Origin of the sequence: Mucilaginibacter sp. (assembly GCF_036568825.1) — a bacterium.
Classification (GTDB): Bacteria; Bacteroidota; Bacteroidia; order Sphingobacteriales; family Sphingobacteriaceae; genus Mucilaginibacter.
This window is the reverse complement of sequence record NZ_DATCRU010000033.1, coordinates 1-43,252: the sequence shown is the minus strand read 5'-3', so window position 1 is coordinate 43,252 and position 43,252 is coordinate 1. Positions and strand designations below refer to the sequence as shown.

35 protein-coding genes are annotated in these 43,252 nt (G+C 42.7%); 12 read left to right on the top strand and 23 right to left on the bottom strand.

What is annotated here, in order from left to right; genetic code table 11:
- Nucleotides 1-286: 286 nt before the first annotated feature.
- The 4 genes from VIM89_RS07275 to VIM89_RS07260 form a co-directional block, all read right to left on the bottom strand.
- On the bottom strand, nucleotides 287-1,471 hold the full coding sequence (locus VIM89_RS07275; protein ID WP_488155481.1) for a M20 metallopeptidase family protein: 1,185 nt from the start codon (nucleotides 1,469-1,471) through the stop codon (nucleotides 287-289).
- Nucleotides 1,464-1,901 (bottom strand): SPOR domain-containing protein, encoded by a 438-nt coding sequence (locus VIM89_RS07270; protein ID WP_488155480.1) that lies wholly within the window; start codon nucleotides 1,899-1,901, stop codon nucleotides 1,464-1,466. Before VIM89_RS07270 ends, VIM89_RS07275 begins: the two co-directional genes overlap by 8 nt.
- 153 nt (nucleotides 1,902-2,054) lie before the next feature.
- On the bottom strand, nucleotides 2,055-5,369 hold the full coding sequence (secA, locus tag VIM89_RS07265) for a preprotein translocase subunit SecA (RefSeq protein WP_488155479.1): 3,315 nt from the start codon (nucleotides 5,367-5,369) through the stop codon (nucleotides 2,055-2,057).
- Nucleotides 5,370-5,573: 204 nt separating this feature from the next.
- Nucleotides 5,574-6,113, bottom strand: coding sequence for a hypothetical protein (locus VIM89_RS07260; RefSeq protein WP_488155478.1), 540 nt, complete (start codon nucleotides 6,111-6,113; stop codon nucleotides 5,574-5,576).
- 170 nt (nucleotides 6,114-6,283) lie between these two features.
- Between VIM89_RS07260 and purD the strand changes: the two genes are divergently transcribed.
- Nucleotides 6,284-7,558, top strand: coding sequence for a phosphoribosylamine--glycine ligase (purD, locus tag VIM89_RS07255; RefSeq protein WP_488155477.1), 1,275 nt, complete (start codon nucleotides 6,284-6,286; stop codon nucleotides 7,556-7,558).
- A 99-nt stretch (nucleotides 7,559-7,657) separates the two neighbouring features.
- Here the strand turns inward: purD and VIM89_RS07250 are convergent, their stop codons facing one another.
- The 4 genes from VIM89_RS07250 to VIM89_RS07235 all read right to left on the bottom strand — a co-directional run bounded on the left by VIM89_RS07250 (nucleotide 7,658) and on the right by VIM89_RS07235 (nucleotide 11,659).
- Nucleotides 7,658-8,791, bottom strand: a complete 1,134-nt coding sequence (locus VIM89_RS07250) for a redoxin domain-containing protein (protein WP_488155476.1) — start codon at nucleotides 8,789-8,791, stop codon at nucleotides 7,658-7,660.
- Nucleotides 8,792-8,854: 63 nt separating this feature from the next.
- Complete coding sequence (locus VIM89_RS07245) at nucleotides 8,855-10,000, bottom strand: redoxin domain-containing protein (RefSeq protein ID WP_488155475.1); 1,146 nt, start codon at nucleotides 9,998-10,000, stop codon at nucleotides 8,855-8,857.
- A gap of 35 nt (nucleotides 10,001-10,035) precedes the next feature.
- Nucleotides 10,036-10,413, bottom strand: a complete 378-nt coding sequence (locus VIM89_RS07240) for a four helix bundle protein (protein ID WP_488155474.1) — start codon at nucleotides 10,411-10,413, stop codon at nucleotides 10,036-10,038.
- A 64-nt stretch (nucleotides 10,414-10,477) separates the two neighbouring features.
- The gene (locus VIM89_RS07235; RefSeq protein ID WP_488155473.1) at nucleotides 10,478-11,659 is read right to left on the bottom strand and encodes a formimidoylglutamase; all 1,182 of its coding nucleotides are present in this window, start codon (nucleotides 11,657-11,659) and stop codon (nucleotides 10,478-10,480) included.
- A gap of 213 nt (nucleotides 11,660-11,872) precedes the next feature.
- Here VIM89_RS07235 and VIM89_RS07230 point away from each other — a divergent pair, with 213 nt between their 5' ends.
- The 3 genes from VIM89_RS07230 to VIM89_RS07220 all read left to right on the top strand — a co-directional run bounded on the left by VIM89_RS07230 (nucleotide 11,873) and on the right by VIM89_RS07220 (nucleotide 14,759).
- On the top strand, nucleotides 11,873-12,844 hold the full coding sequence (locus VIM89_RS07230; protein WP_488155472.1) for an NAD-dependent epimerase/dehydratase family protein: 972 nt from the start codon (nucleotides 11,873-11,875) through the stop codon (nucleotides 12,842-12,844).
- A gap of 44 nt (nucleotides 12,845-12,888) precedes the next feature.
- Nucleotides 12,889-13,347 carry a hypothetical protein gene (locus VIM89_RS07225; RefSeq protein WP_488155471.1) on the top strand — a complete coding sequence of 153 codons (459 nt, stop codon included), beginning with the start codon at nucleotides 12,889-12,891 and terminating at the stop codon, nucleotides 13,345-13,347.
- A gap of 119 nt (nucleotides 13,348-13,466) precedes the next feature.
- Nucleotides 13,467-14,759, top strand: coding sequence for an HAD-IB family phosphatase (locus VIM89_RS07220; RefSeq protein ID WP_488155470.1), 1,293 nt, complete (start codon nucleotides 13,467-13,469; stop codon nucleotides 14,757-14,759).
- A gap of 103 nt (nucleotides 14,760-14,862) precedes the next feature.
- Here VIM89_RS07220 and VIM89_RS07215 read toward each other — a convergent pair whose 3' ends face one another.
- Nucleotides 14,863-15,339 carry a universal stress protein gene (locus VIM89_RS07215; RefSeq protein WP_488155469.1) on the bottom strand — a complete coding sequence of 159 codons (477 nt, stop codon included), beginning with the start codon at nucleotides 15,337-15,339 and terminating at the stop codon, nucleotides 14,863-14,865.
- Nucleotides 15,340-15,418: 79 nt separating this feature from the next.
- Here VIM89_RS07215 and VIM89_RS07210 point away from each other — a divergent pair, with 79 nt between their 5' ends.
- The 3 genes from VIM89_RS07210 to VIM89_RS07200 all read left to right on the top strand — a co-directional run bounded on the left by VIM89_RS07210 (nucleotide 15,419) and on the right by VIM89_RS07200 (nucleotide 18,609).
- Nucleotides 15,419-16,369, top strand: coding sequence for a tryptophan 2,3-dioxygenase family protein (locus VIM89_RS07210; protein ID WP_488155468.1), 951 nt, complete (start codon nucleotides 15,419-15,421; stop codon nucleotides 16,367-16,369).
- A 28-nt stretch (nucleotides 16,370-16,397) separates the two neighbouring features.
- Complete coding sequence (locus VIM89_RS07205; protein ID WP_488155467.1) at nucleotides 16,398-17,417, top strand: hypothetical protein; 1,020 nt, start codon at nucleotides 16,398-16,400, stop codon at nucleotides 17,415-17,417.
- Nucleotides 17,418-17,541: 124 nt separating this feature from the next.
- The gene (locus VIM89_RS07200; RefSeq protein WP_488155466.1) at nucleotides 17,542-18,609 is read left to right on the top strand and encodes a branched-chain amino acid aminotransferase; all 1,068 of its coding nucleotides are present in this window, start codon (nucleotides 17,542-17,544) and stop codon (nucleotides 18,607-18,609) included.
- A 52-nt stretch (nucleotides 18,610-18,661) separates the two neighbouring features.
- On the opposite strand, the gene VIM89_RS07195 is transcribed toward VIM89_RS07200, so the two are convergent.
- From VIM89_RS07195 to VIM89_RS07160, 8 genes are all read right to left on the bottom strand, one after another.
- On the bottom strand, nucleotides 18,662-19,846 hold the full coding sequence (locus VIM89_RS07195; protein ID WP_488155465.1) for a metallophosphoesterase family protein: 1,185 nt from the start codon (nucleotides 19,844-19,846) through the stop codon (nucleotides 18,662-18,664).
- Between the two features lie 9 nt (nucleotides 19,847-19,855).
- Entirely contained in the window at nucleotides 19,856-20,872 is a 1,017-nt protein-coding gene (locus VIM89_RS07190) for a hypothetical protein (protein ID WP_488155464.1), read from the bottom strand.
- 33 nt (nucleotides 20,873-20,905) lie between these two features.
- On the bottom strand, nucleotides 20,906-22,354 hold the full coding sequence (locus VIM89_RS07185) for a hypothetical protein (protein WP_488155463.1): 1,449 nt from the start codon (nucleotides 22,352-22,354) through the stop codon (nucleotides 20,906-20,908).
- Nucleotides 22,355-22,405: 51 nt separating this feature from the next.
- Entirely contained in the window at nucleotides 22,406-25,195 is a 2,790-nt protein-coding gene (locus tag VIM89_RS07180; protein ID WP_488155462.1) for a TonB-dependent receptor, read from the bottom strand.
- Nucleotides 25,196-25,578: 383 nt separating this feature from the next.
- A complete protein-coding gene (locus VIM89_RS07175) occupies nucleotides 25,579-26,931 on the bottom strand; it encodes a histidine-type phosphatase (RefSeq protein WP_488155461.1) in 1,353 nt (450 codons plus the stop codon).
- 62 nt (nucleotides 26,932-26,993) lie between these two features.
- A complete protein-coding gene (locus tag VIM89_RS07170; protein ID WP_488155460.1) occupies nucleotides 26,994-28,388 on the bottom strand; it encodes a hypothetical protein in 1,395 nt (464 codons plus the stop codon).
- A gap of 11 nt (nucleotides 28,389-28,399) precedes the next feature.
- The gene (locus VIM89_RS07165; protein ID WP_488155459.1) at nucleotides 28,400-31,192 is read right to left on the bottom strand and encodes a TonB-dependent receptor; all 2,793 of its coding nucleotides are present in this window, start codon (nucleotides 31,190-31,192) and stop codon (nucleotides 28,400-28,402) included.
- Between the two features lie 291 nt (nucleotides 31,193-31,483).
- Nucleotides 31,484-31,765 (bottom strand): ATP-dependent Clp protease adaptor ClpS, encoded by a 282-nt coding sequence (locus tag VIM89_RS07160; RefSeq protein WP_488155458.1) that lies wholly within the window; start codon nucleotides 31,763-31,765, stop codon nucleotides 31,484-31,486.
- 87 nt (nucleotides 31,766-31,852) lie between these two features.
- Between VIM89_RS07160 and VIM89_RS07155 the strand changes: the two genes are divergently transcribed.
- On the top strand, nucleotides 31,853-32,707 hold the full coding sequence (locus tag VIM89_RS07155; RefSeq protein WP_488155457.1) for a hypothetical protein: 855 nt from the start codon (nucleotides 31,853-31,855) through the stop codon (nucleotides 32,705-32,707).
- A gap of 61 nt (nucleotides 32,708-32,768) precedes the next feature.
- On the opposite strand, the gene VIM89_RS07150 is transcribed toward VIM89_RS07155, so the two are convergent.
- Both VIM89_RS07150 and dcd read right to left on the bottom strand, forming a co-directional pair.
- On the bottom strand, nucleotides 32,769-35,552 hold the full coding sequence (locus VIM89_RS07150) for a hypothetical protein (RefSeq protein WP_488155456.1): 2,784 nt from the start codon (nucleotides 35,550-35,552) through the stop codon (nucleotides 32,769-32,771).
- Between the two features lie 93 nt (nucleotides 35,553-35,645).
- On the bottom strand, nucleotides 35,646-36,182 hold the full coding sequence (gene dcd, locus VIM89_RS07145) for a dCTP deaminase (RefSeq protein ID WP_302901264.1): 537 nt from the start codon (nucleotides 36,180-36,182) through the stop codon (nucleotides 35,646-35,648).
- Nucleotides 36,183-36,252: 70 nt separating this feature from the next.
- On the opposite strand from dcd, the gene VIM89_RS07140 reads away from it, so the two are divergent.
- The 3 genes from VIM89_RS07140 to VIM89_RS07130 all read left to right on the top strand — a co-directional run bounded on the left by VIM89_RS07140 (nucleotide 36,253) and on the right by VIM89_RS07130 (nucleotide 38,328).
- Nucleotides 36,253-36,891 carry a 4'-phosphopantetheinyl transferase family protein gene (locus VIM89_RS07140; protein WP_488155455.1) on the top strand — a complete coding sequence of 213 codons (639 nt, stop codon included), beginning with the start codon at nucleotides 36,253-36,255 and terminating at the stop codon, nucleotides 36,889-36,891.
- Between the two features lie 4 nt (nucleotides 36,892-36,895).
- The gene (gene lipB, locus VIM89_RS07135; RefSeq protein WP_488155454.1) at nucleotides 36,896-37,624 is read left to right on the top strand and encodes a lipoyl(octanoyl) transferase LipB; all 729 of its coding nucleotides are present in this window, start codon (nucleotides 36,896-36,898) and stop codon (nucleotides 37,622-37,624) included.
- Nucleotides 37,625-37,686: 62 nt separating this feature from the next.
- On the top strand, nucleotides 37,687-38,328 hold the full coding sequence (locus VIM89_RS07130) for an SGNH/GDSL hydrolase family protein (protein WP_488155453.1): 642 nt from the start codon (nucleotides 37,687-37,689) through the stop codon (nucleotides 38,326-38,328).
- A 262-nt stretch (nucleotides 38,329-38,590) separates the two neighbouring features.
- Here the strand turns inward: VIM89_RS07130 and VIM89_RS07125 are convergent, their stop codons facing one another.
- From VIM89_RS07125 to VIM89_RS07110, 4 genes are all read right to left on the bottom strand, one after another.
- Nucleotides 38,591-39,031 carry a VOC family protein gene (locus VIM89_RS07125; protein WP_488155452.1) on the bottom strand — a complete coding sequence of 147 codons (441 nt, stop codon included), beginning with the start codon at nucleotides 39,029-39,031 and terminating at the stop codon, nucleotides 38,591-38,593.
- Between the two features lie 165 nt (nucleotides 39,032-39,196).
- Entirely contained in the window at nucleotides 39,197-40,495 is a 1,299-nt protein-coding gene (locus VIM89_RS07120; protein ID WP_488155451.1) for an aminotransferase class V-fold PLP-dependent enzyme, read from the bottom strand.
- A gap of 162 nt (nucleotides 40,496-40,657) precedes the next feature.
- Complete coding sequence (locus VIM89_RS07115; protein WP_488155450.1) at nucleotides 40,658-40,906, bottom strand: hypothetical protein; 249 nt, start codon at nucleotides 40,904-40,906, stop codon at nucleotides 40,658-40,660.
- 73 nt (nucleotides 40,907-40,979) lie between these two features.
- Complete coding sequence (locus VIM89_RS07110; protein ID WP_488155449.1) at nucleotides 40,980-42,407, bottom strand: serine hydrolase; 1,428 nt, start codon at nucleotides 42,405-42,407, stop codon at nucleotides 40,980-40,982.
- 398 nt (nucleotides 42,408-42,805) lie between these two features.
- Between VIM89_RS07110 and VIM89_RS07105 the strand changes: the two genes are divergently transcribed.
- Nucleotides 42,806-43,252, top strand: a 447-nt coding sequence (locus VIM89_RS07105; protein ID WP_488155448.1) for a hypothetical protein, incomplete at its 3' end; no start/stop codon positions are given.

Here is a 43,252-nt window from a genome sequence, read left to right as displayed (position 1 = left end):
AAACTGTATAATGAACAAAGACCTCATATGAGTATAGGATTACTCACGCCTCAAATAGTATATCAAAACGATCTTAAAACTACAAGGCAATGGAAAAATTACTACCAAAGAAATCGTAAAATTGTAAACGTATTGCAGGATAATTATTCACCTGTAAATCTATAACAGGATTATCTCAAAACCTGTAAACTTTTTTTAGGACGAGACACACGGCAGTTTAAAACTGCCCAATATCAGCAGGCATTCAGTCACAGACTGAAGCCAGTAATGCCGAAGTCTATGAGATTTAGTTACCTAACTGCTTCAACGCCAAATAAGCCATCAAGCCGGTACTCACTTTAAACGCATCTTCTTCCACATCAAAAGTAGGTGTATGAACCGACGAGGTAATACCACGGCTTTCATTACGGGTTCCTAAACGGTAAAAGCAGGAATCGGCTACCTGGGTATAGTAGGCAAAGTCTTCAGCGGCCATCCAGATATCGAGGTCGAGGACGTTTTCTTTTCCTAAATAATCTTCGGCGTAGCCACGAACAGCAGCAGTCAGCTTTTCCTCGTTGATCAGGAATGGATAACCTTTCATGATATTGAAATCGCAGCTTCCACCCATGCTTTCGGCAATGCCTTCGGCCATCTTTTTCATCTTTTTGTGGGCATCGGCGCGCCATGCTTCGTCCATCGTGCGGAAAGTTCCTTCCAGGTAAACTTCATTCGGGATCACATTGGTGGCACCATTGGCTATCACTTTACCAAATGACAGCACCGACGGGCTCTTAGGGTCATTATAGCGACTGATAATAGTCTGTAGTGCGGTAAGAATATGTGCGGTAATAATTACCGGGTCAATATTAGCTTGCGGCTGTGCACCGTGTCCACCTTTACCTTTTACCGTTACATAGATCTCATCGGTTGAGGCCATGTATTTTCCCGCGCGAAAACCTACCTTGCCCGCATCTATCCAAGGCATTACATGCTGACCAAGCACGGCTTGTGGCTTTGGATTTTCCAAAACACCTTCTTGAATCATCAGACTGGCACCACCGGGCAGTTTTTCTTCTGCTGGCTGAAAGATCAGTTTTACTGTTCCGGCAAACTGGCTTTTTAGCTCAGTCAATATTCTGGCAGTACCCAATAATGATGAGGTATGTGCATCGTGTCCACAGGCATGCATCACACCATTATTTTGTGATTTATAAGGAACATCATTGGCTTCCAAAATTGGCAAAGCATCCATATCGGCACGCAAAGCCACTACCTGATCGGATGGTTTCTCTCCTTTTATCAAGGCAACCAAACCGGTATTGGCCATTTTGTGATACTCCAGACCCATATCTTCCAGCTTCTTAGCTACAAATGCAGAAGTTTCCACTTCGTGAAAAGAAAGCTCAGGGTTGGCGTGTAAATGGCGGCGGTTGGCAACTACCTCGTTAAAAATGTTCTGGGAAAGCTGTTGTATGTGTTCTTTAGTCATCGGTGTCCTGTTTGGGCGGGGTGATCTTTTCCTGGATGATAAACATCCCGGTGAATAGTTTTTTTAAGTCGTTTTGCAGTTTTTCAGCATCCAATCGGGTTCTGAAATCTCCTACACGGACTTTAAAATTTGGTTCGTTATAAATAATATAGCTCTTTACATCCGGGAACTGCTCCAGGAATTTAGCTTGAGCATTATAAGCGTCTTTCCTGTTCTCCCCGGTAAATATCTGCACCCGGAAGCCATTGATCGTCATAGCATCGGCACCTTTATTCAACTCCAACCTATGAGCTGCAAAGGTATCAATCCGGGCGTCTTTTATCACCTCTACTTTACCCCGCGTTTGTGCACCGACAGTAAAAGCAAAGAAAATAAAAAAGCAGCATCCGCTTAATTGCAAAATAGCTTTAAAACGTGAGACTGCTTTCATGTTAAATATCATTAATTAGCTGTCATTGCGATGAACGGCTCGAGCGGTGAAGAAGCAATCGCGAACTATGCATCTTCGCCCTGTATAGCATGAGATTGCTTCGTCGCCATCTCACGCTCAATCCAACCGGCTTCTCGCAATGACAATTTAGTCTTATGCTTGCCCTACACCATGGCAGTTTTTATATTTCTTGCCGCTTCCACATGGACAAGGATCATTCCGTCCAATTTTTTGTTCTACCCTTACCGGGGTAGCTTTTGGCGGTGGTACATCAGCGAAATCATTCATCGGTACACCGCTTGATTCAGCTACCAACTCTGGTTTAGAGGTACGCATCTTCCTCATGTCCGTTTTTGGCTGAGGTTTAGCTTCCCTTACTTCGTCGGCTTCCTGCTGAACAGGGATACCACCCCTGAACAGGAAGCTTACCATTTCCTTATTCACGGTAGCCAGCATCTGGCGGAACAATTCAAACGCTTCGAACTTATAAACCAGCAATGGATCTTTTTGTTCGTAAACGGCATTTTGTACGGATTGCTTTAATTCGTCCATTTCGCGCAGGTGCTCTTTCCATGCATCGTCTATCAGGTAAAGCACCACATTCTTTTCAAAAGATTTGAATACTTCGTGACCTTTGGTTTCAACTGCCTTTTTAAGCGGAACAGCTACCTGAATACCATGGATGCCATCAGTAAACGGAACCACAATATTTTCGATATACTCACCACGTTGAGTGAACACATCCTTCAACACCGGGTACGCCTGTTGTGCGATCGCTTCCGCTTTGCGTTTATAGAAAGCCGTTACCTCGTGGAATACTTTATCAGTAAGCTGGTTGATATTCGTTGAAGCAAATTCATCTTCGTTGATCTCGGTATCGACAGAAAATACGCGGATCAACTCCAGCTGGAACCCTTCGTAGTTGTTTTCTTCTTTATATTGAGTAACAACATCAGCGGCAACATCAAAAATGGTGTTGTTGATGTCTACTTCCAGTCGTTCGCCAAACAAGGCATTCTTACGTTTCGAATAAATTACGGTACGCTGCGAGTTCATCACATCGTCGTATTCCAGCAAACGTTTACGGATACCAAAGTTGTTTTCTTCTACCTTCTTCTGCGCACGTTCGATAGATTTGGTGATCATCGAGTGCTGGATCACTTCACCTTCTTCGATACCCATGCGCACCATCAGGTTCGAGATACGCTCTGAACCGAATAAACGCATCAGGTTATCTTCCAATGACACAAAGAACTGGGTAGAACCCGGGTCACCCTGACGTCCTGAACGACCGCGCAACTGCCTGTCAACACGGCGTGATTCGTGACGTTCGGTACCTACAATAGCTAAACCGCCCGCATCTTTTACACCCGGACCGAGCTTAATGTCCGTACCACGACCAGCCATATTGGTGGCAATGGTCACAGTGCTGGTCTTGCCCGCTTCAGCAACGATGTCAGCTTCCTTCTGGTGCAATTTAGCATTCAGTACGTTATGCTTGATGCCGCGCAATTTCAGCATACGGCTCAATAATTCGGATATATCAACGGATGTTGTACCTACTAGCACTGGTCTGCCTGCCTCGGTCAATTTCACGATCTCGTCAGCTACAGCATTATATTTTTCGCGAATGGTACGGTATACCAAATCCTGGCGGTCGTCACGGATGATAGGCGTATTGGTCGGAATTTCAACCACGTCCAGTTTGTATATTTCCCAAAACTCACCTGCTTCGGTAACGGCCGTACCGGTCATACCGCAAAGCTTGTGGTACATTCTGAAATAGTTTTGCAGGGTAATGGTTGCAAAGGTTTGGGTAGCATCTTCTACCTTCACGTTTTCTTTTGCTTCGATAGCCTGGTGCAAACCGTCAGAGTAACGGCGGCCATCCAAAATACGGCCTGTCTGCTCGTCAACGATCTTTACTTTACCTTCATCGATAATATATTCAGTATCTTTTTCAAACAGGGTGTAGGCTTTCAGCAATTGGTTTACCGAATGGATACGTTCTGATTTCACAGAGAAATCGCGCATCAGGGTATCTTTTTGGGCTACCTTTTCTTCATTGCTGGCGTGAGATTTTTCGATCTCGGCAATTTCAGAACCTACGTCAGGCATCACGAAGAAATGCGGGTCTTCGCCTGATGCAGTGATCAGCTCGATACCTTTCTCAGTCAGCTCAACCTGGTTATTTTTTTCGTCTATCACAAAGTACAGCTCAGCATCAACCTTTGGCATTTCCTTGCTCTGATCCTGCATGTAATAGTTTTCGGTTTTTAATAAAACCTGTTTGTTCGCTCCTTCGCTCAGGTATTTTATCAGCGCTTTATTTTTTGGCAATCCACGATGTGCACGCAACAAGGCCAGGCCACCCTCGTCAGTACCGGTTTTGCCATCCGCAATTGCTTTTTTGGCTTCGTTTAATACGGAGTTGATATAATTCTTTTGAGTATTTACCAGGCGTTCAATGCGCGGTTTTAACTCATAAAACTCGTGCTCATCGCCGCGTGGGATCGGTCCTGAAATGATCAAAGGTGTACGGGCATCGTCGATCAATACCGAGTCAACCTCATCCACCATTGCGTAATGCAATTTGCGTTGCACCAGCTCTTCAGGCGAACGTGTCATATTGTCACGCAGGTAATCGAACCCGAATTCGTTGTTGGTACCGAAAGTAATGTCAGCCATATATGCTGCGCGGCGCTCTTCCGAATTTGGTTCGTGCTTGTCGATACAATCAACTGACAAACCATGGAACTCATACAGCGGCCCCATCCATTCCGAGTCACGACGTGCCAGGTAATCGTTAACTGTCACAATGTGAACGCCTTGACCAGCCAATGCATTCAGGTAAGCAGGTAAAGTAGCTACCAGTGTTTTACCTTCACCTGTCGCCATTTCCGATATCTTTCCCTGGTGCAAAACTGTACCGCCTATCAGCTGTACATCATAATGCACCATGTCCCAGGTCACTTCGTTACCGGCTGCGATCCAGGTATTGTGGTGAATCGCTTTGTCACCTTTTATAATGACATTGCCTTTACGCGCAGCCAGATCACGATCGAATTCTGTAGCTGTAACTTCAAGGGTTTTATTTTCTTTGAGCCTGCGGGCGGTTTCTTTCACCACGGCGAAAGCCTCCGGCAGGATATCCATCAATATTACTTCCAGTTCCTTGTTACGATCTTTTTCCAGCTTATCTACCTGGGTATAAAGCTCAACCTTCTCGCTTACTTCCAGATCGGGATTATTTTCAATCCTGTCTTTCAATTCCTGCAATTCAGCATCTATCTCGGCAAGGCCCTGTTTTATTGTCTCTTTAAAAGCTATGGTTTTAGCACGGAGATCGTCATGGCTGATACCATCCAGTTTAGAGAATTCTGCTTTGATCTTCTCTACTATCGGCTGTATCGCTTTTACATCTCGTTCCGACTTGCTTCCAAAAAGCTTGCTTATAAATTCTAACATACGTATTTCGATATAATGCTACGGTGTCAACAATTGCGCCATAGCAATTTATGTAGTCATAATGGCAGGCAAAGGTACGTTTTTTAGAGGATTTGCAGATGTGCGGATGTGCAAATGTGCAGATTGATTTGCTAGAATGTAATTTATTAACCCAATCATTAAATTTGTTTAATCTGCACATCCTCGCATTTGCACATCTGCACATTATTTTTCGTCGTCTTCTTCATCGTCTTCATTCCAATCCTCCTCATCGTCGAGGCTGTTTTCATCAAAGTCATCCCAGAATTTATCTTCGTCAAACATCAACTCTTCGAGTTTCTCCTGCTCAGGAGTGCTCGAGTCATAACGTATTCCCCAGTTGTCGGGTATATCGTAGCTTTTGTCAAAACCACGTATCCAGTTTAAAAACTCCAGTCTGAATTCTTCAACTTTATCCCTCATCAGTTGCACATAATCTTCTTCATTAAGGTTGACCATCGCCGAAAATATGACTGCATTGAGCATATCCTGCGCTGCAATTTTGATTACTACAGCGTTCTGCATTTTTAGTGAATACAAGCCACCGCCTTCAGCACCGGCAATTTTCACCTGCATAATCATAGCATTGCTTACTATTTCACTTGCCAAATGTTCTCTCTTACTGTCTTCTTTCAAAGCTTCAGCTATCACTTCGGCCAATTCCAGTATTTCTTCCGCTTTCTGGAAGATGGGCAGCTTGCGGTATTTATCCAATCGTTTTGACATACAGTAAAAGTAATCTTTGACAATCGAAATTGTTTGTATTATTTGTCTGAATTGTGATTACCGTTTTGCAAACTCACACATCTGCATATTTGCACATCCTCACATTTGCATATCTGCATATTTGCACATCTTCACATACTCAATCTGCACATTTAACTTATATTTGGCGCATGAATATCCTGCTCCTTGGTTCGGGCGGAAGGGAAAGCGCCTTCGCCTGGAAAATAGCTCAAAGTCCAAAATGCCAGCAGCTTTTTATTGCGCCCGGAAATGCCGGCACATCGCAGTATGGCAAGAACATAAATATTAAAGCGACAGATTTTGAGAGCATAGGCAGGTTTGCGATTGATAATCAAATCGATCTTGTGCTGGTAGGCCCTGAAGAGCCGTTAGTAAAAGGAATTCATGATTTTTTTCTGGCTGATGAACAGTTAAAAAATATTCCTGTTGTAGGTCCGCAAAAAGAGGGCGCACAACTGGAAGGCAGCAAGGATTTCTCCAAAGATTTTATGTTCAGGAATAATATTCCGACAGCAAAATCTAAAACCTTTACCCGCGAAACTTTACATGAGGGTTTTGAATACCTATCTACCCAAAGTTTACCGATTGTTTTAAAGGCTGACGGATTAGCTGCCGGTAAAGGCGTATTGATCTGCGAAACCTTAAAAGAAGCTGAGCGCGAACTGATCAGCATGCTGACTGAAGCGAAATTTGGCGATGCAAGTTCGAAAGTGGTAGTTGAACAATTTTTGAAAGGCATAGAGCTTTCGGTTTTTGTAATGACCGACGGTGAGCATTATAAAGTATTACCCGAGGCAAAAGACTATAAACGTATCGGCGAAGCTGATACCGGGTTGAATACCGGTGGCATGGGCTCTGTTTCACCTGTACCATTTGCGGATGCCGCCTTTATGAAAAAGGTGCATGATAAGGTGATCGTTCCGACTGTTAATGGATTAAAAAAAGAAGGCATTCCTTACAAAGGCTTCATTTTCATCGGACTAATGAACTGTAATGGCGAGCCTTACGTGATCGAATATAATGCCCGCATGGGTGATCCCGAGACCGAAAGCGTGATGCTGAGGATCGAATCTGACTTTGTTGACCTGCTACAAGGTGTAGCTGAAGGTAATCTGAACGAAAAAGAACTGATTATTTCCAACAAGACTGCCGCCACTGTAGTTTGTGTAGCAGGTGGTTATCCAGGCGAATACTTAAGAAATAAGGTGATCACCGGAATGGAGAATGTTCACGAATCAAAAGTATTTCATGCAGGCACATCCATGCATGGCGACAACGTGATTACAACAGGAGGTCGTGTGCTTGCTATCTCAACCTTGCAAGACAACATGTTCGACGCCCTGCAACAAGCCACTGCCGATGCCAGCCGTATTTACTGGGATGGGATGTACTTCAGGAAAGATATTGGGTTTGACCTGATATAGCACTAATTGCACGAACGAATTAAATACGAATTTCACGAATTATACCCTTGATAAAGTAATTCGTGAAATTCGCTCCAATTGGTAAAATTAGTGTCTAATTTATATTTTTCCGAACAGTTCTGCCAATTTATCCTCCAAATCAAAACCATGGAGATTTTTCGCAATGATCTTTCCGCTTGGGTCGATCAGGAAGTTTGCCGGGATGCCACGCACTACATATAATGCAGCAGGTTTGCTTTTCCAGAATTGCAGATCGGATACCTGTGTCCAGGTCAGGTGATCTTTATGGATAGCGTCCAGCCATCTTTGTTTGCCGGTTGGCTTATCTAATGATACGCCAAGAATGGTGAAGTTTTTATTCTTGTATAGATTGTAAGCCTTTACCACATTTGGATTTTCGCGGCGACAGGGGCCACACCATGATGCCCAGAAATCAACCAAAACATATTTACCACGGAAGGATTCAAGGCTTACGGTCTTACCAGAAGTATCAGCTTCAGCAAAAACGGGGGCCATTTCGCCTAACGCTACAGCTTTCAGTTTTGGCAATCTCTCACCAAATTCTTTCCCACCTTCAGATTGTTTTACTTCCGGCGACAAGCTTTCATATAAAGGATTTACATCTGCATAATCAGCACCATAAGCTGCATACATTTCCAAAGCCATCAGGCTGATGTAAGAACCCGGGTGTGATTTGATGAAGCTGGCGTTTACTTCGTTTGATTTGGCATCAAGCGCTTTTTGTTCTTTGGTGATCGCCCGTTCAAATTCCTCTGAATTCTTCTGTTCAGGGGTTGCAGCTTTTACTTTAGCATCCAATGCATCCTGCGCATCATTTAAAGGTTTGTTCAATGCATCATACTCTGCATTTTCCTGGTTTGTTTTAGGGCCATCAACTTTAGCCTCGTTAAGCTTACCGTCGCTGTTTACCTTGATCGTACCTTTTTCAAGATAGATAGACTTATAATCGTGATAAACAATACCGCCGGTACCTTTCTCATTCAATACCAGGTAAGCACTTACAGGAGTTGTGCCGATAGTGCCAGAGAACTGAAATTCTCCGTTTTTTAAGTTTACAGAATCAGTGGTTGTCTTATCTTTTATTTGGTATTGAAGATAGATTTTGGCAGGTGCATTCAAATTACCAACCTTACCTTGCACAAGGTATTTACCATCCTGGGCAAAAGCTATTGCTGGTAGCAGAACAATAGCTGCAGAGATCAATTTTTTCATTTTTGTTTATTGAGAACTCAATATTACAAATAAATTTCTGAAATGACCTGTTTACCGCAGATGTTACCTCAACACTTTTTTCAGCTCGTCTTCCAGGTCGTCACCACGCAAATCCTGCGCTATAATTTTACCCTGGGGGTCGATCAGGAAATTTTTAGGGATGCTTTGCACATTGTATAGCCTTGCTACCGCGTTGTTCCAGAATTTAAGATCGGAGAGTTGTGTCCATCCATCCAGGTGATCTGCTTTGATCGCATCGAGCCATGGGAATTTAGCGCCCGGCCTGTCGAGTGATACTCCTATGATGGTAAAATTTTTATTTTTATACTGATTAAATACGCGTACCACATTCGGATTTTCCTGGCGGCAAGGCCCACACCACGATGCCCAAAAATCGAGTAAAACATATTTTCCCTTAAAAGAAGAAAGTCTAACCGGATGCCCTAAAGTATCGGTCTGCTCAAAATCAGGCGCCATTGCGCCATTAGCAGTTGCCTTCATACCCTCCAAAGTTGCACGCATAGACCGGGCAGTTTCGGTCTCCTGCAGCTCTTTTGAAAGTCCGTCTAAAACAGGCAATAACTCATTAGGGTCAGGCGAAGGGCCTCCCAATGTACCTACGGTTAGAAGGCTGAGGTAACTATTAGGGTTAGCTAATATAAAAGCCTTCAGTTTTGCATGATAATCAGTCTGTATCACTTTCAGCTTTGCCTGCAGCGCATTCTGGTCAACAGGCTTATTGGCGTTAGCCGGATCATTTGCTGCTTTTACCTGCTCGGCCATCAACGCATTTGTCTTTTCACCTGCTTCCTGATTAATAGCCAAAAGCTTCTGATACTGATCGTTTATCGGCGAGCCTATTACCTTTGCCTTATAGGCAGAATCAGGGCTTTGAATAGTAGTTGTGCCTTTGTCAAGATAAAACGCCAGCTTATCCGAATTCGGGCCAACATCCAGTTTATTTACGCCCACGCCTTTAAAATCGATCACCAGTATGGCCAGTGAAGGATACATAATATCGCCCTTGAACTCAAAATTACCGTTAGTTGCCTGGGCAGAATCCAGCACCTTGTTCGAGCCCAACTGGTAACCCATATAAACTTTGACATTCAGGTTACCAAATTTTCCCACTACATTAAAAGGTTGTGGAACCTGCGCAAATGCTACCACAGGTATCCATAGCAACACATATAAAAACAATTTTTTCATTGAATAGTTCATTAGTTCACTTGTTCATTAGTTCATTAGTTGGATTTGTTACCCGAATTTCCAATAAACTTAATATATGCATTTAATTTGACATGAATAGTTTGAAGCTTTTCATACAAGACATTAAATTGTGCCTCATTCAAAAGCTGTCTGTTTTTCGATTTTTTCAACCAGCCTTTGGTTTCGATAATCGATCCTCTGCTAAAATAGCAGAAGTTCTTATTCTCTTTATAATGATATCTGCCATATCCTTCGGCAATGTTCGCACTTATTGAGTCAGCAGATCGTACTAGTTGTTTGCCTAGAGTATCTTTTGCGAAATATTCCCATTCATGTACAACAAACCACACTTCATCACCAAAATTTTCAGCTAATTGATAAACCTCCAAGTCCTCAAGGTTATAAAAACTCATTATACGCTTTTTTTATGGATTTATTTTACCAATGAACAATTGAACTATTGAACCATTGAACTAATCAATTTAATTTCTGGTAAGTGCGCCACCAAAGATCGGGCATTTCACCGGCAACAGCTGTCTTGTAATCGTCATAACGGCATGGCACCAGGTGAAAGCGTTCGTTCATTGAGCCTCCGGTTGGGTATGGCACCTGCATCCACCAGCGGTCCGATTTTTTGCTTTTCACAAATACCAGTTCGTGGTCGTCGTGCTTCAAACTTGTTTTATAGATCAGATATTGCGACTTAGGGTTTAACGGAAAATCTTTTTTACGGTTATAAAAGCCGTCGATAAAATACCAAATCATCTGGGCCAGCAGCGTAGCGGTCTGACCATTGTTATCATATGCCGGATTGAATTCATAGAACCCAATCGAACTTAGCTTGTCATTAAAACCAGCATAGCGTGCTATCTGGCAAGCCTCTTCACCATAAAAACCATTTGGCGTCGCGTTGGCATTGCCTGCGGCATCTGAGGAACGAATGGCTCCCATATCAAAACTGATCATGCTGGCGTTGCGGATGATCGGCTCCGTTACGGCTACCTGTCCACTCAGCTCGCCCAGCCGGTGAACATCGAAATATAGTTTATCCATCACCCGCATGCTTTCCTGGCTCGAAAAGTAAGTTTGGTAACCGAGGTTACTATAGTTAAACAGGTAGTTTGGCTCGTGTAAAAATATTTTGTTCAGGTATGAGATCGATGTAGTCTCTATCCCTTCAGCATCGCCGTCATCGTCCAGATCAAAACGCGGGTCGATAACTACCAGGTCGACTTTTTGCTCCAATTCCTCATAGGCCATATATTGGGCATAGGTAATATCTTGCCCCCCTCCGATTATAATAGGAAGAATGCCCTTTTTGATCAGTTCGCTTACAACCGTTTTTACAGCGAAGTAAGTATCTGTTATACTTGCTCCCTGGCGGATATTGCCCAGGTCAGCAATTTTAGTTTTATAAGCACCTTCAAAAAGCAAATACAGCTTCTCACGCACATAATCAGGGCCTAAAGCGCAACCTGAATTATTTACGGCGTTTCGGTCGTCCTGTACTCCAATAATGGCGATATCTGTTTTTTGATCCAGATCGGGAAAATCAACCGAAAAATGCGTGATCTTATCACCCAAATGACTGGTATAATAACCATTTTTGGGTGCTAGTTTTTTCAGGTCAATCGGCGCAAAAAAATCAGATAAAGACATATTTGATGTACTGATATGCAGATGTGCAAATGTGCAGATTTTTTTAATATGCAAATATGCAGATGTGTAAATGTGCAGATTTTTATCCAATTAGATGTTTTTTGATTTAAATTCAATTTGTCTGCCCATTCATTAATTTGCACATCCGCACATTTGCACATCTGCACATCAATCCGCACATTTGCACATTCACTAATTTGCACATCCGCAAAAATGATACTGGTTACAGGCGCAACGGGTTTCCTGGGTTCTGAGGTGGTTAAGCAATTGGCCGAACAAGGCAATTTTATCCGTTGTACAAAACGGGCCCAATCCACGATTCCTTCATTTTTATCGCCTTATCAAAAGAACATTGAGTGGGTTGAAGCTGATCTGCTGGATATTTTTGCTTTGGAGAACGCCCTTGAAGGCATCACACAAGTATACAATTGCGCTGCATGGGTATCCCTGAAACAGGCGGATAAAGAACCGATGATCTATACCAATGTAACCGGTACGGCTAACCTGGTTGATCTGTGCAGGCAAAACGGGATACGCCTGGTTCATGTAAGCTCGGTAGCGGCTGTGGGCGATGCCAAACCGGGCGAGCTAATCACCGAAAATCATCATCTTGATCAAGCTACCGAAACTGATGGTTATGCGATCTCTAAACTGGAAAGCGAGATGGAAGTTTGGCGCGGCATTGCCGAAGGGTTGGATGCAGTGATCGTTAACCCATCTATCATTATCGGGCCAAACGCAGGAACAGAAGGTAGCGGCGCCCTGTTTAAAACCATCCGCAACGGTTTTAAATTTTACACTCTGGGCAGCGGGGGATTTGTTGATGTGGAGGATGTTGCCAAATGCATGATCCCGTTGATGAACAGCAAGATCAGTGGCGAGCGTTTTATTGTTAGCGCCGAAAATCATGATTATAAAAGCCTGACTGCAGAAATAGCCGATGGATTTGGTATAAAAGCCCCTTCTACATTAGCCAAACCCTGGATGATGGAACTGGCCTGGCGGTTCGCTTCTTTTGCAGGAGCTATTGCACGAAAAGCCCCTTCAATTGATAAAGTCTCTGCAAAATCTGCCTCGCTTACCAAAAATTTTGATAACACCAAGATCAAAAAGGCAATCGGCATTGAGTTCAAGCCGTTAAAGACCTCAATAAGAGAGGTATGTGAGGCTTTAAAATTAGCTTGAATATTCTCTGAAACTTTTTATTTTAGCTGATAAACTTCAGGTTTATGAGAAGATGTCTTTTGATATTGGCACTTTTTTGTTGCGGCTGCATGAACTCTGAGCTGCAATCAAAAGCAGAGCAAAGCGCTGAGCATTATGTAAAAAACAGGCTTGGTAATCCGGTTTACTTTAAAACTGTATCCTTTTCTGCATTGCAAAAAAGGCGGTATACAACCTCGCTGGATACATCATTAGATGCAGCGGGCGTAAAGGCCAGCGATCATCAGAGAGTGAAAGCCTATGTTGACAGTGAAAATGGTCAGCGTCCTGACCTGGCGGTAAAAAACGAGAAGGACGTTTATAATATACAACACGATAAATTGATCTACTATCAGCTCATTTATTCGTTCAGGATTGACTCCGCCGGTATAAAGAAACTCAGGAAATACCGGATCGAGCTCGATACAGCCTGCAATGTTATTCATGCCACCGATATTACAAACACGAATACAAAAGAGCAATAAGCTGCGAAAGGGTTGAATAATTGTCAAAACAAATACAGTTATTAACATCCGCAAACTCTATCAACAAACTCAACATTTTACTATGATGCATCACTCAAAAATTGCACATTTGCAGGCAGATGGACCAGTACTTTATTATCGACTTCGATAGCACATTTACACAGGTTGAGGCATTAGACGAGCTTGCCCGCATTTCACTAAGAAAACACCCCGACCGCGAAAAAATTTACCAGCAAATAGAAGATTTTACCAATGCCGCCATGGAAGGCCGCATTCCGTTCAGCGAAAGTTTAGAAGGCAGGGTAAAATTATTACAGGCCAACCGGGATCACCTGAAGCAGCTGGTAACCCATTTAAAAAAGAAAGTTTCTACTTCATTCTCCCGCAACAGTGCATTTTTTAAACAGCACCAGGATAATGTACTGATCGTTTCTGGTGGATTTAAAGAGTTCATTACGCCCGTTGTAACAGAGTACTTTATTAAAAAAGAAAATATCTACGCAAACACATTTGTGTTTGACGAGAATGATAATATCATTGGTTACGACCGCGAGAACCCACTTTCTCAAGAAGGCGGCAAAGTGAAACTGCTGCGCCAAATGAACCTCCAGGGTGAAATATTCGGTATTGGTGATGGCTATTCTGATTTTCAGTTAAAAGAATCCGGACTGATCAAAAAATTCTTTGCTTATACAGAGAACATCGAACGTAAATCAGTAGCTGAAAAAGCGGATCATGTTACGCCAAGCTTTGATGAGTTTCTTTTCATCAATAAGCTGCCGCGTGCTATATCTTATCCAAAGAATCGCATTAAATGCCTTGTTGTAGGTAATGTGGGTGAAGAAGCCCTGGAACAAATGCGCAAGGAAGGTTATGATATCCGTGAGAAAGAAAGCATAGAAGAAAAATACCTGCAGGAAGCCGGTGTATTGCTTTGCGACGAAGAGCATCAGCCTACAGCCGAGCAACTGCAAAATGCTGAGAGATTAAAAGTGATCGGGTGCCTGGGGAAAGTTGTCAGCAAAAAACTGGCTGAAGTAGCTTGCGAAAACGGCATCATCATTTTTGATGATCCGAAATATAATCCCCGTAACGTTGATTTTATCCCTAAACGGGTGATCAGCTTTATGAATGAGGGTAAAACGCACATGAGCTGCAACTTCCCTGATCTGCAGCCGCCGCGCAATGATAATGCTCACCGACTGATACACATCCACACCAACGTGCCCGGTATCCTGGCGCAGATAAACGGAGTATTGGCCCGTCATAACATCAATATTGTGGGTGAATTTCTCGTGACCAATGCGCAAATAGGCTATGTGATCACTGATATCACGGCAGGATATGGCAAGCAGGTTTTGAATGAGTTAAAGGCGATAGATCATACGATAAAATTCAGGTTGTTGTATTAATGGTGACTAGTGATCGGTTAATCAGTTATCAGTTAACCAGTGACTTGTTAATCGGTAATCAATACCTGTTTAACTGATAACTAATCACTGATTAACTGGTTAACTAAGATGACTCTCCCTTCAAGGGAACCACTAATACCGGAATCCTCGAATGCCTTACCACATGCTCGGCAACGCTACCCATAAAAAGGCGATCAAAACCTGTCCGGTTGTGTGTGCCTATCACGATCATGTCGGCGCCAAACTCTGCGGCGCATTTTAATATACCATCGGCTGTAAGGCCATACTCTGTGAAGTTGGTTATTTTCAATTGATCAGCATATTGCGTCTGTATACGCCGGACTGTGTTTTCAGCCGCCTCTTTCTGAATGCGTACCATCTCCGATTCATCCACCATAGAAACCTCTGTGGATATTCCTGTGATGGAATCGCTGCCGGCGGCCGGCACAATAATTGGTTCGATAATATTTACGAGCCCCACTTCGGCGCTGCAAAGCCGGGCCATTTCAAAGCCGAATTCAGCTGCGTGATCAGCATACCGGCTATCGTCAACTGCAATTAAGATTTTCTGTATCGCCATGATAATAACAAACTATAAATGTGGTGCTTTTGTTTCTGTATTTGCCAGCTTTATTACCTTTGCCAGATAAACCGATCCAATGAGTATTAGTCCCGAAATTGAATCACGCCTGGCCTTGTTGCAGGAAAAGTATGAAGCTATGGGCCAGGATATGATTTCCTATCTTGATGGCCTGCTGCATGCCGACTTTCTCACTTACTGGGATTATATCCACCTGGACACGCTGCTGAGCCTGCAAAACCCAAAAACACCTTTCCCTGACGAGGAAATATTCATCATGTATCATCAGATCACCGAGCTTTATTTTAAGCTGGTGCTGCATGAGTGCAAACAGATCACCGAAAAGGAAATACTGACTGCAGATTTCTTTACGGCAAGAATACGACGCATCAACCGGTATTTTGATGCATTGATTGAATCATTCGAGATCATGGTTGACGGGATGGAAAAAGAGCAATTCCTGCAATTCAGGATGTCGTTGCTGCCTGCCAGCGGTTTCCAGAGCGGACAGTATAGGATGATCGAGATCTATTCAACAGACTTTATTAACCTGGTAGCCCGTGACAAGCGTGAGGAATTGAGAAGCGCTGCTATCGAAGATCAGTTTGAATTTCTCTACTGGAAATTTGGCGCGACGGAATTATCTACAGGCAAAAAGACACTCACGCTTAAGCAATTCGAGAAGAAATATTCTAAACAATTCATCGAACTGGCCAAATCGGTGACCAGTAAAAACTTTAGCGCCCTGCTACAGCAACTGCAATACGAACAGCAATCTACTGCCCAACTCGAGAATGAGTTGCGACAACTGGATGTAAACGCAAACGTTAACTGGCCGCTATCACACTACAAATCTGCCGTTCGCTATCTCAACCGCGAACCGGATGAGATCAAAGCCACCGGAGGTACCAACTGGCAAAAATACCTGCCTCCCCGTTTTCAAAAGCGGATTTTCTACCCATCACTATGGACGAAGGAGCAGGAAGACAACTGGGGCAAGGCCTGGGTGGAAGATGTGCTGGGTTTATAATTTATTACATAACGCATTAAAATAAACTATGCAACGTCAAGAAAGAATTCAAGACCCGCTAAGCATTAACCGAAGGTTTATTGAAGGAAACCTCAACGAAGGCAAAGAAGTCATTGTTCAATTTTCCGGTGAAACTTATAATGATAAAATACTTAGTGAGTTAAATGAACTATGCTTAAAATATGATGAAAGTTTTAGTATCCGTTTTTACGGATTCTATGGAACTTCTTTTGACTGCAAGTGCACAACGAAAATACCTAACGTAAAGTCTCTTTATGTTGACTGCTTAATAAAAGCACACAATATAGAAGCCATTACATATCTTAAATACCTTAAAAAATTAAGTATAGGAATTTATGAATTGACCCAAACAGAAATATTAGATGCTGAAAGCTTCCAAAATCTCAATAGACTTGTTATTGGTAACACCAAATCCAAAGCATTAAATCTTGAATATTTAAAAAAATATCACAATCTATCGCACTTAATCATAGCAGGACATACTAAAAATATTGAAGCGGTAGGTGATATAAAAAGATTAAACACCTTAAATCTGAACTCCATTTCTAAAGTTTCCCTTTCTTTTGTGAATCATCTACGAAACTTAAAATCTTTATATATAGCTCTTGGTGGAAGAGAAAGCATACAGGAGATAAACGAAAATGAAATTGAAAATTTGGGTTTAATTTGGATTAGAGGTTTCAATGATATTAATAACATAAAAAACTTTAAAAGGCTCAAGACTTTAATCATTGAAGATCAAATTCGTCTACCTCAAATCAATTTTGAAGAACCTCTTACGCAGTTGGAAGATATTAAGATCATCAATTGCAAAACGTTAAATTCGATGACAGGAATTGAAAAACTATCTCGTTTGCACCAATTGAGAATATATAAAACTAATATTGATTTTGATTCATTTATCAAACAGCCATTGCCTTCATCTTTAAAAATACTTGCCTTTTATACCACCAAAACCAAAGTCGATAAGGATATCAAAGCCAGTTTAAAAACCATGGGATATACGGACGGTTTGACAGAAAATTAAAATCACAGATAAAATGTGCTAATCCAACTTTTTACACTCACAAGACGGTTATTTTAAGGTGATTGACTGTAACTGAGGCAAAAAAGTCCTATCTTGCCACTTTCCACAATTAATACCTAAGGATATGACTGAGACGTTGGACATCAAGATCACAAAAACTACCACTTCCCGTTTGTCGCAAACGGATTTTAGCAACCTGCCATTTGGCAAAATCTTTTCTGACCACATGTTTGTGGCCGATTATGCTGATGGCGAATGGAAGAATTTTCAGATAGTCCCTTACGCTGAGATCGGGCTGAGCCCCGCTATTTCTGCTTTGCATTACGGACAAGCCTTTTTTGAAGGACTGAAAGCTTACAAGCATGCTGATGGTAAGGTCTCCGTCTTCCGTCCTGATAAGAATGCAGAGCGTTTTAACAAATCGGCAGAGCGTTTGTGCATGCCTGAATTGCCTGAAGAAATTTTCATCCAAAGCATAGCTGCATTGGTTGACCTTGACCGCGACTGGATCCCGGCTCAGGCGAACCATTCGTTATACATCCGGCCGTTTATGTTTGCTACCGACCCGTTCCTGGGTGTAGCACCATCATCGACTTATAAATTTATTGTATTAACCTGCCCTGTAGGTCCTTATTTCTCTAAAACATTGAGGGTAAAAATTGAAACTTACTATACCCGCGCTGCAGTAGGTGGAATGGGCTTCGCAAAATCAGCAGGAAACTATGGCGGTGCTATGCTGCCTTCACGCAAGGCTGTTGAAGAAGGCTTTGACCAGATCATTTGGACCGACGCTAAAGAACACAAATACGTTGAAGAAATGGGTGCCGCTAACGCGATGTTCGTACTGGATGGCAAACTGATTACTCCATCAACTGAAGAAAATACTATACTGAAAGGCGTTACCTGTAATACGGTAATGACCCTGGCTCGCGATTGGGGCTTCCCGGTTGAGCAACGCCGCGTATCGGTAGCCGAAATTATAGAAGGCGCTAAAAATGGCAAACTGACTGATGCATTCGGCGCAGGTACTGCCGCTACTATCGCTCCTGTTGGTTCTATCGGTCATAGCGGTGAAGAATACTTTTTAAGCGATCCGAAAACACGTGAGTTCTCGCAAAAAGTATTGAAAACTTTGGATGGCATCCGTTACGGAAATGCTCCTGATCCGCATGGATGGAATTGTATGATATAGTATAGTGAGTGGTGAATAGTGAATTAGTTTTCTACTCACTATTCACCATTGACTATTCACCTTTCACTTTCAAAGATATCGTTTCACTTTTTCCAAAAACTATCTTCTGATCTTTCTGCAAAGGCTGTGTGTTCCACAAGCATTCCCGCACAGTTAACTTTTGCGATGCCGTATCAAGAGAAATCAGTTGAAAGGATAACAAGGTTTCATCTTTTGCAGAATACTTGCCCTTTATCGGCGAATCAACCCGGAATGTATTCAGATTGACATCATTATCCGGTCCATGATAGGTATAAAACTCATTCCAGTTGCTGTTACCGTGAAAATAGGCTTTGATGTTGGGATGATGCTTTAAAAAATTCACAAAACCGCGCTGTTCTATCTGGGTTGCACCATCATCAGCAGATGCTACATACCCTTCCTTATAATGCTCTTCTGTGAGGTTTTGAAATTTATTTTCCTCAGTCATATTATAAGGCGACTTCGGATTAGTGAAGTGCTTCGACTCACATTCAGGCTGATCATGAGTAAAAATTATCACCGGGGTGGTTTTAGCTACTTTAGCAAGGTCTTTTTCCATCCAGATGCGCTCAGCTGAATCAGGCCAAAGGGTGATGAACATCATATGTATACCTTTAATATTGAACGAATAGTTCACCTTCTCGGTATGATAATTGTAATCAGCATTGGTTAAAGGCTTTGCAGGCTTCAGCATCAGGTTATAAATCTTCACCATTGATGTGGGATCGGTTAGCGGCTTTAATGGTTTGGTAAAACCTATGGCATTCGATATATCATGATTTCCGGGCACAAACAACAGTTTAGCCTGTTTACCATCATTGCCTTTCAAATTAATCGAGTGCATATAATCCGTCTCAAACTGGGCCCATGATGCAGCTGCACTTTGTATCGGTGCTTCCATCCTGTTGGCGATATCACCAGTTTGTATTACATAGTCAATATGACTTGCTTTTTCACCTGCATTGATTCCATTATCTTGTGGTAATATCAAATCAGGAATACTATTCATCTGCTGTATCATAGCAGCATTTACAATGTAACTACTCACATTGCTATCACCCCTGAATTTCGTCCGGCTGATGCCATAATGCGCATCCGAGCTAAAAACCATATTGATTACGGAAGAGGTTTTGGATTGACCGTAACATTTTCCTGAACTAAGCGCAAAAGCCGCACTTATCATCAGTGCAGCTGTTAAAACCTTATGCTTTCTCATAAAGTGTATTTATTTTCTTTTATAAAACGAAATAGTGGCCAAATGACCAGGATGATCCCTGATCTCTGTATCGGTATAATAACCTGAATCATCTGCTGCAAAACAGATCCCTTCGCCCTGGGGTTCGTTATTGGCATAGGGTGCTACCTGCGGGGCAGTTAATAATCCGGCTGAGATGGACGTTCCGGCAGGAAGTTTCCAGTACCAGATCAATTCATTGCTTCTCAATAATATTTCAGTGCCATCGGGAGAGATATCACCCGCTGTGGCTTTATTCATATACAACTGCACAACAGGCGTCATCACCGTAACTGATTTGGTACTTTGTGGGTACCTTGCCACATAAACTTTCGAAAAACTATTCTCCTTACTGGCGATATAAATATCCTTTGTTAAAGGGTCGACCATCAGTGTTTCTGCGTTTCGCGGGCCATCAGGATATTTCAGTTCGATGATATCCAATGAATCGATATTCATTGTTACCGGCAAGGTTTTCCCGGTCAGATCAGGCTCGGGAAAACGATAAATAAATACCGAAGGGTACTTAGAATCGTTATCGCCAATGTCACCTACATACACATAATTTTTGCCTGCAACAGGTCCGGGGCCGACAGCAATATCTTCCCAGTCGCGGTTGCCTACCGGTGTTAATGTGAGTGTCCCTTCGTTATCACCATTGGCATCAGTCAGGTAAACCTGGTTGGGATTGCCGCTGTCATTATGAATATATAATATACCGGGGTTGATCCTGCTGGCCGCCACACCTGATATTTCCAGCAGGTCTGTCCTCGCTAAATCATGCACTGTTGGTATAGCATTAAACAGTTTCGTACTGTCCAGACCTACCGGATCATAGGTTGTTGTAGGGAAATTTACCTGAACCGGCGGTGTGGTTGCAGTGGTATCTTTTTTCCGAGTAACTGTATTGCCCGACTTATTGCAGGAAAAAACAGTTAGGATAAAAAAGCATAACAACCCATTTTTAATATCAAACAAGTTACTGTTCTTATTAAAAAGGGTTGTCATGCTAAAGATCGAACTTTTCAATATCTATAAATCTTAGTGCTGGTTACCTGTACCGTCAGTCTGGTAGCAACCCATATCTTTTCCCGGAGGAGTGATCTGAGTAGCACCAAAGTTAGGATCAACAGGGATGCCTGCAGTGATAGGTGCAACTTTGCTGGCATCGGTTGTGCCTTTACCAATCGCAGGTGAACCTGATTGCAGGCGGAAATTGTAGCCATCAACTGAACACTGGGTGATCCAGAAATTATTAGCAGCAGGAAGCGGATAGTTTACGAACATCGGGTTGTTTTTACCAACCAGTGAAGAACCATCATAAGTTGCGCCTAAAGTATAGCTTGAACCAAGGAAAGTAGCCATATTCGGGATATCAGTTGCCTGCGGATGCGTAACAACTGCCTGTGCACGATTATCCGGTACAAACTGACCAGTGATTGTCGCGTTATCGCCATAGTAGTAGTTATAGCCATAAGTAGTTTGTTTGATCAAATCACTTGCATTATAAGTAGTATCAGCCAGGTACACTTTAGCACCACCCGGACCACCAGCAATACGTACACCAAAAGCACAGTCAACAATCAGGTTGTTATAAACCAATGCCCTTGAGTTATTCTCGATCTCTACAGAGCCGCTGCGTGCACCAAAAACACCGCTGTTCCTGAAGCCATCGTTTATATAAGTGTTGTTATACATGGTAAACTGGCACTCGCCTGCAGTTGTACCGTCGCTGGCAGATTTTGTACCGTTAGTTGCACCACCGATGATCAGGTTGTAGGCCATGTTACCGGTTGAGCTGCCTTTTGCGTTAAAGCCGTCACCGCCGTCGCTGCCGCATTTCTCCATGGTGTTTCTCATGATGTTGTAATAGCCGCCATAGAAACGGGTAGCATCATCAGGAGAGCCGTATAACCATGAATCTTCCATAATGAAAACACCGGTAGGGTTAGTAAAATAAAGAATGTATTGCGCGCCTGTTTTTAAAGAGTTGCCGCCTGGGAAAGGAAGAGCTTTCAAAGCAGCACCGCCAAAATCAAGGTGGGTCCATTTAATTACGCAAAGTTTAGCTGTAGGACCGCAATAGATACCGCCCCAGCCACCAACGTAAGCTGAATCTGCACCTAAAACTGATGCACCGGTAGATTTGGTTCTGCGCGGGTCAGTTACTGTAATAGGAGCGTCTTTAGTACCCAGGAAAATGATGTCGCCGTTTACAATGAAATTGGCGCCATTAGTCATGTTAATTTTAACACCTTTTTGGATCAGCAAGGTATCACCTGCGTTAACGGTGATATCACCGCTTACGGTATAGGTTTGGTTAGCCAGCATGGTCCCTTTGTAAGTACCTGCAGCTAAGGTTCCTGAGCTGCTGATAGCCTTACCTACCTGGATCTGTGGCTGTGAGATAACAGCCTTATCACTTTTCTTACTGCACGATACCAGCGCTAAAAGTGACATTCCGATCGAAAGAATCTGTAAATTTTTCATAATGGGGAATGGATAATAATTATTGTGTTTTAATTGTTAAATGCTGATAGATTAGAAGTTATACTTTGCACCCAAACTATAGCGTGCATAAAATTGGTCGTACTGTACAGTTGTATAATTAGGGCTTTCCTGGTGCGGATATTTTGATGCGCCAGAGTAATTTGCCTGATTATCCTGCTTGATGAACAGCTCGTATGGCGTATTGAGCAGGTTATTAGCCTTCACATATAAAATAAAGTGCTTGCCTATTTTTTTCTGGGCCGAGAAATCAAGGAAAGTAGATGGCTTTTCCCAGGTATCCAGGCCGTAGTAGGTAGATACTGCGGCAATTCGCTCACCGGTGTATGAAACTGACAACTGCGCGTCGAGGCCAAGCTTCTGATCTTTATATAGTAATGATGCATTGCCTATATTGGCAGCCTGGCCTTGCAGCGGCCTTGTTTGCGTACGGTGTATCAGCTCGCTATTAACATTCACCGTTTTAGGAGTGGTGATCTGCGAATTTGTATAAGTATAGTTGATAGACGCACCGAGATTGCCAAAGAATTTCAGGGCAACAAATTCGGCACCCAGGTTTTGGGCAGATGCGCTTGGATTGTTCGGTACATAATACAAAGTTGCTCCGTCAGAAGCCTGCTGCAGCGAAGTTTCGATAGGGTTGATCAGGTGTTTATAAAAGCCGCCCACCATAAACTCATCAAACACACCGGGGAAAAACTCGTATCTTAAATCGTAATTGTCAATAACTGTATGTTGCAGGAAGGGGTTACCAACGTGGCCGTAAAATGCATCGTCCTGTGAGTCATCTGTGGCGGGCACAATGTCATAAAAAGATGGTCTTAATACAGATTTATAATAGGATGCCCTTATTGCCTGTTGATCGGTCAACGCGTATTTGGCATTGATACTTGGCAACAGGTCATTGTAGGTAATATCACCCGATTTACCTGGAAAAGTAACAGGAAGATTTGAATCATAGCTTTGGCTGGTATATTCCTGCCTTACACCGAATATCACGTTCAGCTTGTTTGTAATATCATATTTCACCATGCCATAAATGGCCTGTATGTTTTCAGTAAAGGTGTAAACGCCTGCATCCGTATGGTGCGAACCCTCTGCATAAGTTGTATCCAGGTCTTTCCACTGATAGGTGGCATTAGGAATAGATGTGTATGGCTCCGGAGCCGGTGGCGATGAGCCTGGCACATACGTATTCGACAAACTGTACACATCACGGAAGTTATCCCTTGTCTTGTGTCTTGTCATACCGCCAATAGAGAACTCGGCGGTGTGGTTAAAAATATTTTCAACCTTATAATGAAGATTTAAATAACCTGAAAGATCTTTATCGGTATTATGTTGCCACTCCCTTGACTCATTGCCCACTACAGCAGGCTCAGCCTGTATACTTGTGGGAACATTTGAGCCATTAGGAATAGTTTCACTGTATTGATAGTTAGAATCGAATTCAGCCATATCAGGTAGCTTCTGTGTTGCCTGCGATGTGCTGCCTATCCAGTCTAAAGAAAAGTTTTTGGTAATATGATGTTTTCCGCTCAGCATAATATTATAAATGCTTTGCAGATCAGACCTGGTTTGAGTTCTGTCGTCGATAGAAAACGGACCGTGGTAGCCATTGAAAGAATAACCGCCATAAGTTGTTTCTACCGTTTGGCGTACCCTGTATTCATTCAGTCCGACATAAGTACCGATCAATTTGATGGTATTATTATTGTCGAATTTGTAATCTATAGCTGCCATGGCCCCGTAATGATCCACCTGCGAAGAGTACATCCTGTTATCGGAACTTTGAAAAGCTGTCTCCTGGTTAGGGGTATTAATATTAGGCGACGAACCTACTGTGCTTGTTTGTACTACCACAAAGCTGTTATCGCCCTGGTAAAGATTTTGCAGACTTCCTGCGAACATAACACCCAATTTACCGCCCAGGTATCGGTTGCCAATTGTCAGGCTGGCTGTTTTATTTATAGGGGCATTTTGTTTTTGGGTAAGCAGGTTCTGGTACGGGAATTCACTGAGTGAAGCAATTTGGTTAGGATGTATCTCTCCCGGCGATTGATTGTTTACCGTGCTTCGGTTAAACGATAAAAAACTGCGGTCAAAAAATATCTGGCTATAGCCTGTACCGATCTCTCCTTCTACCTTCAAGTGATCAGGGGCGGATTTCATTACCAAATTCACTACGCCACCTGAAGCGTCACCTTCCATGTCAGGCGTAAGCGTTTTAGAAACTTCCAGACGATCAACCAAGCCTGCCGGGAATATATCCAATGGTAAATACCTGTTCCTGTTATCCGGGCTCGGTATCTTCACGCCGTTGATCAGCGTAGTGTTGTACTGCTTATCCATACCACGGATGATCACGTGGCGCGCGTCACCGGTATTACTTCTGTCGATTGACACACCCGACATCCTGCTTAACACATTGGATACCAGGACGTCAGGAGAAATAGCGATAGACTGTGCCGACACGGCATTAATAGTATTATTGGAATTTTTTTCTGCACTCCGCGCGGCCGCGTCAGTTTCTTTGCCGGCATGTTCTACGATCGTCACCTCGTTAAGCGAGGTTGCATTATCAGCCATCGCTACATTCAGTGTAGTTACGTTACTGCCGGTAACTTCTACCGTAAATTGTTGGGTGGTTTTGTATCCTAGAAATTTTACCTGCAGTTTATAGGTTCCGGCAGGTATATTCTTAAACAGGTAAACACCATCGAGCTTAACAGTAGTACTTGATTGAAAATCGCCTTTTTCAATGTGGACAGTAGCCCCAATTAAAGTTTCACCATTTTTGGCGTCGGTAACACTGCCTTTCAAGGTTTGTGCGCGCGCAATTGCGGAAAAGCAAAGCAACATTAAAATGCTGCAAAGGCACTTTTTAAGGACTTTCTGAGAACGAAAAGGAAGTGCGAAAAGGACATCAGGGGTAAAGGCAACTTTCATTAAAAAACAAAATTTTGCGCAAGAAACCCGTATAATTTTGGATAAAAGCTGAATTTTTAGCCGAGATGAATTTTCTTAACCAAATGATTTCAATGTTTTAACATTCAATATGGTTTTACAGAAATAATTCAGTTTGTTTAAACATTATTTTAACCTATAAAGCCAGAAAAAATAATATAAAAGATAGGAATCATACCTTTAAATTATTGCGCATGAGGCATGGAAATAAAGGATCTTATAGTATTTAGAGGTAGGCCTTATTTTAAATCTGCCAGGTAAGCCGCCATGTCATCCGTTAGCTTAACATGCAATGCGGCCAGCTTTTTCATATAAAATGAACGCAAGTCTTTCCAATGATAGCAATTTGAATTTTTTATCTTTAGCGAATCAAGGCCGGAAATACTTACTTCTTGTTCGTTTAATAAAATCTTAACCACATAATCATATGGCGTTTTTGTATTTCTATAAAATATCCATTGAATATTGGAGCTCAATGGAATTACTTTTGATGCTTTCCAGATTTTACTAATCGTATAGATATTCGAAGACGCCTTATCTGCTCCTTCAATTTCAAATAAAGCTGCTATGGGGGCAATAGTTTCAGCGTGAGCAAACCGAAGCTTAGCGCCATTCTTACCCGATTTAATATTTTCGTCAGCCGTATTGATAAAATCAACCAGCAGCGGAACAGCCACGCGCACCTGTATACCGTTATTATTAACCCCAGGTCCCTTTTTCAGGTATTCATCGGCTGAATCAAGAATTCCGAGTGCATCAAGCTGACCGCAGTTAAAAAATGATTCAAAGTCAATTTGCTTTGATACTCCTGCGCTATCTATTTCATGTTTTAGTGAGTATACAATACAGGCAAAGCCGAACAAATCTGATACAAATTTTTTCTTTTGTGAAGTAGTAAGCTTGTTAAAAAGAGATGGTTTAAAAATGTTGTATGCAACGGAATCATCTATCTTCTCCAGGCGCAACTGTTTGTCGAATGATATTTCGGGTTCAGTGCTTTCAACTCCGTTTTCAAATTTTTTATAAGCAGGCGACAGATCATAAAACCGCAAACTGACATTATCCTGCTTCACATTCGTGTCAGGATGAACAGGAAGAAGTTTTCGGTACAATCCACCCAAAAATGCGTCAGCGCTTTGATGGGTCCGCTTTTCTTTTGTGTCCCGCATCTGGATCATATTCATCCGGGCAAATACAGTTCCGTAATGTTGGGCCATCCGCTCCCCTATACCCGTCAATTCTGATTTTCCTTCATCTGAGATGGACCCTGCATTGTTCTTCACTACTGTTTGAAGAGCTAATACCATACTTCTTAATGCAAGCCCTTGCGTTGATAATTGTGACTCCTTATAAGCTTTAAGAATCAATTTATACGCGGAACTGCTATCGATTGGCTTAGTAGGATACCGTGCTCCATGTCTTCCCACATGATTGATAAAAACAGGAGCATAACTGGCAGGTGTAGTCGTATTTGGCTTTGCAGGCTGTTTATAAAGAGTTTTGGAACCCAAAAAGTTATCGCCGCTGTTCTGCGACTGTGCAACACAGTTTAGTGTTGTAAGAAACAGGATAAGGGTTAATACTTTTCTCATATCTAAATATAAGTAGAGACGCAACGTATTGCGTCTCTACAAAAAATAATATTTTTTAATATTTAATGCTGGTTGCCGGTGCCGTCGTTTTGATAAGCGCCAATATCCTTGCCCGGCGGCGTTATGGTCGCAGCATAGTTTCCGGTAGTGGTTACTGTATTATAAGATGCGATCGTCGAATTTGCTTTTCCTAATGCTGGCGAGCCTGCTTTCAACCTAAAGCTTGAGGTTCCCTGCATTACGACAACAGGGGTCTGGTCATTTGCAGTAACTGGTGCCGGATGCAGCGTATAATCATATCCATTCACATCAAACCCATAAAATAAAGGATCATTTTGTTGTGGCGTAGATGAATAAATATCACCTGATTGGAACGTAGACTTACCATCTGCAGCGTTAAACTGGGCAACTATCGTAGAATTAAAACCATAATACAACTGATTATTATACACGATATTCTTAGTGTCGGCACTACTCAATACACGTAAGCCAATAGCACAGTTGATGATCATATTGTTATAAGCATTGCCTTTTGCGGCCTTTTCAAAATCGATAGAACCACCGTGACCGCTTGTGGAGTTTTGTCTGAAACCACAGTTAACCATCGTATTATTATAGCAATTGATATTGCATTGTGTACCCGAGCTGCCCGCATCTGATATTTTAAAAGCATTGGTTGCTGCACCGATGATCAGGTTGTAACCCACATCGCCAACCGAACCACTTTTAAAGTTACAGGCTTCGCCGGCTGCTACTCCGCAGAGTTCATAAGTGTTACGCATAATGTCAATATGACCACCTGCTATACGCATACCATCATCCTTACTGCCAAATACCCACGAGTCTTCCAAAACAAAGTTTTTGGTAATGTTGGCAAAATAGATCGTCCAGCGTGGGTCGCCATCCGTATAAACCGCATGGTCATCCTCATCACCCGCAGGCGCTCCTGCAAATTCAAGATGCGTCCATTTAATGATCACATCGCCGCCGGCAGGATTAGGATCTTGTGCGGTTGCAGTACCCGGCGTACAAAATATACCGCCCCACCATCCTTTGAACACATTGGTATAATTTTGCTGGGTAGCCTCTGAGTGCAGGGTAGCGGCATTGCTTACCGTGATATAGTTTTGGTTTTGTTGTGTGCCTAAGCTGATAAAAGTACCGTGCACAAAAATTTCCGGAGCGGTGGCAGCTGTTACACCATCGCCTAAGGCAATCAGTTTTGATCCCGGCTGCATCAATAAAGTATCGCCACCATTCACTGTGATATTGCTGGCGAAATAATAGGTCTTCCCGCTTAACAATGTGCCTTTTACTGAGCCGGATAAAGTATCCGATTTAATGATATTCCCCACCTGAACCACAGGCTGGGATATGCGTGCATTCTCTGCTTTATGGCAGGCACTTAAGGCCGTTACTGCAAAAGAAGCTATTATGATATTGAAATATTTTTTCATCGTCTGAATAATTACAGTTTATACCTTAAACCCACTATGTAATACTGCTGATAAGTGTCCTTGCGGATGAATACATTCTTGCCCGGTGTCTGATCCTCAAAAACATTGGGCTGAGCAACGTATGGACGGTGTATCTCTAATTGAAAAGGCGTATTGGTCAGGTTGGTCGCTTTTGCATAGATCGAGAACCTTTTGAAGATTTTCTTTTCTGCCGATACATCCAGTGTTACGAAACCTTTTTGCCAGATATCATTATCCAGGTAGGGCGATACCGCATAAATTCTTGGACCAGTGTAAACCGCAGAGATTTGTGCATCCAAACCATTTTTATTATCACGGTACAGGAACGACAGGTTGCCTATATTCTTCGACTGATCCTGCAGCGGACGGGTTTGAGACACATCACGGTGTGTAAGGTTACCGGTGTTATCACGGTAATCCAGCAATTTGGTTGTAGTGATGCTTGAGTTGGTGTAAGTATAGTTTAACCGGATACCAAAGTTGCGCAGATATTTGGTAGCGTCCAATTCAAACCCGTAGTTGGTCGCGTTACCGAAATTCTCAGGCTCCAATACATAGCTGTTGGCTGCTGAACCTGTTGGTAATGTTACCGCATATTCTATTGGATTCTGGATATTCTTATAAAATACACCTGCTAACAACTGGTCCAGTGCTCCGGGGAAAAACTCATAGCGCAGGTCGAGGTTGTTCGATGTGATGCGTTTCAGGTAAGGGTTACCAACTTCCGGGTAGTCTGAATCAGGATCACCTTCTGAGTGTGGTACCAATTCATAAAAGTTAGGCCTGCTGATGGCTGAATAATAAGAGAACCTTAAATCCTGTTTATTGCCCAGGTCATATTTCAGGCTTAAGCTTGGCAGCACGTCGTAGTAATTAATCGAGCCATTTGCACCAACTACATTGTTCACTGGTGCGCCTGTCACCCATTGCTGGTCGGTATGCTCGTATCGTACACCGCCTATTGCTGATAATTTACCAGCATTAAATTTAAACTGACCATACCCTGCTCCAATCTTTTCAGTGAAATCATAGTTCAAAGCATCAGATGGGCTACCCTGTGCATTTTGCACCGCGAAGGTATTGTCATCTATATTTCCGTCGTACATCTGGTTGGTAGTACCTGATTCATTAATGTTATATTGGTCGTAGGTACTGTGCCTTGTTTTATCGCGATACATTCCACCCACTGTGAAATCTACCTTAGTACCCAAAATGGTTGGTGAATAGGTTAAATTCAGATATCCGCTTTTGTCTTCATCCGAGTTTTTTTCAAATACTCTTGATTCCGCATAAGGGTTGGTACTCAAACGACGTGGTTGCTGAACGATAGCACCTGTCGTCGGGTCAAGATTGGCACCGGTGCTCAGGTACAGATCAGCACGGTCAGGCTCATTGGCAGTAGCTTTTGAATATACCGCCGACCAATCCAGCTTCCATTTATCTGATATTTTATGATCGCCATGCAGATCGAAGTTATATATCTGCTGCACGGTGCGATCGCTGCGGTAGTCCTGGTCAACACTACCAACACCTGGTTGAGTGTGGCTGGTTAATAAACTGGTATCAGAAGTAAAACGATATTCGTTTTTGGTCAGGTTGATGTAGTCCGCGTTCAGGTTGATCTTGTTATTCGGATCAAAACGGTAATCGAACTTGGTCACCACAGCAGTACGCTGCTGCTGAATATCGTAAATACGGCTCTGCTGACCGGTTAATTGCGGATCGCCATTTTCTTCATTAGTAGTCGAGCTAAAGAATTCACCCTTTGTCTGGCGGTAAGTATTTTGATAACTCAAGGTCGCAATGGCGCCGAATTTTTTATCGGCAGTACGGCCACCTACTGTCAAGCCAAAAATACTGCCCAGCGGCGTTTTATTTTGGCTGTAATGAAATGGATTATTCGGGAAATCAGCCATTGTTGCCGAACCATTTCCTGCAACACGAGGAGACATGGTCAGGCTGGCGCTATGATCGAACTTGGTAAAGCCATCGCCGTTAAAAAAGCTTTGTGCATAACCCGCACCAAGATTGGCAGATAGCATAAAATTATCAGGGGCATCTTTAAGCTGCATATTGATAGCGCCTGCAATAGCATCACCCTCCATACCTGGGGTTAATGATTTGGATACTTCCAGTCGGTCCACAATATCTGCCGGGAAGATATCCAATGGCACATAACGGTTCTTGTTATCAGGGCTCGGTATCTTGATGCCATTTACCAGGGTGTACTCATAGCGTTGATCCATACCACGGATAATGGCATATTGCGCCTCACCGTTATTACTGCGTTCGATAGAAACGCCTGACACACGTTGGGTGACGTTAGCAATAGTAATATCAGGAGAAGCCTGGATGGTGCGGGCTGATACTGCATTTAATACAACATCGGAGCGTTTTTCAGCATTGAGTGCCGATTGGTCCGTTCCCTTGCCTGTGCTGCCGGTAACGGTTACCTCATTTAAAGACTTGTTGGTCGATTCAAGTTCGATGTTAACTGTAGTGGTTTCATCCTGCAGGATATCGGCACTCTTTTGAGCCGTTTCATACGATACATACCTGGCTTCAACTTCGTACTTGCCAGCTTTTACATTTTTAAAAATGTAACTACCGTCGAGACCGACGCTTACTGAGGCTGCTTCGCCTGTAGATTGATTTTTTATACTGATTGTTGCACCTATAAGGGGATCATGCGTTTTCTTATCAGTAACCTTTCCTTTTATTACGCCGGCGTAAGTAACGGCTGAAAGAGAAAGCAATGTGAATAGTAGTAATAGTTTCTTCATTAGGGCCGCGTTTTTAATTGCGGGACAAAGAAACCCCCACTATTTAATCAAATTATAATCACCTGATTAAAATTTTGTAAAGAATCTTTACAAAATGATTTTGGATAAATTCTGTAGTTTTATTATATCTCTTATTATTTAATATAAAAATATTACTTACTTAACGTTTTTGTGCCCAAACGTGACAGAATTAAATAAAACAGGCTGCCACTGCCTAATAAGATACAAGATATTATTCTGTTTTAAATAAGGAATGAACTGAGATTAAGAGACAGACTTGTAACAAAGGTTTTACTCGACGGTAACCGTCAAACCCTCTTGCTGCAATATTTTGCGGTAGATTTCCATCTCGGTAAATGAACCTTCCAATACGGCACACTTACCTTCGTTATGAACTTTCCAGGCTATTTTTTCAGCCTGTGCTTCGGAGTAGTCCAGGTATTTCATCATGCAGAAGATCACATGATCGAATGTGTTCACATCATCATTCCATAAGATAAGACGATGCATCTCTTTCAGCCCGGCTAATATTTCCTCGAGCGTTAGGGTCTCTTCCTGGGTTTCTGTCGGCATTGTAATGACAAAATTACCTAAATTCGGCAATAAAAAAGGCAAAAAGATGTTAGCTTGTCAAAAAGTAACACTTTCGTCACAATTACAATGAAGACATTATTTGTACCCCTATTAAGCATTGGCTTCTTACAACTTTTTATATCGACTGCCGCTTTTGGGCAGGATAAAGCTGCAAACAAACTACAGCCACCACCTTCCAACATTACCATTGACGGCGACCTGAAAGAATGGGGTGATAGTTTACGCTACTACAACCAGGAAAAACAATTAAACTACGCACTCGCAAATGATCAGGATAATCTTTACATGGCTATCCGAATTAATGATCGCAGTGAGCAGATAAGGGTATTGCGGGCAGGACTAACTTTAGGTATTGATATCCGCGGTAAAAAGAAAGAAACCTTTACAATGACATTCCCTGTAGGCGATCAAAGCGCACAAGGCATGGCAGATAATGCGATGGACCTGCAAAATAGCAACAATGATGTAAAACAGGAAGATCGTGAAGATGAAATGAAGGCCAAGCTCACCAAATTGCGAGAGATAAAAGTTACCGGCTTTAAAGACATCGAAAGTGAAACTATGACTACTTCAAACACCTATGGTTTTAAAGTAGCGATTGACTACGATAAAGATGGCAACCTGGTTTATGAAGCGGCCATCCCACTTAAATTTTTCCATGCTGAGGACCTGTCAAAAAATGAATGGGCCTTTAACTTCAAGATCAATGGCATAACCCGGCCAGGGCAAGATAAAGATAATGGCAATCATGAAGGCATGACACGTGGCGGTGGCTTTGGTGGTGGAGGCGGCGGTCGTGGAGGACGAGGTGGAGGCCGTGGCGGTCGCATGGGCGGAGGTAACGGCAACAGCGCACCAGTCGACCGCAGTGAACTATCAAAATCCGTTGATTTCTGGGAGAAATATTATTTAACTAAGTGATAGTTGTGAATGGTGAATGGTCAATAGTGAATAAAAATCCAGACAAGTTACTTACTATTGACTATTCCACTTTATATCTAAATACCTGTCTTCCCAATTTGCCTTCATCATCAATACCTTCAATTACTACACGATAGGTCCCTTTGGTATCTGCGTTATAATAATCGAAAGATGCATTACCATCTTTATCGGTGATGATATATGGGTTCCAGTAAACCGTCGTACGAAGATCTAAAGGCTCGCCATCTTTTTTAGGGTGATCGTATTTAGGCACGTAAAAAGATCTGGCTTTGTAAAATCCCGTAAATGGATAGGTGATCAATCCGGCAGGTCTCACACTCGTTACATAGTTTGGGTCGGCTGTGCTTTTTGTTGTAATAACCAGGGCGCCGCCTTTTGCTATACTTGTGCCGTATATCGTCCTGCTTTCAACGCTTCTTAAAACTTCTATACTATAAATATTATTTGCGTCCAGATTATTCAGATAGTCGCCACTTAATATTGCACCATCAACTATTACCGACATTGCTCCACCGCTGCGCGTATTAATAGGTGTACCATCCTGTGCAAAATTTACTCCAAAAACCTTTCCCTGCAGGCACTGCGACAAGGTTATACAACCATCCAATACTTTCCCTGATAATACCTGATCAGCATTTCCGCCGCCTTTCAAATTAGCAGAATGCGAAAGATCCAGTTCATTCGACTTCTTTTTCGCCCTGATCACAACCCCCTTCAATGCTACAGTATCTGTGCCGGCATACACCTTCGTTGTAACTACTATTGTACCCGATTCATTTATTTTACCTGTATTAAGGTTAAACCCGAAAGGATCGACTAATCTTATTTCCTGTATATTATCTATTGTAAAAGTATTCAGGATATCGCTGTTGGCGTCCAGATCAAGGCCATTTAATATTACTCTATTACCACGAAAATGCGGCGCAATGAATTTAATGGCTTCGAAAATAGACGTGAAGTTTCTAGCCTTGCTCAAATCCAGGTTTCTTTCCATTGCAGTACCATAATTATTAAATTTATCCGGTGCATGTTCCTTGCTTGTTTTTATGGTAACCCCTGCCAGATGCCTGCTGTTTTGTATAGAGTCCTCCCTTAATTTGCGCTGATAATTAGCAATATTTTGAATCATTTCAGGCGTTAATTTTGTCTCACCTGCATCATGGCTTTTTTTGCTTTTTGCTATTTCCGGGTAATCAGTCTGCTTAACATAAATCGACACATTGCTGCCGTTGTTTTCTTTGCGGGCACGCAAAACCAATTTTGCCGTATCTGGTAAATTCAGATCAGTAAATTTAAAATTGCCATTAGCATCAGTCACTGTATCCGTAAGCAGGTTTTGACTTGTGGCAACAAGAGTGATCTTGCCATTGGGTACAATTTTGCCGGAAGGTGTTTTCAATGCGCCTGATATTTGTAATGATTGCTCAGGTTGATAGATAATTGGATTATTATTGTTTTTCAATACCGACTCCCATTGAAAACGGCGATATCCCTGTGTTAACATCAACACATCCAGGTCCGAGCGCTTTTTATCATCGGTATTAATGAAATAGTAGTTAGGTTGCTCTATATAACCTTTTATGTCTGATGTAAGCAGCAGACTATTTAAAATGGTGCTTTCATTATTTTCATTCGGGTTTATCAAACTTTCATTACAAACCGAAACCGAAAAACTTCCCTGAACTATTTGCGCGGTGTTTGCGCGGGCATTCATTTTTATACTGGTTTTCTGCCGCGGTGCATACTTAAGCTCAGGCGTTGTGACTTTTATTTGTAATGAATCATCGCTCCTGCAAAATATTATGCGCTCGTTTAAAGGCTCTCCTGCGTCAGAAAACAATGTAAACTGAGCTATGCCTGACGGGAAACGCTTTTTATCTACACGCGCAGTAAAAACCGGAGCGGTCAATTTATTTTCGGCCATAAAATAAACTTTACCTGCCGATTGCGCTATTAAGTAAAATGGTCTGTTTTGTTTAGCCTGAAAGAGACCGGGGCTTGCAGCTACTTTAATATAAACACTGTCAGCATCATTATTATTGACCGCTAAAGTAAATCCATCATCTTTTGACGGAGGAAGGTCAACAACCAATTTAGAATTATCATCAAGAGAAATTGTTGCCTTATATGTTTTACCCTGCTGGGGAATCAGCGCAAATACGCCCATACCCAAATGCTGGGTTTCAAATACCGCAACCTCATTACCTTCATTGTCCGATATGGTGCCTTTAATATTTTGGCCAAGCCCGTTACTGCCAACACATTTCACAGCGACCCTTGAGCGGATACCTTTTATCAATTCACCTCCCTCGGGGAAAAATTGCACATCAGGTTTATTATTTATTGTAGCATTCAATTGTGATGGGGTAATTGAAACCGCATCGACATGGATCTCGCGGTTATAAAAATAATCGGTCCCCGCATTCCGCATCCAGTTGGTATAAGCCCTGATATGATAATTGCCGGCTTTTAAGTTGCGGGTAAGTATAAAGTCGCCGGTTGATATTCCGGAGATCAATTTTAGCGTATGCCTGCTTATCACAGAATCCTGTGTATTAATCAACTCGCAATACAAAACGCCACTCAACACAGACAATTGATGCTTCTCGCCTATTACTGTATAGGCTTTAAACCAAATGGTGTCGCCCGGCAGATACGATGGCTTATCTAAATGCAGATAAACTTTTTCTACAGGCTGTACTTTGAAATGCTCTGTAAGTGATTGTTGTGCCCGGCTTAAAAAAGTACTATCAGTTTGGCCAAATGAGGGAATATTGAATAAAAGAATAGATAGAAGTGCGAGGAAAGGTATTTTGATTTTCATGTGTAAGGCTTGTGACGCAATTTACAAACTCACAATCAAATCTCAAAACCAAACCCGGTTAAACAAATATTAGTTTAAGCAGACAGGCAATTCTTAAAATTTGTTCTTCCACATCATACTCTCCACAGGACGGGTAGTCGGATTATTATACTTGGCGTTCGACTTGGTGTTATACATGATTTCGATATCACCTTCCACTACAAAATAGATCAGCTGACCGATAGGCATACCTGCATATACGCGCACGGGCTGAGCAACGGATATCTCCAGCGTCCAGGTATTGCAAAAGCCAACGTCTCCTTTACCCGCGGTAGCATGAATATCAATACCTAAACGACCGGTGCTTGATTTACCTTCCAGAAATGGCACATGGCGATGCGTTTCGGTGTACTCCATCGTTACGCCTAAATAAAGGGTATTAGGTTGGAGTACAAAGCCTTCTTTTGGAATCTCAAAGCCATCGATCTCGTTATGCTGTTTGGCATCCAGCACACGGCTTTTATAGGTAGCTAAATGTTTACCTAAATGAACGTCGTATGAATTGGTGCCTAAACACTCACGTTTAAACGGTTCGATAATAATATGGCCCTTGTCAATTTCTTCAAGAATGCGTTTGTCGGATAAAATCATTGTACTGTGATATTTGGCCTAAATTATAATTATTTGATTTATTTTGCCATCCTTTTTGCAATTTTACTTTATGGCCATAGCATACAAAAAGCAAATTGACGCTGATACCGAATTTGCTCTTTGGAGAATAGAAGAGAAAGCGGAGGATTTGTACAATCAACTTCAGTTGAACGACCGCGAAAAGGCTTATGTAGAGAAACTTAGCCATGGCAAACGACACCTCCACTGGCTCGGCACGCGTGTGCTTTTACGCAAAATGCTGAACACCGAAGAGTATATTGACTGTGAAGTAGATGAGCACGGCAAACCTTATTTAGTGCATTTGCCCTACCACATATCGCTCAGCCATTCATTTGATTATGCTGCGGTAATGTTAAGCAGAACCCACAAGGTAGGCATCGACATTGAGCAGATAAAACAGAAGGTAGAGCGCATTGCCCATAAGTTTATGCGTCCGTCCGAAATGGAGTTCATAGGTCATCCGGACAGAATACAGCAATTATATGTTTGCTGGTGCGCCAAAGAGGCGGTTTATAAGTGCTACGGGCAAAAAGAGGTATCATTTGCAGATAATATTTCGCTTCAGCCTTTTAACTTTGCTCAGGAAGGGCATGTAAAGGCGCACCTGAATAAAGGCATAGTGTCAAAAGACTATAAGGTAGATTATTTGCAGTACGAAGATTATATGATCGGCTACGTAAAGGGATAGGGACATGAAGAACAAACAAGTATTTTTCCAGGATTGGGGTTTGACAGATTACAAAGAAGCATGGGACCGCCAGGAAGCTATATTTGGCCAGACGGTCGACCTGAAAACCAGAATCCGCAACCGCAAGATCACCAGTGAAGGCGATGAATACAGTGAAGAAGATGAGTTAACTCCAAATTATTTGGTATTCTGCGAACATCCGCATGTATACACTTTAGGTAAAAGCGGTAAGCCTGAACATTTGCTTTTAGACGAGAAAGGCTTGAAGGAAAAGAACGCTGTTTTCTATCCGATCAACCGTGGCGGTGACATTACTTATCACGGTCCGGGGCAAATTGTAGGGTATCCTATTCTCGATCTCGATAATTTCTTTACCGATATTCACCTGTATCTGCGCACGCTTGAAGAAGCAGTAATACTCACGATGGCTCAATATGGTTTAAAGGGAGAGCGTTACCCCGGCTACACCGGCGTATGGCTCGATCCGGATAATGAAAATGCCCGTAAGATATGTGCCCTGGGAGTTCGGTGCAGTCGTTGGGTGACGATGCATGGTTTTGCTTTCAACGTGAATACTGATTTGGATTATTTTAACAATATCGTTCCTTGCGGTATCGACGACAAAGCCGTAACATCCATGCAAAAAGAGCTGGGCAAAGAAGCTGATATAGAAGACATCAAGAAAAACTTAAAACATCATATTTCCGTATTGTTCGATATGGAGATAGTATGAAAACAACTATAATAGCCCTTTTAACTTTATGCAGCTGTGGTGCATTTGCTCAAACCACTCATATGAATTCTAAGGATACTACTGCCCAACACGCACTGACCTATCTTGCCCTCGGCGATTCCTACACCATTGGCGAAATGGTTCCGGCAGATCAATCCTATCCAAATCAAGCGGCTGCCATACTAAATAAAAAAGGACGTCATATTAACCCACCAACAATCATTGCCAAAACCGGCTGGAGAACAGATGAACTCATTCAAGCAATCACCAACTCCAACCTCACCCAAAAGTTCGACATCGTAACACTGCTGATCGGCGTCAATAATCAATATCAGCATAAAGACACCGCCATTTACCGAACTCAATTTGTGCAGTTATTGAACACCTCCATTGCTTTCACGAAAAATAATAAGCATCATGTATTCGTATTGTCGATTCCTGATTGGGGTGTAACTCCTTTCGCCAATGGGCGTAACCCTGAAAGAATAGCCACGGAGATTGACGCCTACAACCACATCAATAAAGAAGAAAGCAAAAAAGCGGGTGTTAACTATATCAATATCACCTCACTCTATCGCGAAATCGGCGATGACCCGGCCTACCTTGCAGAAGACAAGCTGCACCCTTCCGGAAAAATGTATGAGAAATGGGCAAAGCTGGTAGCGAATACGATTGAAGGGCAATTGAAGAAAGAACAGCATTAAAAATGATGTCATGCTGAACTTGTTTCAGCACCCCATCATAAAAGTCTGCGATAGACGGGTCGCTACATGCCAATCGCACACCAAGCAAGCGTGAATGTCCTGTGGGATGCCGATCCGCTAACCAGCGGACGGAATAACGGATGAGTATTTGTTCCGTTCTTTATTTTGTGTAACAGGTATAGCGAACACCACAAGTGCGAGATTATTGACTCTGTGTAATGACGCTTATTATAATTACTGCAAACTGCCTACTAAAAACTGCTCACTGCTTCTTCCTCCACTCCGAATACATCGTCTCCTCCTCCACATCCGTCTTACTCTCAAAATGCAGGTAATATCCATCCGGATCGGTCAACCTTACATCCCACAACCCATTGCCGACAAACGGCTCATCAGCTTTAATCCCGTTATCCAAAAATTCATGATATAACACCAGCGAATCCAGGCATTGAAACCAGATTGACAATCCCGCACCGGGTTTATTGCCCGATAAATAAGGCTTCTCCGGTGTTATCCTTGCTTCCTGTAACATGATAGATCCTCCTTCACGTTGCAGCCAGCACCATTCAATTGTGCCACGAGGTGTCCAGGTGTTCATGATTTTGAAGCCCAGTCCATCTACATAAAACTTTAATGATGCTTCCATATTAGACACCATAAAAAGTGGGGTTGAAAATTGTATGTTAGGTTGCTCGTTTTGCATAATAATCAGTTTTCTTTATGAAAGAACGCCATGCCGAACTTGTTTCGGCCCCCCATCATAAAGGTCTGCGATAGGCAAGTCTATTAGATGCAAGTCGCATACCAAGCAAGCGTGAATGTCCTGTGGGGTGCTGAAACAAGTTCAGCATGACAGGCTGTTTAACAATTACGTTTTCTTCGACGACGCGATCTTCTCTATCGCATGCACCAGTTTATCCAGATCAACCAAGCGGGTATAAACATGAGGCGTTACTCTAACACAGCTTACGTTTTCCCAGACTATACCCACCGTATGTATTTTATATTGACTAAACAAAGCGGTATCCAACTCACCAGGAGTCATACCATCAACACTTACACCGCAGATGGCGCATGAAAATTGCGGCTTCAGCGAGGTATGCAGCTTCACCCTCGGGATATCTTTCACCTTAGTCGCCCAGTAATTTTTCAGGTAACGGATGCGCTCTTCCTTGCGCTTGCTGCCAATGCCTTCGTGAAAATTGATGGCTTCACCTATACCCTGCTCTATCGGGAAACTGCGTGTACCCAGCGTCTCGAACTTCCTGATATCACCACTATGCGGATCGCCGTTACAAAGCAGCGGCCATATTTTGTTGATATGCTCCTTCTTTATCCACATCATCCCGCTACCGATAGGCGCCGACAGAAATTTATGCAGACTCGTCCCCAAATAATCGCAGTCCAGATCAGGAATCTTAAAATCCATCAACCCAAATGAGTGCGCGCCATCACACACCACCTCGATCCCTTTTGCATGAGCCATATCGGATATTTTACGAACCGGCATCACCTGCCCCACCCAGTTCACCATGTGGGTAACGTGGATGATCTTCGTCTTCGGCGTTATCGCATCAGCATAGGCTTTCACAATCTGCTCATCATTCTCTATCGGAAAATCAAAGCTGAGCTGCTTGTACACAATCCCGTCACGCATGGCACGTTGCTTATAGGCCTGGATAATGTTGGGGTAATCCAGCTTACTGCCAATCACCTCGTCCCCTTTCTCCAGGTTCAGGCCATAGATCACCGTATTCAGCGATTCGGTAGCATTACGGTTAATGGCAATCTCCTCCGGATCAACGCCTGCCAGTTGCGCCAGCTTTTCACGCAGGGGCTCACGACCCTGATCCAATATACGCCACATAAAGTAGGACGGCCCTTCGTTGCTCAGGTCGTTATAACGCGCCACAGCTTGCTGCACCACCAGTGGCGACGGCGATACCCCGCCATTATTCAGATTGATGATATTGGGACTAACGCTAAAGGCATTCTGGATAGTGCTCCAGTAATCCTCATCCATGGCAGCCTGCTCCGGCGAAAGATGGTCGATCTTTTTGGAGGCCTGCTTCCATTCCTCAGCATGCAGCTGGTTAAACAAACTCGATGCCGAAAACGCCCCTGCCAGCGCTGCGGCCTGTGTGATAAACTTCCTGCGGTTGGTCATATACTAAGTTAATGAAAATAACCGCATTAATAAATTATGTCATTGCGAGGATACGAAGCAATCGCATACTATACAGGGCGAAGATTGCATAGCGGCCCTGCATAGTTCGCGATTGCCACACTACGTTCGCAATGACATGGGAGTGTTTTGTTCCGTTCTTTATTAGGTGTAACAGGTGAGGCGAACAGCTACCATTGGAAGGATGGGGTGATTATAAAAAAGACCTACTTCTGTAGCAAAAGCTATGAGTGCTGCTGTTTCTTCGTCTTTGAAATGCTGCTGTTTTTCAGAAGGGATGCTTGTGCCCGCATATCCTCTAAGGAAACTTTGGACTTTTTTGAGTTGGCTGTCTGGGCCAATTTGTTCATCTCCGAGAATGATATTTTGTAATTCATCTTTGATGCCTTTCATTTAAATAATAATTCAAATATACAAATCTCATTGAATTTGTCCGTCCGTTATTCTGTAACAGTCAACAAAACAATCATTTCCCCTGCAACCCCTTCACCCTATTCTTCTCATACTCACTATTCGGATCGAGCTTCAGAGCTTGCATGCAGCTTTCTAACGCCTTCGTTTTATCACCTGCTTTTTCATAACCATCGGCAAGACTGTCATAAACATTGGCGGAGTTTGGATAAAGCTCGGTGTTCAACTTAAATACTTTTATTGCTTCAGCTACAAGGTTTGCCCTTAACAATATATAGGCATAACTATTCAATGTATTTTCAGAGAATTCGTAATCAGCGGTATCGGTTTTTTGGAGTATGCGGTAGCGTGATATGGCAGAATCAATCCCGGCAGTGACTATCTTGTTGTTTAGCCATACGCTGCCATCTATTTTAGGAAGACGATAGGGTTTATCATCAAGTATATTAAGTATAGCCTGCCGAATCTCGTACACAGGTGCATGCCGCAAATTAGTCACCTCCACAATTGCCGTATGACTATCAGTTACTCTTTCATTATAAGTTGCATACCCGCTGAAAGCACCGTCATGAAAAAAGTCTTTAGCGCTGTTGCGCATTGCTATCCAAATGCCAAAGCCATAACTTTTATCACCAAACATATCATCCTTAAGCAGCAACGACGGGTTGTTCATTACCTTGTCCGACGGTGTAAAGGCTTCGGCCAGCGTTTGCGGTTTTACCAGTTTACAATCGTACATCGCCTGATCCCACTTATACATATCTTCCGCTGTGGAAATAATGGATGCGTTGCCACCCATAAAGGTATCATAACTGTTAACCGCACCATATAGATCATAACCAATGGCCCTAACCGTGTTCCGATGACTGCCCTCACTTACTTCGGTATGCCTCATCCCTAATGGCTTAAATATGCTTTGCATCATAAAATCATTAAGACTTTGGCCAGATACCTTCTCTATGATCATCCCCAAAAGAGAGTACCCGGCATTGCAGTATTCAAACTTTTCTCCGGGTGTAAAATGCAGTTTATCCTGTTTCAGCAGGATATTAAAAACGTCCTTTTCTGTCATGTCAGAATAATCGTCGAAAATTGCCAGTCCGGAAGTATGGTATAGCAGGTGCCGTATCCTAACCGGTTGCATAAAGACAGGCAGTTCCGGGAAAAAGTCGCGGATGGACTGATCATAGCTCAGCTTTTGGCGGTCATGCAGGATCATGATCCCCATGGCGGTAAATTGTTTGGAAATAGAGCCGATGTATTCCTTCGTGTTGAGTGTAAACGGTGTATTTTTCGCCCTGTCAGCTAAGCCGAATGCATTTTCATAAATCACCTTGTCATGATCTGCAACGATAATGGAACCGGTAAACTGCCCGCGGTTATATACCGCCGTCATTAACGAATCAATTCTCCGGCTCTTAGCGGTCTGCGCAAACAGGTTACCGCTGAGCGCGATCAGCAATATCAACCCTAACGTTTTCATACGATTTGTTTTTGAACAAGGAATAGCTATTTTTCGTGGAGACGATTTCGGATTGAAAAGGTTACAATACTCTCTCCGCGCGTCATTGCGAGGAACGAAGCAACCTCCGAACTATGCAGATCAGGGAGAAGATATTTGTTATTGAACGTACAGCAAAAAAAATTCTGCTCCTTGAACGTCCTGTGTAGAGATTGCTTCGTTCCTCGCAATGACGGTACTTTTGGTGGCTTCCGTTCTGTCCGTCCGCTATTTTGTAACACGTTCGGCGAACATCTTCACTTCAATGTTCATTTCTTGTTAATTATTTTGTTGGCAAGATTCGCACATTACAATAAATAAAAATTGTATATTAGATTTCAGTTAAGTTATTTAAAATCACTTGTTTAAACCCTAATTTTATGAAAAGAACTATTACTGCTCTAATAACTTTATCGGTTGCAGCGATGGCATTGAACAGTTGCCGCAAAACATCGGATGCTGTTGCACCCAGCAATTCTGAAACTAACGTTGTGAACCTTCACGGAATGGGTCTGAACCCGATGGAGCCATCCGAATGGGCCAATGTTCCGGCCTTTTCCGGCGATCTTTTTAAAAACAAACTGGCACCTGACGGCCTGACTTATAACGGCACTGCCTACAACTCCTATTTGCTGGTGACACCGCAGATAAGGGACCAGGGGCAGACCGGCGCATGTACCAGTTTTTGCGGTGCCGAAACCGATGAGATACTGTACTACTATAAAAATAACTCTGTGGCTCCTATAGCCAATTTTGCTACTGCAAACGGAGTGACCCTGGCCACACAAAATCATATCGCTAATACTTCCGACGCACCTGCCTACGGC

Coding starts and splice junctions, on each gene's coding strand:
- VIM89_RS07250 (WP_488155476.1), bottom strand. CDS start 8,791: ATGAAAAAATTGATCTCTGCAGCTATTGTTCTGCTACCAGCAATAGCT.
- VIM89_RS07225 (WP_488155471.1), top strand. CDS start 12,889: ATGAGAAGATGTCTTTTGATATTGGCACTTTTTTGTTGCGGCTGCATG.
- VIM89_RS07260 (WP_488155478.1), bottom strand. CDS start 6,113: ATGTCAAAACGATTGGATAAATACCGCAAGCTGCCCATCTTCCAGAAA.
- dcd (WP_302901264.1), bottom strand. CDS start 36,182: ATGATTTTATCCGACAAACGCATTCTTGAAGAAATTGACAAGGGCCAT.
- VIM89_RS07160 (WP_488155458.1), bottom strand. CDS start 31,765: ATGCCGACAGAAACCCAGGAAGAGACCCTAACGCTCGAGGAAATATTA.
- VIM89_RS07275 (WP_488155481.1), bottom strand. CDS start 1,471: ATGACTAAAGAACACATACAACAGCTTTCCCAGAACATTTTTAACGAG.
- VIM89_RS07125 (WP_488155452.1), bottom strand. CDS start 39,031: ATGCAAAACGAGCAACCTAACATACAATTTTCAACCCCACTTTTTATG.
- VIM89_RS07235 (WP_488155473.1), bottom strand. CDS start 11,659: ATGTCTTTATCTGATTTTTTTGCGCCGATTGACCTGAAAAAACTAGCA.
- VIM89_RS07205 (WP_488155467.1), top strand. CDS start 16,398: ATGCAACGTCAAGAAAGAATTCAAGACCCGCTAAGCATTAACCGAAGG.
- VIM89_RS07155 (WP_488155457.1), top strand. CDS start 31,853: ATGAAGACATTATTTGTACCCCTATTAAGCATTGGCTTCTTACAACTT.
- VIM89_RS07270 (WP_488155480.1), bottom strand. CDS start 1,901: ATGAAAGCAGTCTCACGTTTTAAAGCTATTTTGCAATTAAGCGGATGC.
- VIM89_RS07190 (WP_488155464.1), bottom strand. CDS start 20,872: ATGACAACCCTTTTTAATAAGAACAGTAACTTGTTTGATATTAAAAAT.
- lipB (WP_488155454.1), top strand. CDS start 36,896: ATGAAGAACAAACAAGTATTTTTCCAGGATTGGGGTTTGACAGATTAC.
- VIM89_RS07115 (WP_488155450.1), bottom strand. CDS start 40,906: ATGAAAGGCATCAAAGATGAATTACAAAATATCATTCTCGGAGATGAA.
- VIM89_RS07200 (WP_488155466.1), top strand. CDS start 17,542: ATGACTGAGACGTTGGACATCAAGATCACAAAAACTACCACTTCCCGT.
- VIM89_RS07170 (WP_488155460.1), bottom strand. CDS start 28,388: ATGAAAAAATATTTCAATATCATAATAGCTTCTTTTGCAGTAACGGCC.
- VIM89_RS07230 (WP_488155472.1), top strand. CDS start 11,873: ATGATACTGGTTACAGGCGCAACGGGTTTCCTGGGTTCTGAGGTGGTT.
- VIM89_RS07130 (WP_488155453.1), top strand. CDS start 37,687: ATGAATTCTAAGGATACTACTGCCCAACACGCACTGACCTATCTTGCC.
- VIM89_RS07245 (WP_488155475.1), bottom strand. CDS start 10,000: ATGAAAAAATTGTTTTTATATGTGTTGCTATGGATACCTGTGGTAGCA.
- VIM89_RS07220 (WP_488155470.1), top strand. CDS start 13,467: ATGGACCAGTACTTTATTATCGACTTCGATAGCACATTTACACAGGTT.
- secA (WP_488155479.1), bottom strand. CDS start 5,369: ATGTTAGAATTTATAAGCAAGCTTTTTGGAAGCAAGTCGGAACGAGAT.
- VIM89_RS07195 (WP_488155465.1), bottom strand. CDS start 19,846: ATGAGAAAGCATAAGGTTTTAACAGCTGCACTGATGATAAGTGCGGCT.
- VIM89_RS07210 (WP_488155468.1), top strand. CDS start 15,419: ATGAGTATTAGTCCCGAAATTGAATCACGCCTGGCCTTGTTGCAGGAA.
- VIM89_RS07185 (WP_488155463.1), bottom strand. CDS start 22,354: ATGAAAAATTTACAGATTCTTTCGATCGGAATGTCACTTTTAGCGCTG.
- VIM89_RS07240 (WP_488155474.1), bottom strand. CDS start 10,413: ATGAGTTTTTATAACCTTGAGGACTTGGAGGTTTATCAATTAGCTGAA.
- VIM89_RS07165 (WP_488155459.1), bottom strand. CDS start 31,192: ATGAAGAAACTATTACTACTATTCACATTGCTTTCTCTTTCAGCCGTT.
- VIM89_RS07140 (WP_488155455.1), top strand. CDS start 36,253: ATGGCCATAGCATACAAAAAGCAAATTGACGCTGATACCGAATTTGCT.
- purD (WP_488155477.1), top strand. CDS start 6,284: ATGAATATCCTGCTCCTTGGTTCGGGCGGAAGGGAAAGCGCCTTCGCC.
- VIM89_RS07110 (WP_488155449.1), bottom strand. CDS start 42,407: ATGAAAACGTTAGGGTTGATATTGCTGATCGCGCTCAGCGGTAACCTG.
- VIM89_RS07175 (WP_488155461.1), bottom strand. CDS start 26,931: ATGAGAAAAGTATTAACCCTTATCCTGTTTCTTACAACACTAAACTGT.
- VIM89_RS07120 (WP_488155451.1), bottom strand. CDS start 40,495: ATGACCAACCGCAGGAAGTTTATCACACAGGCCGCAGCGCTGGCAGGG.
- VIM89_RS07215 (WP_488155469.1), bottom strand. CDS start 15,339: ATGGCGATACAGAAAATCTTAATTGCAGTTGACGATAGCCGGTATGCT.
- VIM89_RS07150 (WP_488155456.1), bottom strand. CDS start 35,552: ATGAAAATCAAAATACCTTTCCTCGCACTTCTATCTATTCTTTTATTC.